Annotated in this window: 51 protein-coding genes, 2 tRNA genes and 1 pseudogene (2 of these 54 cut by a window edge); 21 read left to right on the top strand and 33 right to left on the bottom strand. The window is 67.6% G+C overall.

What is annotated here, in order from left to right; genetic code table 11:
• Positions 1-662, bottom strand: the 5' portion of a protein-coding gene (locus AC5Y6Y_RS13295; RefSeq protein ID WP_463827065.1) for a D-alanine--D-alanine ligase family protein. The gene continues 448 nt to the left of window position 1, outside the view; only the first 662 of its 1,110 coding nucleotides appear in the window; the start codon lies at positions 660-662; its stop codon lies beyond the left edge, outside the window.
• A gap of 65 nt (positions 663-727) precedes the next feature.
• Complete coding sequence (locus tag AC5Y6Y_RS13290; protein ID WP_473139993.1) at positions 728-1,735, bottom strand: NAD(P)H-dependent glycerol-3-phosphate dehydrogenase; 1,008 nt, start codon at positions 1,733-1,735, stop codon at positions 728-730.
• Positions 1,736-1,852: 117 nt separating this feature from the next.
• Between AC5Y6Y_RS13290 and cofC the strand changes: the two genes are divergently transcribed.
• The 3 genes from cofC to mutT1 all read left to right on the top strand — a co-directional run bounded on the left by cofC (position 1,853) and on the right by mutT1 (position 5,806).
• Positions 1,853-2,491 (top strand): 2-phospho-L-lactate guanylyltransferase, encoded by a 639-nt coding sequence (gene cofC, locus AC5Y6Y_RS13285; RefSeq protein WP_473139994.1) that lies wholly within the window; start codon positions 1,853-1,855, stop codon positions 2,489-2,491.
• A 77-nt stretch (positions 2,492-2,568) separates the two neighbouring features.
• Complete coding sequence (locus AC5Y6Y_RS13280; protein ID WP_463827068.1) at positions 2,569-4,824, top strand: RNA degradosome polyphosphate kinase; 2,256 nt, start codon at positions 2,569-2,571, stop codon at positions 4,822-4,824.
• A gap of 49 nt (positions 4,825-4,873) precedes the next feature.
• The gene (mutT1, locus tag AC5Y6Y_RS13275; protein WP_473139995.1) at positions 4,874-5,806 is read left to right on the top strand and encodes an 8-oxo-(d)GTP phosphatase MutT1; all 933 of its coding nucleotides are present in this window, start codon (positions 4,874-4,876) and stop codon (positions 5,804-5,806) included.
• Positions 5,807-5,865: 59 nt separating this feature from the next.
• Here mutT1 and AC5Y6Y_RS13270 read toward each other — a convergent pair whose 3' ends face one another.
• The 3 genes from AC5Y6Y_RS13270 to leuC form a co-directional block, all read right to left on the bottom strand.
• A complete protein-coding gene (locus tag AC5Y6Y_RS13270; protein WP_463827070.1) occupies positions 5,866-6,522 on the bottom strand; it encodes an HU family DNA-binding protein in 657 nt (218 codons plus the stop codon).
• 216 nt (positions 6,523-6,738) lie between these two features.
• Positions 6,739-7,332: a 3-isopropylmalate dehydratase small subunit gene (leuD, locus tag AC5Y6Y_RS13265; protein ID WP_463827071.1), complete on the bottom strand. Its 594-nt coding sequence runs from the start codon at positions 7,330-7,332 to the stop codon at positions 6,739-6,741.
• Positions 7,333-7,369: 37 nt separating this feature from the next.
• Positions 7,370-8,791 (bottom strand): 3-isopropylmalate dehydratase large subunit, encoded by a 1,422-nt coding sequence (gene leuC / locus AC5Y6Y_RS13260; protein WP_473140382.1) that lies wholly within the window; start codon positions 8,789-8,791, stop codon positions 7,370-7,372.
• Positions 8,792-8,876: 85 nt separating this feature from the next.
• Here leuC and AC5Y6Y_RS13255 point away from each other — a divergent pair, with 85 nt between their 5' ends.
• Entirely contained in the window at positions 8,877-9,578 is a 702-nt protein-coding gene (locus AC5Y6Y_RS13255) for an IclR family transcriptional regulator (RefSeq protein ID WP_473140383.1), read from the top strand.
• 122 nt (positions 9,579-9,700) lie between these two features.
• Positions 9,701-10,219, top strand: coding sequence for a PPOX class F420-dependent oxidoreductase (locus tag AC5Y6Y_RS13250; RefSeq protein ID WP_463827074.1), 519 nt, complete (start codon positions 9,701-9,703; stop codon positions 10,217-10,219).
• Positions 10,220-10,231: 12 nt separating this feature from the next.
• Here the strand turns inward: AC5Y6Y_RS13250 and AC5Y6Y_RS13245 are convergent.
• From AC5Y6Y_RS13245 to AC5Y6Y_RS13230, 4 genes are all read right to left on the bottom strand, one after another.
• Positions 10,232-10,304: transfer RNA gene (locus tag AC5Y6Y_RS13245), tRNA-Glu, on the bottom strand.
• Between the two features lie 72 nt (positions 10,305-10,376).
• Positions 10,377-10,448, bottom strand: a tRNA-Gln gene (locus AC5Y6Y_RS13240).
• Positions 10,449-10,551: 103 nt separating this feature from the next.
• Positions 10,552-12,006 carry a glutamate--tRNA ligase gene (gene gltX / locus AC5Y6Y_RS13235; protein ID WP_473140384.1) on the bottom strand — a complete coding sequence of 485 codons (1,455 nt, stop codon included), beginning with the start codon at positions 12,004-12,006 and terminating at the stop codon, positions 10,552-10,554.
• Positions 12,007-12,043: 37 nt separating this feature from the next.
• Complete coding sequence (locus AC5Y6Y_RS13230; protein WP_473140385.1) at positions 12,044-12,832, bottom strand: fumarylacetoacetate hydrolase family protein; 789 nt, start codon at positions 12,830-12,832, stop codon at positions 12,044-12,046.
• 244 nt (positions 12,833-13,076) lie between these two features.
• Between AC5Y6Y_RS13230 and AC5Y6Y_RS13225 the strand changes: the two genes are divergently transcribed.
• Both AC5Y6Y_RS13225 and AC5Y6Y_RS13220 read left to right on the top strand, forming a co-directional pair.
• Entirely contained in the window at positions 13,077-14,312 is a 1,236-nt protein-coding gene (locus tag AC5Y6Y_RS13225; RefSeq protein WP_473138952.1) for an MFS transporter, read from the top strand.
• Positions 14,313-14,348: 36 nt separating this feature from the next.
• A pseudogene (locus AC5Y6Y_RS13220) lies at positions 14,349-15,404 on the top strand (MFS transporter); the annotation flags it as partial.
• Between the two features lie 133 nt (positions 15,405-15,537).
• Here AC5Y6Y_RS13220 and AC5Y6Y_RS13215 read toward each other — a convergent pair.
• Entirely contained in the window at positions 15,538-16,551 is a 1,014-nt protein-coding gene (locus AC5Y6Y_RS13215; protein WP_473138953.1) for a 3-isopropylmalate dehydrogenase, read from the bottom strand.
• A complete protein-coding gene (gene serA / locus AC5Y6Y_RS13210; protein ID WP_473138954.1) occupies positions 16,548-18,134 on the bottom strand; it encodes a phosphoglycerate dehydrogenase in 1,587 nt (528 codons plus the stop codon). The genes AC5Y6Y_RS13215 and serA overlap by 4 nt, the downstream gene beginning before the upstream one ends.
• A gap of 153 nt (positions 18,135-18,287) precedes the next feature.
• Here serA and AC5Y6Y_RS13205 point away from each other — a divergent pair, with 153 nt between their 5' ends.
• The 4 genes from AC5Y6Y_RS13205 (at position 18,288) to wrbA (ending at position 22,695) form a co-directional block, all read left to right on the top strand.
• On the top strand, positions 18,288-19,388 hold the full coding sequence (locus AC5Y6Y_RS13205) for a glycosyltransferase (protein WP_473138955.1): 1,101 nt from the start codon (positions 18,288-18,290) through the stop codon (positions 19,386-19,388).
• Between the two features lie 199 nt (positions 19,389-19,587).
• A complete protein-coding gene (locus AC5Y6Y_RS13200; protein ID WP_473138956.1) occupies positions 19,588-21,048 on the top strand; it encodes a phytoene desaturase family protein in 1,461 nt (486 codons plus the stop codon).
• Positions 21,029-22,096 carry a DUF4185 domain-containing protein gene (locus tag AC5Y6Y_RS13195; RefSeq protein ID WP_499917973.1) on the top strand — a complete coding sequence of 356 codons (1,068 nt, stop codon included), beginning with the start codon at positions 21,029-21,031 and terminating at the stop codon, positions 22,094-22,096. The genes AC5Y6Y_RS13200 and AC5Y6Y_RS13195 overlap by 20 nt, the downstream gene beginning before the upstream one ends.
• Positions 22,093-22,695 carry an NAD(P)H:quinone oxidoreductase gene (wrbA, locus tag AC5Y6Y_RS13190; RefSeq protein WP_463827083.1) on the top strand — a complete coding sequence of 201 codons (603 nt, stop codon included), beginning with the start codon at positions 22,093-22,095 and terminating at the stop codon, positions 22,693-22,695. Before AC5Y6Y_RS13195 ends, wrbA begins: the two co-directional genes overlap by 4 nt.
• A 157-nt stretch (positions 22,696-22,852) precedes the next feature.
• Here wrbA and ilvC read toward each other — a convergent pair whose 3' ends face one another.
• From ilvC to AC5Y6Y_RS13175, 3 genes are read right to left on the bottom strand one after another with little or no spacing between them, the layout of a single operon-like run.
• Positions 22,853-23,854 (bottom strand): ketol-acid reductoisomerase, encoded by a 1,002-nt coding sequence (gene ilvC, locus AC5Y6Y_RS13185; protein WP_473139249.1) that lies wholly within the window; start codon positions 23,852-23,854, stop codon positions 22,853-22,855.
• Between the two features lie 52 nt (positions 23,855-23,906).
• On the bottom strand, positions 23,907-24,422 hold the full coding sequence (gene ilvN / locus AC5Y6Y_RS13180) for an acetolactate synthase small subunit (protein WP_463827084.1): 516 nt from the start codon (positions 24,420-24,422) through the stop codon (positions 23,907-23,909).
• Complete coding sequence (locus AC5Y6Y_RS13175) at positions 24,422-26,239, bottom strand: acetolactate synthase large subunit (RefSeq protein ID WP_473139250.1); 1,818 nt, start codon at positions 26,237-26,239, stop codon at positions 24,422-24,424. Before AC5Y6Y_RS13175 ends, ilvN begins: the two co-directional genes overlap by 1 nt.
• 318 nt (positions 26,240-26,557) lie before the next feature.
• On the opposite strand from AC5Y6Y_RS13175, the gene AC5Y6Y_RS13170 reads away from it, so the two are divergent.
• A complete protein-coding gene (locus AC5Y6Y_RS13170; RefSeq protein WP_463827187.1) occupies positions 26,558-26,896 on the top strand; it encodes a PH domain-containing protein in 339 nt (112 codons plus the stop codon).
• Here AC5Y6Y_RS13170 and AC5Y6Y_RS13165 read toward each other — a convergent pair whose 3' ends face one another.
• The 3 genes from AC5Y6Y_RS13165 to AC5Y6Y_RS13155 form a co-directional block, all read right to left on the bottom strand.
• The gene (locus tag AC5Y6Y_RS13165) at positions 26,897-28,285 is read right to left on the bottom strand and encodes a neutral zinc metallopeptidase (protein WP_473139251.1); all 1,389 of its coding nucleotides are present in this window, start codon (positions 28,283-28,285) and stop codon (positions 26,897-26,899) included.
• 89 nt (positions 28,286-28,374) lie between these two features.
• Positions 28,375-28,671 carry a DUF4333 domain-containing protein gene (locus AC5Y6Y_RS13160; RefSeq protein ID WP_499918102.1) on the bottom strand — a complete coding sequence of 99 codons (297 nt, stop codon included), beginning with the start codon at positions 28,669-28,671 and terminating at the stop codon, positions 28,375-28,377.
• Between the two features lie 405 nt (positions 28,672-29,076).
• Entirely contained in the window at positions 29,077-29,919 is an 843-nt protein-coding gene (locus AC5Y6Y_RS13155; protein ID WP_463827087.1) for a DoxX family protein, read from the bottom strand.
• A 123-nt stretch (positions 29,920-30,042) separates the two neighbouring features.
• Here AC5Y6Y_RS13155 and AC5Y6Y_RS13150 point away from each other — a divergent pair, with 123 nt between their 5' ends.
• Positions 30,043-31,164 (top strand): PQQ-dependent sugar dehydrogenase, encoded by a 1,122-nt coding sequence (locus AC5Y6Y_RS13150; protein ID WP_463827088.1) that lies wholly within the window; start codon positions 30,043-30,045, stop codon positions 31,162-31,164.
• Between the two features lie 3 nt (positions 31,165-31,167).
• On the opposite strand, the gene AC5Y6Y_RS13145 is transcribed toward AC5Y6Y_RS13150, so the two are convergent.
• The 6 genes from AC5Y6Y_RS13145 to gatC all read right to left on the bottom strand — a co-directional run bounded on the left by AC5Y6Y_RS13145 (position 31,168) and on the right by gatC (position 36,847).
• Positions 31,168-31,707, bottom strand: coding sequence for a flavin reductase family protein (locus AC5Y6Y_RS13145; protein ID WP_473139253.1), 540 nt, complete (start codon positions 31,705-31,707; stop codon positions 31,168-31,170).
• Between the two features lie 114 nt (positions 31,708-31,821).
• The gene (locus AC5Y6Y_RS13140) at positions 31,822-32,310 is read right to left on the bottom strand and encodes a flavin reductase family protein (protein WP_463827089.1); all 489 of its coding nucleotides are present in this window, start codon (positions 32,308-32,310) and stop codon (positions 31,822-31,824) included.
• Positions 32,311-32,370: 60 nt separating this feature from the next.
• Positions 32,371-33,879, bottom strand: a complete 1,509-nt coding sequence (gene gatB / locus AC5Y6Y_RS13135) for an Asp-tRNA(Asn)/Glu-tRNA(Gln) amidotransferase subunit GatB (RefSeq protein WP_473138958.1) — start codon at positions 33,877-33,879, stop codon at positions 32,371-32,373.
• Positions 33,880-33,923: 44 nt separating this feature from the next.
• Positions 33,924-34,955: an ATP-dependent 6-phosphofructokinase gene (locus AC5Y6Y_RS13130; RefSeq protein ID WP_463827091.1), complete on the bottom strand. Its 1,032-nt coding sequence runs from the start codon at positions 34,953-34,955 to the stop codon at positions 33,924-33,926.
• Between the two features lie 111 nt (positions 34,956-35,066).
• A complete protein-coding gene (gene gatA, locus AC5Y6Y_RS13125; protein ID WP_473138959.1) occupies positions 35,067-36,551 on the bottom strand; it encodes an Asp-tRNA(Asn)/Glu-tRNA(Gln) amidotransferase subunit GatA in 1,485 nt (494 codons plus the stop codon).
• Entirely contained in the window at positions 36,548-36,847 is a 300-nt protein-coding gene (gatC, locus tag AC5Y6Y_RS13120; RefSeq protein ID WP_463827093.1) for an Asp-tRNA(Asn)/Glu-tRNA(Gln) amidotransferase subunit GatC, read from the bottom strand. The genes gatA and gatC overlap by 4 nt, the downstream gene beginning before the upstream one ends.
• A gap of 118 nt (positions 36,848-36,965) precedes the next feature.
• Here gatC and AC5Y6Y_RS13115 point away from each other — a divergent pair, with 118 nt between their 5' ends.
• The 3 genes from AC5Y6Y_RS13115 (at position 36,966) to AC5Y6Y_RS13105 (ending at position 42,257) form a co-directional block, all read left to right on the top strand.
• Positions 36,966-39,599 (top strand): protein kinase domain-containing protein, encoded by a 2,634-nt coding sequence (locus AC5Y6Y_RS13115; RefSeq protein ID WP_473138960.1) that lies wholly within the window; start codon positions 36,966-36,968, stop codon positions 39,597-39,599.
• A 44-nt stretch (positions 39,600-39,643) separates the two neighbouring features.
• On the top strand, positions 39,644-40,300 hold the full coding sequence (locus AC5Y6Y_RS13110) for an ACT domain-containing protein (RefSeq protein ID WP_463827095.1): 657 nt from the start codon (positions 39,644-39,646) through the stop codon (positions 40,298-40,300).
• Between the two features lie 121 nt (positions 40,301-40,421).
• On the top strand, positions 40,422-42,257 hold the full coding sequence (locus AC5Y6Y_RS13105) for a bifunctional diguanylate cyclase/phosphodiesterase (RefSeq protein WP_463827096.1): 1,836 nt from the start codon (positions 40,422-40,424) through the stop codon (positions 42,255-42,257).
• Between the two features lie 6 nt (positions 42,258-42,263).
• Here the strand turns inward: AC5Y6Y_RS13105 and ligA are convergent, their stop codons facing one another.
• The gene (gene ligA, locus AC5Y6Y_RS13100; RefSeq protein WP_473138961.1) at positions 42,264-44,351 is read right to left on the bottom strand and encodes an NAD-dependent DNA ligase LigA; all 2,088 of its coding nucleotides are present in this window, start codon (positions 44,349-44,351) and stop codon (positions 42,264-42,266) included.
• A 92-nt stretch (positions 44,352-44,443) separates the two neighbouring features.
• Here ligA and AC5Y6Y_RS13095 point away from each other — a divergent pair, with 92 nt between their 5' ends.
• The gene (locus AC5Y6Y_RS13095; RefSeq protein ID WP_463827098.1) at positions 44,444-45,070 is read left to right on the top strand and encodes a TetR/AcrR family transcriptional regulator; all 627 of its coding nucleotides are present in this window, start codon (positions 44,444-44,446) and stop codon (positions 45,068-45,070) included.
• Here AC5Y6Y_RS13095 and AC5Y6Y_RS13090 read toward each other — a convergent pair.
• Positions 45,067-46,098, bottom strand: a complete 1,032-nt coding sequence (locus tag AC5Y6Y_RS13090) for a uroporphyrinogen decarboxylase/cobalamine-independent methonine synthase family protein (RefSeq protein ID WP_463827099.1) — start codon at positions 46,096-46,098, stop codon at positions 45,067-45,069. The two genes, AC5Y6Y_RS13095 and AC5Y6Y_RS13090, sit on opposite strands and share 4 nt — an antisense overlap.
• Before the next feature lie 125 nt (positions 46,099-46,223).
• Between AC5Y6Y_RS13090 and AC5Y6Y_RS13085 the strand changes: the two genes are divergently transcribed.
• Positions 46,224-46,841 carry a sensor domain-containing protein gene (locus tag AC5Y6Y_RS13085; protein WP_473138962.1) on the top strand — a complete coding sequence of 206 codons (618 nt, stop codon included), beginning with the start codon at positions 46,224-46,226 and terminating at the stop codon, positions 46,839-46,841.
• Between the two features lie 16 nt (positions 46,842-46,857).
• Here the strand turns inward: AC5Y6Y_RS13085 and mnmA are convergent, their stop codons facing one another.
• The gene (gene mnmA, locus AC5Y6Y_RS13080; protein ID WP_463827101.1) at positions 46,858-47,940 is read right to left on the bottom strand and encodes a tRNA 2-thiouridine(34) synthase MnmA; all 1,083 of its coding nucleotides are present in this window, start codon (positions 47,938-47,940) and stop codon (positions 46,858-46,860) included.
• Entirely contained in the window at positions 47,940-49,118 is a 1,179-nt protein-coding gene (locus tag AC5Y6Y_RS13075; RefSeq protein ID WP_473138963.1) for a cysteine desulfurase family protein, read from the bottom strand. Before AC5Y6Y_RS13075 ends, mnmA begins: the two co-directional genes overlap by 1 nt.
• Positions 49,119-49,232: 114 nt before the next feature.
• On the opposite strand from AC5Y6Y_RS13075, the gene AC5Y6Y_RS13070 reads away from it, so the two are divergent.
• The gene (locus tag AC5Y6Y_RS13070) at positions 49,233-50,738 is read left to right on the top strand and encodes a cryptochrome/photolyase family protein (protein WP_473138964.1); all 1,506 of its coding nucleotides are present in this window, start codon (positions 49,233-49,235) and stop codon (positions 50,736-50,738) included.
• Here the strand turns inward: AC5Y6Y_RS13070 and AC5Y6Y_RS13065 are convergent.
• The 6 genes from AC5Y6Y_RS13065 to AC5Y6Y_RS13040 form a co-directional block, all read right to left on the bottom strand.
• Positions 50,735-51,115, bottom strand: a complete 381-nt coding sequence (locus tag AC5Y6Y_RS13065; RefSeq protein WP_473138965.1) for an SRPBCC family protein — start codon at positions 51,113-51,115, stop codon at positions 50,735-50,737. The genes AC5Y6Y_RS13070 and AC5Y6Y_RS13065 overlap by 4 nt on opposite strands.
• 25 nt (positions 51,116-51,140) lie before the next feature.
• Positions 51,141-51,662 (bottom strand): DUF427 domain-containing protein, encoded by a 522-nt coding sequence (locus tag AC5Y6Y_RS13060; RefSeq protein ID WP_499917982.1) that lies wholly within the window; start codon positions 51,660-51,662, stop codon positions 51,141-51,143.
• A 4-nt stretch (positions 51,663-51,666) separates the two neighbouring features.
• Positions 51,667-52,515 (bottom strand): lysophospholipid acyltransferase family protein, encoded by an 849-nt coding sequence (locus tag AC5Y6Y_RS13055; protein WP_473138967.1) that lies wholly within the window; start codon positions 52,513-52,515, stop codon positions 51,667-51,669.
• Complete coding sequence (locus AC5Y6Y_RS13050; protein WP_463827107.1) at positions 52,512-53,363, bottom strand: GNAT family N-acetyltransferase; 852 nt, start codon at positions 53,361-53,363, stop codon at positions 52,512-52,514. Before AC5Y6Y_RS13050 ends, AC5Y6Y_RS13055 begins: the two co-directional genes overlap by 4 nt.
• A gap of 140 nt (positions 53,364-53,503) precedes the next feature.
• The gene (locus AC5Y6Y_RS13045; RefSeq protein WP_463827108.1) at positions 53,504-54,460 is read right to left on the bottom strand and encodes an electron transfer flavoprotein subunit alpha/FixB family protein; all 957 of its coding nucleotides are present in this window, start codon (positions 54,458-54,460) and stop codon (positions 53,504-53,506) included.
• Positions 54,461-54,492: 32 nt separating this feature from the next.
• Positions 54,493-55,284 carry an electron transfer flavoprotein subunit beta/FixA family protein gene (locus AC5Y6Y_RS13040; RefSeq protein WP_463827109.1) on the bottom strand — a complete coding sequence of 264 codons (792 nt, stop codon included), beginning with the start codon at positions 55,282-55,284 and terminating at the stop codon, positions 54,493-54,495.
• 205 nt (positions 55,285-55,489) lie between these two features.
• Here AC5Y6Y_RS13040 and AC5Y6Y_RS13035 point away from each other — a divergent pair, with 205 nt between their 5' ends.
• Both AC5Y6Y_RS13035 and AC5Y6Y_RS13030 read left to right on the top strand, forming a co-directional pair.
• Positions 55,490-56,293 (top strand): class I SAM-dependent methyltransferase, encoded by an 804-nt coding sequence (locus tag AC5Y6Y_RS13035; RefSeq protein WP_473138968.1) that lies wholly within the window; start codon positions 55,490-55,492, stop codon positions 56,291-56,293.
• A gap of 26 nt (positions 56,294-56,319) precedes the next feature.
• Positions 56,320-56,750, top strand: partial view of a 1,4-alpha-glucan branching protein domain-containing protein gene (locus tag AC5Y6Y_RS13030; protein WP_473139254.1) — the beginning only. It continues 1,120 nt past the right edge of the window; 431 of the gene's 1,551 nt are visible here — the first part of the coding sequence; the start codon lies at positions 56,320-56,322; the stop codon falls past the right edge of the window.

Below are 56,750 nucleotides of genomic sequence, written 5' to 3'. Positions count from 1 at the left end.
GGGTCGTGGCGGCGGGCCTGCGCGATCGCGTCGGGCAACTGGTCCCAACTCGTCACCCGGCTGACCCCGATGGAGGAACCCCCGCGCGCGGGTTTGACGAACGCGGGCAGTCCCAACCGTTCGCGTTCCTCGGGGTGCAACGTCGGCTGGGACGACCGCAACACGGTGTAGTCACCCACCGGCAGGCCCTCGGCGACCAGCAGCTTCTTGGTGAATTCTTTGTCCATCCCGGCCGCACTGGCCAGCACGCCGGCGCCGACGTACGGCACGCCGGCGAGTTCGAGCAGGCCCTGAATGGTGCCGTCCTCGCCGTAGGGGCCGTGCAGGACCGGGAACACCACGTCGACCGCGCCCAGCACTTCGGTGGCGCCGGGCCGCAGCGACACCAGTTCGCCGCCGCGCTGCGGGTCGGCCGGCAGCGCCAGTTCGGTACCCGATTCCGGGCTCACCGCAGGCAGTTGCCGGTTGCTGATCGTCAGCGCGTCGGGGTTGCCGTCGGTGAGCACCCACGAGCCCTGCGGCGTGATGCCGATCGCGACCACCTCGAACCGCTGCGGGTCGAGATTGCGCAGAATGCTGCCCGCAGACACGCACGAAATGGCGTGCTCGTTGCTGCGGCCGCCGAAAACGACGGCGACGCGCACCCGATTGCTGGCAGTCACAACCTGGAGACGCTACCGGTTGCGGCGCCGCGTCGCGGGATTGCGCAGGTCAGCGGAGAGTCATTTCACTCCGGCTTGGTGCTGCGGCCCAGCAGCAGGGCGATCGCTTCGTTCACCGACAGGCCCTTGTGGCATACCCGGTGCACGGCGTCTGTGAGCGGCATCTCGACGTCGTAGCTGGACGCCAGCGCCAGCACCGACTGGCAGGACGTGACGCCTTCCACGACGTGCCCGTCCTTGCTGTGCAACGCCGAGGACACGGTGTCCCCGCGGCCCAGGCGTTCGCCCAGCGAGCGGTTGCGCGAGTAGGGCGAGGTGCAGGTTGCCACCAGGTCGCCCACCCCGGCCAGACCCGCCAGGGTTGCGCCTTTGGCGCCCAGGGCAAGACCCAGCCGCATGATCTCGGCCAGCCCGCGGGTGATGATGGCTGCGACGGTGTTTTCGCCCAATCCCACCCCGACCGCCATTCCGCAGGCCAGCGCGATCACGTTCTTGCAGGCACCGCCGATTTCGGTGCCCACCACGTCGGAGTTGGTGTACGGGCGGAAATAGCCGCTGTTCAAGAACCGTTGCAGCGCGACGGCACGCCCGGAGTCGTTGCAGGCGACGACGGTGGCGGCCGGCTGGCCCTGCGCGATCTCGCTGGCCAGGTTGGGTCCTGAGATCACCGCGACCTGCGCAGCGTCGACTCCGGTGACCGAGACGATGACCTGGCTCATCCGCATCAGGGTGCCCAGCTCGATGCCCTTGGCCAGGCTGACCAGGGTGGCACCGTCGGCCCACATCCCGTTCCAGTTCTCCAGGTTGGATCGCATGGTCTGCGCCGGGACTCCGAGCAGCACGGTGGTCGCGCCGGTGAGGGCCTCCTCGGCGTCCGACGTGGCGCGAATCCCGGCCGGCAGGTGCATACCGGGCAGGTAGTCGGGATTGGACCGGGTGGCGTTGATCCGCTTGGCGACCTCCGCCCGCCGCGCCCACAGGGTGACCTCTCCCCCGGCATCAGCGAGCACCTTGGCCAATACGGTGCCCCACGCACCGGCGCCCATCACCACGACAGTTCCCGTGCCGGTCATCCACCCTCCCGGAGCTCTGCGGCCACCGTCACTCTGGCGCGACGCTCGCCTGCCGGCATCACGCTAGCTTGACACTCGCAGGCGTTGCGCCCAAGCCTCGCTGGCAGGATGGCCCCCATGGGCGGCGCAGGCGGAGATATGGGGTTGATCATCGCCGTCAAACGGTTGGCTGCCGCCAAGACCCGGCTGGCGCCGGTGTTCTCGGCCCCGACCCGCGAAGCGGTGGTGCTGGCCATGCTGGTCGACACGCTGACCGCCGCGGCCCGGGTGGAGTCGTTGCACTCGATCGTGGTGATCACACCGGACGAGGCCGCCGGGGCGGCCGCATCCGGGCTCGGTGCCGAGGTGCTGACCGACCCCACCCCGGCGGGTGATCCCGATCCGTTGAACAGCGCCATCGTCGCCGCCGAACGTTCGATGGCCGCGATCATTCCCAATCTTGTTGTGCTGCAAGGTGATTTACCGGCATTGCAGTCCCAGGAGCTGGCCGAGGCGGTCGCAGCCGCCCGCGCGCACCAGCGCAGCTTCGTCGCCGACCGGGCCGGCACGGGGACCGCGGCACTGTGTGCCTTCGGCACCCCGCTCGATCCCCGGTTCGGGCCGGATTCCGCCGCGCGACACCGGCATTCGGGTGCCGTCGAACTCACCGGAGCGTGGCCCGGTCTGCGCTGCGACGTCGACACACCGGCCGACCTGGCCGCCGCGCGCCGCCTCGGGGTGGGCCCGGCGACCGCGCGCGCGATCGCGCACCGCTGATTCCCCGCAGCAGCAACCCGCGGAGACGGCAGACACGGCCCAACATGTCCGCTCGGTGAATCGCATCTCAACGCCAGATGGATGGGTTGCCGATCTCCCAGGACTGGTGGCCTCGCCCACGGGTAATAGGCAATGATCGCAGGGTGACCGAAATCGAAGCCCCACCCCAAGCGGATGCATCCACCCACGAGGGTGCTCGGCAGTCAGGCGACTCGGCACCTGCAGCACCGCCGGCGGCGACTCCCGCCGCGATCAACGACCCGCTGCCCGACGAGCGCTACCTGAATCGGGAACTGAGCTGGCTGGACTTCAACGCCCGGGTGCTGGCGCTGGCCGCCGACAATTCGATGCCCCTGCTGGAGCGCGCCAAATTCCTGGCGATCTTTGCTTCCAACCTGGATGAGTTCTACATGGTTCGGGTCGCCGGTCTCAAACGCCGCGACGAAATGGGGCTGTCGGTCCGCTCGGCCGACGGACTGACGCCGCGTGAGCAGTTGCGGCGCATCGGCGAACAGACCCAGCAGATCGCCAGCCGCCACGCCCGGGTGTTCCTCGACGAGGTATCCCCCGCGCTGGAGGAAGAAGGCATCTACATCATCACGTGGGCCGACCTGGACGAGGCTGAGCGCGAACAGTTGTCGACGTATTTCCACGATCAGGTCTTCCCCGTCCTGACCCCGCTGGCCGTCGACCCTGCCCACCCGTTCCCCTTCGTCAGTGGGTTGAGTCTGAACCTCGCGGTCACCGTCAAACAGCCCGACGACGGCACCCAGCACTTCGCCAGGGTCAAGGTGCCCGACAACGTCGACCGCTTTGTGGAGCTGGAAACGAAAGCGGAATCCGACGGCGAGCGGCGCGAGCGGGGCATCGTGCGATTCCTGCCGATGGAGGAGTTGATCGCCGCTTTCCTCCCAGTGCTGTTCCCCGGCATGGAGATTGTTCAACATCACACGTTCCGCATCACCCGCAACGCCGACTTCGAAGTGGAAGAAGATCGCGACGAAGACCTGTTGCAGGCACTCGAGCGGGAGTTGGCACGACGGCGGTTCGGTTCGCCGGTGCGACTCGAAGTTGCCGACGACATGACCGAGAGCATGCTCGAACTGCTGCTGCGCGAACTCGATGTCCATCCCGGCGACGTCATCGAAGTGCCTGGGCTGCTGGACTTGTCGTCGCTGTGGCAGATCTACGGGGTGGACCGTCCGGCCCTGAAGGACCGGGCGTTCGTGCCGGCCACCCATCCAGCCTTCGCCGACCGGGAGACCCCGAAGAGCATCTTCGCGACCCTGCGCGAAGGCGATGTGCTGGTGCACCATCCCTACGATTCGTTCTCCACCAGCGTGCAGCGCTTCATCGAACTGGCCGCCGCCGACCCCAACGTGCTGGCCATCAAACAGACGCTGTATCGCACGTCCGGTGATTCGCCGATCGTGCGGGCGCTCATCGACGCCGCCGAAGCCGGCAAGCAGGTGGTGGCATTGGTGGAGATCAAGGCGCGCTTCGACGAACAGGCCAACATCCGTTGGGCGCGAACGCTGGAGCAGGCGGGGGTCCACGTTGTCTACGGATTCGTCGGGCTCAAGACGCACTGCAAGACGTGCCTGGTGGTGCGCCGCGAGGGTCCGATCATCCGGCGGTACTGCCACGTCGGAACCGGCAACTACAACGGTAAGACGGCACGACTGTACGAGGATGTCGGGCTGCTGACCGCCGATCCCGACATCGGCGCCGACCTGACCGACTTGTTCAACACCCTGACCGGCTACTCGCGCAAGCTCACCTATCGCAATTTGTTGGTGGCACCGCACGGAATTCGCACCGGCATCATCGAGCGGGTAGAGCGTGAAGTCGAGGCCCACCGGCGGGGCAATGACGCCAGAATCCGGTTGAAGATGAACGCCCTGGTCGACGAACAGGTCATCGATGCGCTCTACCGCGCATCACAGGCCGGTGTGCGGGTGGAAGTGGTGGTGCGCGGCATCTGTGCGCTGCGCCCCGGCGCCGCAGGTTTCTCCGAAAACATCAGCGTCCGCTCGATTCTCGGCCGTTTCCTGGAGCACTCGCGGATTCTGCATTTCAACGCCATCGGCGAATTCTGGATCGGCAGTGCCGACATGATGCATCGCAATCTCGACCGTCGGGTCGAGGTCATGGCACAGGTCAAAGACCCGCGATTGACCACACAGCTCGACGAGTTGTTCCAATCCGCACTGGATCCGTCCACCCGCTGCTGGGAATTGGGATCCGACGGCCAGTGGACGGCCTCGCCGCGGGAGGGACTGAGCGTGCGCGATCATCAGGTGTCCCTGATGGAGCGGCACCGCAGCCCCTGACCCGTCCAGCCGCGTCAAGACCTGTTCGAATTGATCTGCAGGAGTTGAGGTGTCGTCCCAGAATTCGTCGGCCCGCCGTGGCCGCATCGTGCACGCCGCGGGAGCGGTGCTGTGGCGACCGACCCGCGAATCAGGTAAGTCGGTCGAGATCGCGGTGATCCACCGGCCCCGGTACGACGACTGGTCGCTGCCCAAAGGCAAGGTGGATCCGGGTGAGACCCCGCCGGTGACCGCCGTGCGCGAAGTGCTCGAAGAGACCGGCCATCACAGTCAGCTGGGCAGGTACCTCACCACGATCACCTACCCGATCGACCAGCGCGTCAAGAAGGTGTACTACTGGGCCGCCAGAAGCACCGGCGGGACCTTCGCCGCCGGGGACGAGGTCGACGATCTGCTCTGGCTGCCGGTGTCCGAGGCCATGAAGAAGCTCGGCTACGCACAAGACCGAAAGGTATTGCGACGGTTCACCAAACAGCCGGCGGACACCAAGACCGTGCTGGTGGTGCGGCACGGTACCGCCGGCAGCAAGGCCCGCTACCGCGGCGACGACACCAAACGACCGCTGGACAAGAAAGGCCGCGCGCAAGCCGAGGCGCTGGTGGCCCAGCTACTGGCTTTCGGCGCCACCGACGTCTACGCGGCCGACCGGGTGCGTTGCCACCAAACCGTGGAACCGCTTGCCGAGGAACTGGGCGTGACCATTCACAACGAACCGCACCTCACCGAAGAGGCCTACGCCAAGAACGCCAAACGCGGCCGACAGCGGATGCTGCAGATCGCCGGACGGGCCGGCACACCGGTGATCTGCTCGCAGGGAAAGGTGATTCCGGATCTGATCGGATGGTGGTGCGACCGCAACGGGGTGCGGCCGGACAAGGCCCGCAACCATAAGGGCAGCACCTGGGTGCTGTCGTTGTCGGGCGGTCGGCTCATCGCCGCCGACCACATCGGCGGGGCACTGGCCCCCAACGTGCGCACCTGACAACGCAAATACCCTCCGGTAGGCATCGCTGCCCGCCGAAGGGTATTCGCGTGTGAGTGCTACTTGCGACCGCGGCGTGTGGCGGCGGCCTTCTTGGCCGGAGCCTTCTTGGCCGGCGCCTTGCTGGCGGCCTTCTTGGCCGGAGCCTTGGTCGCGGCCTTCTTGGCCGGCGTCTTGGTCGCAGCCTTCTTGGCCGGAGCCTTGGTCGCAGCCTTCTTGGCCGGAGCCTTGGTCGCAGCCTTCTTGGCCGGAGCCTTAGTCGCAGCCTTCTTCGCCGGAGCCTTAGTCGCAGCCTTCTTCGCCGGAGCCTTGGTCGCGGCCTTCTTGGCCGGCGCCTTGGTCGCAGCCTTCTTGGCCGGAGCCCGCTTGGCGGTCGTCTTCTTCGCCGCACCCGCGACTACGCCACGCTTCACTGCGGGACCGTCGGCCGGGAGCTTTTGTGCGCCAGCCACAACCGCTTTGAATTGGGCACCTGGACGGAACGCCGGAACCGATGTGGGCTTCACCTTCACGGTCTCACCGGTGCGCGGGTTGCGGGCAACGCGGGCTGCGCGGCGACGCTGTTCGAAGACACCGAAACCGGTAATCGTGACGCTCTCGCCCTTGTGCACCGCACGCACAATCGTGTCGACGACATTCTCGACAGCGGCGGTGGCCTGCCGGCGGTCTGAGCCCAATTTCTGTGTGAGCACATCTATGAGCTCTGCTTTGTTCATCCAACCCTCCGAAGCCAGTGGTCCTCGATTTGGAACCGACTAGAGGACACGGTAAACCCTTTGCTGGCAAATTGCCAAGAGCCACGCGCAATTTCAAGCGCGAATGAGTGCAATTTCGGCAATCCGATTGCCGCCCTTGGCCGGTGGCGCCGATGTGAATTGCGCTTGTTTGGCGCGCGCCGGCCCGGTTGGAATTCCAGACCGCAAGGGGGTCGGTCAGATTGGCGCCGTGCGCGGCTTCCACACCGGGCGCGATGCCTCGAACGCTTCGATTTCGTCGAGTTTCCGCAGCGTAAGGGCTATATCGTCGAGTCCTTCCAACAATCGCCACGCGGTGTGATCGTCAATCCTGAACGGCAACACCGCCGTTCCCGCGGTGATATTTCGATCTTGAAGATTGACAGTGATTTCCAGCCCCGGGCTCTGCTCGATCAGCTTCCAGAGCAGCTCGACCCCGTCTTGATCGACTTCGGCGGCCAGCAGACCCGCCTTGCCGGCGTTGCCGCGGAAAATGTCGCCGAAGCGAGAGGAGATAACCACCCGGAATCCGTAGTCCATGAGCGCCCAGACCGCGTGTTCGCGTGAGGATCCGGTTCCGAAATCGGGTCCAGCAACCAAGACCGAGCCTCGGTCAAAGGGACTGAGATTGAGCACGAATGACGGATCCGAACGCCAGCTGGCGAACAAACCGTCCTCGAAACCGGTTCGGGTGACGCGCTTCAGAAAGACGGCGGGAATTATCTGATCGGTGTCGACATTGGACCGCCGCAGCGGCACACCGATTCCGGTGTGGGTGTGAAAGGCTTCCATCTTCTTCCCCTATTTCTCAGCGTGAAATCAAAGTCGGTCAGGTCAAGTCGGCGGGAGTGGAGAGCGTGCCGCGAACGGCAGTGGCCGCAGCGACCGCCGGGGACACCAGGTGCGTCCGGCCGCCCTTGCCCTGTCGCCCTTCGAAATTGCGGTTCGACGTGGCGGCGCAACGCTCTCCGGGCGCGAGCTGATCAGGGTTCATGCCCAGGCACATCGAGCAGCCGGCTTGGCGCCATTCGGCGCCGGCCGCGGTGAAGATGTCCCCCAGCCCTTCGCTTTCGGCCTGTGCGCGCACCCGCATCGAGCCCGGCACCACCAGCATCCGCACCCCCGGCGCCACCTTGCGCCCGCGCAGCACGTCGGCCACCACCCGCAGGTCTTCGATCCGGCCGTTGGTGCAGGATCCGACGAACACGGCGTCGACCGCGATGTCGCGCATCGCCGTCCCGGGCCGAAGGTCCATGTACGCCAAGGCTTTCTCCGCGGCCTGGCGTTGTGCGTCGTCGGTCATCAACTCGGGGTCCGGCACCGCCGCAGCCAGCGGCACCCCCTGGCCCGGGTTGGTCCCCCAGGTGACGAACGGACTCAGCGAGGATGCGTCGAGGTAGACCTCGGTGTCGAAAACCGCGCCCGGGTCGGTACGCAGCTGCTGCCAATAGGCGAGTGCGTTGTCCCAGTCGGCGCCCTTCGGGGCGTGCGGGCGACCACGCAGGAATTCGTAGGTCGTTTCGTCGGGGGCCACCATGCCTGCGCGGGCGCCGGCTTCGATGCTCATGTTGCAGACCGTCATCCGGCCCTCCATGGACAGCGACTCGATGGCACTGCCCCGGTATTCGATGACATATCCCTGTCCGCCACCGGTTCCGATCTTGGCGATCAGCGCGAGGATGATGTCTTTGGCGCTCACCCCGGCAGGCAGCTGTCCGTCGACGTTGACCGCCATCGTCTTGAACGGTCGCAGCCGCAGCGTCTGCGTGGCCAGCACGTGCTCGACCTCAGATGTCCCGATCCCCATGGCGATTGCCCCGAATGCGCCGTGCGTCGAGGTGTGGCTGTCTCCGCACACGATCGTCATGCCCGGTTGGGTGAGGCCCAGTTGCGGACCGACGACATGCACGATGCCCTGCTCGATGTCACCCATCGGGTAGAGCCGGACACCGAATTCGGCACAGTTGCGCCGCAACGTCTCCACCTGGGTGCGGGAGACCAGGTCGGCGATCGGCTTGTCGATGTCGACCGTCGGCACGTTGTGGTCTTCGGTGGCGATCGTCAGATCGGTCCGCCGTACTCGACGGCCGGCCAGCCGCAACCCGTCGTAGGCCTGCGGACTGGTGACTTCGTGCACCAGATGCAGGTCGATATAGATCAGGTCGGGTGCGTTTCCTTCACCCGACACCACGACGTGGTCGTCCCAGACCTTCTCTGCCAGGGTTCGGGGGTTGTCTTTCGCAGCACACATATGCGCATTGCCTCGATTCGTCGATTGCGTCCCACACCGATCCGTCGGGGCTGAATCTCAGTATGTGAGACGCTAGTATCTATATATGAGACAGCATAGCGGGATCGGCGTCCTCGACAAAGCGGTGGGCGTCCTGCACGCGGTCGCGGAATCCCCCTGCGGGCTCGCCGAACTGTGCGAGCGGACCGGCCTGCCCCGGGCCACCACCTACCGGGTCGCCGCTGCCCTGGAGGTGCATCGGCTGCTCGGACGCGACGAGGACGGCCGCTGGCGGCTCGGTCCGGCGGTTACCGAACTGGCCGGGCACGTCAACGATCCGCTGCTGGCCGCGGGTGCCGCCGTGCTGCCCCGGTTGCGGGAAACCACCGGCGAGAGCGTGCAGTTGTACCGTCGCGAAGGCACCATGCGGGTGTGCGTGGCAGCGCTGGAACCTGCTGCCGGGCTTCGCGATACGGTGCCCGTGGGCGCCCGGTTGCCGATGACGGCGGGTTCGGCCGCCAAAGTGTTGCTCGCGCACAGCGATGCGGCCACTCAGCAGGTGGTCTTGCCGGACGCCAAGTTCAGCAGCCGGACGCTGGCTGACGTGCGCCGGCGCGGCTGGGCACAGAGCGTGGCCGAACGCGAGCCCGGTGTGGCCAGTGTCTCGGCACCGGTGCGCGACAGCCGCGGCATTGTGACGGCGGCCATCTCGGTGTCCGGCCCGATCGACCGGATGGGCCGGCGGCCCGGGGCGCGTTGGGCCGCAGATCTGTTGGCGGCTGCCGAGGAGCTGACGCGGCGGCTGTGAATTCCGCACCGAGATTGCACTCAGGACGGGCAGATCACGAAAACTGCGGCCTCAGTTCAGGCTCGGCGCCATCAGTGCAGGCTCGGCGCAGGCGTGCACCGGCGACCTGACACACTGACGCCATGGGAACCAATCAGCGCGCGAGCATCGTCATGTCCCCCGACGAGATCGCCGAGTTCGTCGCCAACAGCCGTACCGGCACGCTGGCCACCATCGGTCCCGACGGCCAACCGCACCTGACGGCCATGTGGTACGGGGTGCTGGACGGCGAGATCTGGCTGGAGACCAAGGCCAAGTCGCAGAAGGCCGTCAACCTCAAGCGCGATCCGCGGGTGAGTTTCCTGATCGAAGACGGCGACACCTACGACACGCTGCGCGGGGTGTCCTTCGAGGGCACCGCTGAAATCGTCGACGATCCCGACACCTCGCACCGCGTCGGCGTCAGCGTGTGGGAGCGCTACACCGGTCCCTACAGCGACGAGATGAAGCCGTTCGTCGAGCAGATGATGAACAAGCGCGTCTGCGTGCGCATCGTCAGCAACCGCACCCGGTCCTGGGATCACCGCAAGCTGGGAATGCCCCCGATGCCGGTGGGTGGCTCGACCGCTCCGGCTGTGCGCGGAACCCAGCAGACTGGGTGACGCGCAATGTTGTAGCCCCGATGGGATTCGAACCCACGCTACCGCCGTGAGAGGGCGGCGTCCTAGGCCGCTAGACGACGGGGCCGGACACGATCCGGAGAGTCAGCATAGCCGAACACGGAAACCCCACCTAATCGGTTGACCCGGTGGGATCTTGCTGGGGTACCAGGACTCGAACCTAGAATGGCTGAACCAGAATCAGCTGTGTTGCCAATTACACCATACCCCATCGGCCGCCTAAAACCGCTGCTCAGAGCCCGTTAACGGGAGATACCCGCATCCGGTGCCGCTGAGGCCGGCCAGTTGAAGCCGAAGTGCACACTACCAAAGATTCAACCGGCCACGTCGCGCGCGGCCCGCAGCCGCTGCAGGCTGCGGTCGCGACCCAGCAGTTCCAGCGACTCGAACAATGGCGGGCTGATGGTGGTTCCGGTGGCAGCGACCCGGATGGGGCCGAACGCCTTGCGCGGTTTGAGCGCCAAGGTCTCGATCAGCGCGCCCTTGAGGGCTTCCTCGATCTGCGGGGTGGTCCAGTCGGTCAGCGAGTCCAGCGCCGCAATGGCGGCGTCGAGCACCGGGCCCGCGTCGGGTCCCAGTTCCTTGGCGGCGGCCTTGGGGTCGAGCGCGTACTCGTCGTCGTTGAGGAATTTCAGCAGACCCCACGCGTCGCCGAGCACCACGATGCGGGTCTGCACCAGCTCGGCCGCGGTAGCGAAATCCGCATCGGTCAAGCCCAGGCGATGGCCGTGCACATCCAGATAGCTGCGCAGCCGTGCGGTGAAATCGTCGACGGCGAGCCGGCGGATGTGCTCGGCGTTCAGGGCGTCGGCCTTCTTCTGGTCGAACCGGGCCGGGTTGGAGTTGACATCCACCACGTCGAACGCGGCGACCATCTCGTCGAGGCTGAACAGGTCGTGGTCGTCGGCGATCGACCAGCCCAGCAACGCAAGATAATTGAGCAGCCCTTCGGGGATGAAACCGCGGTCGCGGTGCGCGAACAGATTGGACTGCGGGTCACGCTTGGACAGCTTCTTGGTTCCCTCACCTAAAACAGTTGGGAGATGGGCGAATTGCGGGGTACGCTCGGCCACCCCGATCCGGATCAGCGCCTGGTACAACGCGAGCTGGCGCGGTGTGGACGGCAGCAGGTCCTCGCCGCGCAGCACGTGGGTGATCTTCATCAGTGCGTCGTCGCACGGATTCACCAAGGTGTACAACGGATCTCCGTTGGCGCGCGTCAACGCGAAGTCGGGTACCGAGCCCGCTGCGAACGTGGTGGGTCCGCGCACCAGGTCGTCCCAGCTGAGGTCCTCGTCGGGCATCCGCAACCGCACCACCGGATGTCGGCCGTCGGCGAGGAACGCCGCGCGCTGCGAATCGGTCAACTGGCGATCGAAGTTGTCGTAGCCCAGCTTTGGATTGCGGCCGGCGGCGACGTGGCGCGCCTCGACCTCCTCCGCCGTCGAAAACGCGTAGTAGGCCTCGCCCGCCTCGAGCAGTCGGGCCACCACGTCCCGGTACAGATCGCCGCGCTGCGACTGCCGGTAGGGCCCGTACGGCCCGCCGACCTCGGGTCCTTCATCCCAGTCCAGGCCCAGCCAACGCAGGGCATCGAGCAGCGCCGCGTAGCTCTCCTCGCTGTCCCGGGCGGCGTCGGTGTCTTCGATGCGGAAGACGAAGGTGCCACCGGTGTGTCTGGCATAGGCCCAGTTGAACAGCGCGGTGCGCACCATTCCGACGTGCGGCGTGCCGGTGGGCGACGGGCAGAACCGAACTCGTACTGTCACGACTTTCCTTTGCGCACTACAGGATTGGTGTTGTGAATCACAGGGCCGGCTTGCGTACCACCGGATTCGACAGCGTACCGATGCCCTCGATGGTCACCGAGACAGTGTCGCCGTCCTCGATCGGACCGACCCCGGCGGGCGTTCCGGTGAGGATGAGATCGCCTGGGAGAAGGGTCATCACCGCCGAGATCCATTCGACGACCGCGCCGACGTCGTGAATCATCAGCGAGGTGCGGGCATGCTGCTTGACCTCACCGTTGACGTCGGTGCGCAGTTCCAGATCCGCCGGGTCCACATCGGTGACGATCCAGGGCCCGACCGGGCAGAAGGTGTCGTGACCCTTGGCGCGGGTCCATTGCCCGTCGGACTGCTGTTGATCGCGCGCCGACACGTCGTTGCCGATGGTGTAGCCCAGGATGTTGTCGGCGGCCTGTGCCGCCGAGACGTCCTTGCACGGACGGCCGATCACCGCCGCCAACTCTCCTTCGTAGTGCACGGTGGATGCGTTGGCGGGCAATCGGATCGGCACGTTGGGTCCGATGATCGCGGTATTGGGCTTCATGAAGATGACCGGGTCGGCGGGAGCGACACCGCCCATCTCGGCGATGTGGTCGGCGTAGTTCTTGCCGATGCAGACGACCTTGCTGGCCAGAATCGGGGCCAGCAGCCGCACGTCGGCCAGCGGCCAGCTGCGGCCGGTGAAAGTCGGCGTGCCGAACGGATGCTCGGCGATCTCGCGGACCGTCATCGCACCCGGATCGTCGAGTGGGCCTTCGATGCTGACAAACGCGACTCCGTCAGGACTGGCGATTCGACCAAGGCGCATTCGGATCAGCCTAGCGAGGGTCGCGAGCGCGGCGAAGCCGGGCGCTGCGGGCCCTCGCCATCAGATCCAGCCGGGTGACGATGCGGGGCCGCAGGCCCCGAGGAGGAACCCGGCCCTCAGACCTAGCGAGGGTCGCGAGCGCGGCGAAGCCGGGCGCTGCGGGCCCTCGCCATCAGACCTAGCGAGGGTCGCGAGCGCGGCGAAGCCGGGCGCTCATGCCCGGGTTGTGTGCAAGCATTGCTTGATGTCATCGGACGCGACCAGCGCCGCTAAGCGCTGGTCGATGGTGGTCGTCGCCCTCGTCGTCACCTCCAGCGCGTTCAGCTTCATCAACGCAGTCCCGTTCATGATTCCGGCGCTGGAAGCCGCGCACGGCACCCCGCTGTCCGAAACCGGGCTGCTGTCGGTCATGCCGAGCCTGGGCATGGTGGTGACGTTGATCGGCTGGGGCTACGTCGCCGACCTCATCGGCGAGCGGATCGTGCTGACCCTGGGCTCGATCATCACCGCGGCGGTTGCGTATGCCGCCTCGGCGGTGGATTCCCTGCTGGTGATGGGCGTGTTGCTGTTCCTCGGCGGCATGGGCGCGGCGAGCTGCAATCCCGCGTGTGGCCGGCTGGTGGCGGGCTGGTTCCCGCCTGAGCAGCGCGGTTTGGCGATGGGCGTACGCCAGACGGCGCAGCCGCTGGGGATCGCGATGGGCGCGCTGGCCATTCCCCGACTCGCCCAACATGGTCCACCCGCGGCCGGCTTGTTGTTTCCGGCGTTGGCGTGCGCGATGTCGGCGGTGGTCGCCGCCGTCGTCGCGCACGACCCGCCGCGTAAGCCGCGCACCCAGGCGCACGACGGCGAGCTTTCGAGCCCGTACCGCAACTCCGCGGTGTTGTGGCGGATCCACGGGCTGTCGGCGCTGATGGTGATGCCTCAGTCGGTGACCGTGACGTTCATGCTGGTGTGGCTGGTCCGAGAGCACGGGTGGCCGCTCGAGGATGCCGGCACGTTGGTGACCTTCACCGCACTGCTGGGCGCGGTGAGCCGCATCCTGGCCGGCCGGTGGTCCGACCGCATCGGTTCGCGTATGCGACCGATCCGCCTGGTTGCGCTCGCCACCAGCGTGGCCCTGATGCTGCTGGCGTTCACCAATGACTTCTATCCCCCGCTGGCCGTGGGGCTGATGGTCGCCGCCGCGGTGATCACGGTGATGGACAACGGCTTGGAGGCGACCGCGATCACTGAGGTCGCCGGACAGTTCTGGAGCGGCCGTGCACTGGGTGTGCAGAACACCACACAACGACTGATGACCCTGGCCGGTCCGCCGATGTTCGGCGTGATCATCGGAGCATTCGGCTTTCCGGTGGCGTTCGCGCTGTGCGGCCTGTTCCCGTTGGCCGCCGTACCGGTGGTGCCGACCGGACTGGTACCACCCGGGCTCGAGGAGCGGGCGCAGCGACAATCCGCCGGTCGCCGGGTGGTTCGGTAGCCCATCGCACCGCGTCGCCTGTGCGAGCATTGGCGGATGCCCGAAGAGCAGGCCGGCGCGGTCAGGCGCTGGTCGATCGTCGTCGTCTCGGTGTTCGTGACGGCAAGTGCCTTCCTCTTCATCAACGGCGTCGCCTTCCTACTCCCCCGGCTGGTCAGCGGACGCGGGACCCCGTTGGCCCAGGCAAGTCTGTTGGCGTCGATGCCCAGCTGGGGCATGGTGGTCACCCTGGTCGCCTGGGGCTACGTATTGGACCGGGTGGGTGAGCGAATCGTGTTGGCGCTCGGTTCGGGCCTCACCGCGGCGGCCGCTTACGCCGCGGCATCGGTGCATTCGCTGCTGGGGATGGGGGTGTTCCTGTTCCTCGGCGGCATGGCAGCCGCCAGCTGCAACACCGCCGGTGGCCGGTTGGTGTCGGGGTGGTTCCCGCCGCAACAGCGCGGGTTGGCGATGGGCATCCGTCAGACCGCGCAGCCCATCGGAATTGCCTTGGGCGCGTTGGTGATTCCCGAACTAGCCGAGCGCGGCGCCCATGCCGGGCTGATGTTCCCGGCGGTGGCGTGCGCGTGCGCAACAGTGGTCAGCATCGTCGCGGTGAAAGATCCGCCGCGCAAGTCCCGCCACACGGCCACCGACACAGAGTTGGCCAGTCCATATCGCGGTTCGTCGACGCTGTGGCGGATCCACGCGGCGTCGGCGTTGCTGATGATGCCGCAGACGGTGACCGTCACTTTCATGCTGGTCTGGCTGATCAACCACCACCACTGGTCGGTGGCAGCGGCCGGCGGGCTGGTGACCATCTCGCAACTGATCGGTGCGGGGGGCCGCATCCTGGCGGGACGGTGGTCGGATCGCATCGGTTCCCGAACCCGGCCGGTGCGCATCATCGCCGTCAGCGCCGCGTTGACACTGTTCCTGCTGGCTCTCTCCGACCAGATGAACACGCGATTCGATGTGTTCCTGATGGTCGCCATTGCGGTGATCGCCGTCCTCGACAACGGTTTGGAGGCCACCGCCATCACCGAGTTCGCCGGACCGTACTGGAGTGGACGCGCGCTGGGCATCCAGAACACCACGCAGCGGTTGATGGCGGCCGCCGGACCGCCGATGTTCGGTGCGCTGATCACCGCCGCCGCATATCCCCTGGCGTGGGCGCTGTGCGGCCTGTTCCCGCTGGCCGCCGTCCCGTTGGTGCCGACCCGCCTGTTACCGCCGGGCCTGGAGACTAGAGCGCGGCTGCAATCCGTGCGCCGGCATCGCTGGTGGCAGGCCGTTCGTCCCCGCGAGTCGCCAAGTATTGGGCTACGGCCCGATCCACCCGCGCTGCCGCCGCGTCCTCACCAAGATGGGCCAGCAGCAGCGCCACCGACATGATCGCCGCGGTCGGGTCGGCGATGCCCTGGCCGGCGATGTCGGGCGCGCTGCCGTGCACCGGCTCGAACATGGACGGATTGGTCCGGGTGGCGTCGATGTTGCCGCTGGCGGCCAGACCGATGCCGCCGCACACCGCGGCGGCGAGGTCGGTGATGATGTCGCCGAACAGGTTGTCGGTGACGATCACGTCGAAGCGGCCGGGATCGGTGGCCAGGAAGATGGTGGCCGCATCGACGTGCTGGTAGGCCACCTCGACGTCGGGGTACTGCGTGCCGATCTCCTGCACCGTCCGCAGCCACAATCCGCCGGCGAACGTCAGGACATTGGTCTTGTGCACCAGCGTCAGATGTTTACGACGCTTGCGCGCCCGTTCGAACGCGTCGGTCACCACCCGGCGCACACCGAACGCTGTGTTGACGCTGACCTCGGTGGCCACTTCGTGCGGGGTGCCGACGCGGATTGCGCCACCGTTGCCGGTGTAGGGCCCCTCGGTGCCTTCGCGCACCACCACGAAGTCGATCTCGGGGTTGCCCGCGAGCGGACTGTTGACGCCGGGGTACAGGCGGGCCGGCCGCAGGTTGACGTGATGATCCAGCTCGAAACGCATCCGCAGCAGCAAGCCCCGCTCCAGCACGCCGCTGGGTACCGACGGATCCCCGATCGCACCCAACAGGATGGCGTCGTGCTCGCGCAGTTCGGGCACCACCGACTCGGGCAGCACCTCACCGGTGGCGTGGAAACGCCGGGCGCCCAGGTCGTAGGTGGTCTTCTCGACTCCCGGTTTGACGATGTCGAGCACCTTGAGCGCTTCGTCGATGACCTCCGGGCCGATGCCGTCGCCGGCGATGACCGCGAGTCTGGTCATGACAGGTCAACCACTTCGAGCTTGTTGGCGCCCACGGCCTGGGCGATCTCGGCGCGCACGTCGTCCGGAACATCCTGATCCAACCGCAGCAGGATGGTCGCGCTGTCACCCTCGGTGTCCTCGGACAGCTGCGCGGCCTGGATGTTCACCCCGGCCGATCCGAGCAGCGTGCCGATCTTGCCCAGTGCGCCGGGCTGGTCGGCGTAGTTGACCACCAGGTTGATGCCCTGGGCGCGCAGGTCGAAGTTGCGGCCGTTGATCTGGACGATCTTCTCGACGAGCTGCGGCCCGGACAGCGCGCCCGCGACGTTGACCACCGAGCCGTCGGCGGCCACGGCCCGCACGTCGACCACGCTGCGGTGGTTGGGACTCTCGGTGGCCGTGCTGATTTCGGCGGTCACCCCGCGTTCGGCGGCCAGCGCGGGTGCGTTCACAAACGTCACCGAGTCTTCGATCACCGCCGAGAACAGTCCGCGCAGCGCCGACAGCTTGAGCACCCCGACCTCTTCGGCGGCCAGTTCGCCGCGCACCTGCACCGACACCGACACCGGAAGTTCGTCCGACAGCGCCGCGGTCAGCACGCCGAGCTTGCGCACCAGATCCAGCCAGGGCGCCACCTCCTCGCTGACCACGCCGCCGCCGACGTTGACCGCGTCGGGCACGAATTCCCCGGCCAGCGCCAGCCGTACGCTCTCGGCGACGTCGGTGCCGGCCCGGTCCTGGGCCTCGGCGGTGGACGCACCCAGGTGCGGGGTGACGACCACCTGCGGCAGCTCGAACAACGGGCTGTCGGTGCACGGCTCGGTGGAGAAGACGTCCAGGCCGGCGGCCCGGACGTGGCCGTCGGTGATGGCGTCGGCCAGCGCCGCCTCGTCGATCAGGCCGCCGCGGGCGGCGTTGACGATGATGACGCCGGGCTTGGTCTTGGCCAGCGCCTCCTTGTTCAGCAGGCCCTTGGTCTCAGGCGTCTTGGGCAGGTGCACCGAGATGAAGTCCGCGCGGGCCAACAGGTCGTCCAGGGGCAGCAGCTCGATACCCAACTGCGCCGCGCGCGCCGACGACACGTACGGGTCATAGGCGACCAGGTGGGTCCCGAAGGCGGCGAGCCGCTGGGCCACCAGCTGCCCGATCCGGCCCAGACCCACCACGCCGACGGTCTTGCCGAAGATCTCGGTGCCGGAGAACTTCGACCGCTTCCAGGTGTGTTCACGCAGGGTCGCGTCGGCCGCCGGAATCTGGCGGGCCGCGGCCAGCAGCAGGGCCAGTGCGTGCTCGGCGGCGCTGTGGATGTTCGAGGTGGGGGCGTTGACCACCAGCACGCCGCGGGCGGTGGCCGCATCCACGTCGACGTTGTCCAGCCCGACACCGGCGCGGGCGACGATCTTGAGCTTGGGGGCGGCGGCCAGCACCTCGGCGTCGACGGTGGTGGCCGACCGCACCAGCAGCGCGTCCGCGTCGGGCACCGCGGCCAGCAGCTTCTCCCGGTCGGGTCCGTCCACCCAGCGCACCTCAACCTGGTCTCCCAGGGCAGCGACGGTTGATTGGGCGAGTTTGTCGGCGATCAATACAACAGGCAAGTTCACGCGGGCCAGCGTAGCGGCGTTGCCGCGGGCGCGGCAGCAGAGTCCCGGTCGGGCGCCGCGGGTCACCCGCATCACCCCCGGCGGCGGCCGTCGGCACGACGGAGTCGGGCGGATCTGCCAGCGACCACCAGCGCTGCTGGGTACGATCCGGCCGTGTCCTGCCCTGCACGCCCAGCGATCTGCGTCAACATGATCGTCCGAAACGAGGCGGGGATCATTCGGGAGACCTTGGACAACATCGCGCCCTACATCAGCTGCTGGGTGATCGTGGACACCGGTTCCGACGACGGAACCCAGAACGTCATCCGCGATCACATGGCGCGCCACGGAATTCCCGGGGCGCTCCATCAGCGGCCGTGGCGCAACTTCGGGCACAACCGGTCCGAGGCGTTGGCCCTCGCTCAGGGCCACGGCGACTACATCTGGGTTCTCGACGCTGACGACAAGGTCGTCGGCAACCTCGATTTCGGCCAGTTGGGCGACGACCTCTACCAACTCCGTTATGGCCCGAGCTCCGACATCAATTGGCGACCGAACCTGTTCCGCGACGGGCTGCCGGTCCGCTACGAGGGCGTGATCCACGAGTACGTCATGGTGGACTCCGATTTCAGCCACGACCGAGTCGATGGTGACTACTACATCGAGTCTGGCCGCCTCGGTGCCCGTAACTCGAATCCGCAGCAGAAGTACGAAAGCGACCGCGACCTGCTGCTCACCGAGCTCGAACGTAACCCCGAAGATGCCCGGTCGGTGTTCTATCTGGCGCAAAGCTATTTCGACTTGGGCGATTTCGAGAACGCCCGCAAGTGGTACGAGCACCGCGTCGAAATGGGCGGATGGGCCGAAGAGGTGTACTACTCGATGTACCGTGTCGGAGAGTCGATGTCGTCGATGGGTGCGCCCTGGCCGCAGGTGCAAGACGCCTACCTGCGGGCCTGGGAGTTCCGGCCGACTCGCGCAGAAGCGTTGTACGCCATCGCTTTTCGGTACCGCCTCGATAAGCGCTACCGACTGGGCTATCTGTTCGCCAAGCACGCCGCCGAGATCCCGTTACCCACCGAGGACACGTTGAATGTCAGCGCCGATACCTACAATTGGGGCGCGCTCGACGAGGCGGCCGTGTGCGCGTCGTGGATCGACGAGCACGCCGAAGCCGTGACACTCTGGCGGCGCATATTGGCCCGGCCCAACATCCCCGACCTCGATCGGCAACGGATTGCAGCCAACTGCGACAACAGTGCGCGGTTGATTTGAGCTGCTGCATCGACGTATGGCAGACGGGTGGCCGATGCCTGCCTGCCAGCGGCCGACCCCGCGCTAATGCTCGAGCGGTATCTGTATCTGGAATTCTGTCCGTTCGCTACCGGGCGAGCCCGCGAGCCACACTCTGTGGCTGATACGCGGCCGGCAGGGCACCTGGTTTCTCCGGGACGCCGTCGGCTGTAATGGACCTATGGACGTCACCGTCGTCGGCAGCGGGCCCAATGGGCTTGCCGCGGCCGTCATTTGTGCACGCGCCGGACTGAAAGTCCAGGTGCTGGAGGCCCAGCCCACCTTCGGCGGCGGCGCCCGCACCCAGGTCGACGCCGAATACTGCGGCGTTTCGCACGACGTATGTTCGGCGGTGCACCCGTTGGCGATCGCGTCCCCGTTCTTCGCCGAATTCGATCTGGCCGCACGGGGTGTGCAACTGGCCATCCCGGAAATCTCCTACGCCAACCCGCTTCCGGACCGCCCGGCCGCGATTGCCTACCGCGATCTGCAGCGCACCTGTGCCGAGTTGACCGATGGCACGTCCTGGCGACGCTTTCTGGGCCCGTTGGTACGCGACGACGACGCGGTGGTGAACTTTCTGCTCGGCGACAAACGGTCGGTCCCCGGTTCGTTGCTCACCACGGCGCGGTTGGGCATGCGGCTCCTGGCTCAGGGCACCCCGGCGTGGGCCACGCTGGGGGGTGAGGATGCCCGCGCATTGTTCACCGGCGTTGCCGCCCATGCGATCACGCCGTTGCCGTCCCTCGCGTCGGCGGGCGCTGGATTGATGTTGGCCACTCTCGCCCATTCGGTCGGGTGGCCTGTTCCGGTGGGTGGCACCCAGCTGATCTCCGATGCGTTGATCGCCGATCTGCGCGCGCATGGCGGTGAGTTGACGGCCGGCGTCGAGGTCACGTATGCGCCGGATTCGGTGACCATTTTCGACACCGCGCCCACCACTCTGCTTCAGGTGTACGCAGACACAATTCCGGCCGGTTACGCGAAAGCATTGCGCCGCTATCGTTTTGGCTCAGGTGTCGCGAAGGTGGATTTCGTGTTGAGCGGTGAAATTCCGTGGGCGGACACGCGACTGCGCAACGCCCCGACGCTGCATCTCGGCGGTACCCGCGCACAGATGGCGCGCGCCGAGGCCGAGATCGCCGCCGGCCGGCATGCGGAATCGCCGATGGTGCTCGCCTCGTTGCCGCACCTCGTCGATCCCGGCCGGGTCGACGAGGCCGGCCGCCGGCCGTTCTGGACCTATGCTCACGTGCCGTCGGGGTCCAACGTCGACGCCACCGAAACGGTGACGGACGTCGTCGAGCGGTTCGCGCCCGGTTTCCGCGACACCGTGGTAGCGGCCCGCGCGGTGCCGGCGGCGGCGATGGCAGACCACAACGCCAACTACGTCGGTGGTGACATCGCGGTAGGCGGGGCGTCGGTTCTTCGGGCTACGCTGGGCCCGACGCCGCGGCTGAACCCTTGGAGCACACCGATTCCCAAGGTTTACCTGTGTTCGTCCGCCACCCCGCCGGGTGCCGGTGTGCACGGGATGGCGGGCTATTACGCGGCCCGCACCGTGCTACGTCGTGAATTCGGCATCACTGAGATGCCCGGGCTGGGCCCCGCAGCAGCGGATGATGCGACCGCAACGCGGTAGCGCGCTCAACCTCGGGTCGGTCGCCGGTACCGGCTCGAGGGTCGGGATACCGGGGATCGGTGCAGCGGACCTGGGCGAAGTCGTGCAACTCCCCGATGGGCGGTATGTCGCCATTTTCGGGGACGCGTTCGGCGGCGATCATGTCGGCGCCGAGCTGCACTACGCGTCGGTGGCGGTGCCGGTGGCGTTCGACGCCAACGACCGCCCGAGTTTCGGTGCTCCGCTGACCGGGCCGACGAACAGCCCGAATGTGTTGTTCCCCACTCCCCCACCGGCCCGCGGCTCCAACACACTGCCGGCGGGCAGCATCCGGATGCGCGACGGCACCACCTTCGTGATGGTCACGGGCACAACGAGTTTGCGCCCCGACGGCGGCTCCTGGCTGGTTCTGGTTACCAACGATCCCGGGTCGGGCTGGCCGCCGGTGCGCGGATCATGGCGCCCCTGGACCCCCGGCGAACACGGAACCAGCCCGCTCAGCCACCCTACCCAGATCAGCGGATGCCAGGCCGCCGACGGTTTCGTCTACATCGCCGCCGACTCGTTCGACCGCTCCCAGCCGGTAACCATGTATCGCGTCGCCGCGGGGCGGGTAGCCGACCGCGGCGTCTGGCGGCCCTGGACCGGTGCCGGATGGGGCGCCCCCGGCAAGGTCGCCACCGTGCCGATCGGCCGGGACCGGTTCGGTGAACTCAGCTTCCGGGAGATCGACGGCCGACCGGTGCTGGCCGGCTTCAACGCGTCCAACGGGCCCGGTGCGGTCGAGGTGCACGTCGGTTGCGGCAGCCCACCAGAAGTGCTCGCGCCGAACGCGTCTCGCACGATCGTCGTACAACAACACGATCCGGATCTACCCAACTTCGTCCCGCAGAACTACGGGGGTTACCTTGTGCCGCTGCCTGATTCAACGCTGGACAAGCTGAATCTGTTCGTCAGCCAGTGGCACACCCCCCACGATGGCCAGGGACGTCCGATCGGCCCACAGATCTACAACACCCAGCACATCGTCGTCAATGCCAACCGGGACCGGCCTACGCTGACCTCATGACCAAACTCGCGATCATTTACTACTCCGCCACCGGCCACGGCACCACGATGGCCAAGCGCGTCGCGGCCGCCGCCGAAGCCGCGGGCGCCGAGGTCCGGCTACGCCACGTGGCAGAGACCCGCGACCCCGACTCGTTCGCGCACAACCCGGCATGGACGGCGAATTACGAAGCGACCAAAGACCTTCCAGCAGCCACCGGCGATGACATCGTGTGGGCCGACGCGGTGATCTTCGGCTCCCCCACCCGCTTCGCCGCCACGACATCGCAGTTTCAGACGTTCATGGACTCGCTCGGGGGTCTGTGGGCCCAGGGCAAACTGGCCGACAAGGTATACGCGGCGTGGACGTCCACCGAATCACCACACGGCGGGCAAGAGACCACGCTGGTCAGCCTCTACATGTCGTTGATGCACTGGGGCGGGATCCTGGTGCCGCCCGGATACACCGACCCGCTGAAGTTCGTCGACGGCAACCCCTACGGGGTGAGCTTGGTCGCCAACCGCGAGAACATCACCGAGCTCGGCGAAGCCACGATCAACGCACTGGATCATCTGGCCCGGCGGGTGGTCTCGGTGGCAGGGCGACTGGCCGCCGGTTGAGCGGGCCGCCCGTCGCGCCGATGCGGCACCCAAGTCCGCCGAGCGTCACGCTGGAGCAACGATCGGCGCCAAACGCCACTCTGGCGTGACGCTCGGCCCGCCGAACGCCACTCTGGCGTGACGCTCGGCGCCCGAGGTGCGGTAGGGCTGCCCGCCGCTAGGCGGTCTCGGTGATCGGGCGGTCCACCCAGCTCATCAGATCGCGCAGCTTCTTGCCGGTGACCTCGATGGGGTGCTCGGCGTTCTCCTTGCGCAGCGCCTCGAGCTCCTTGTTGCCGCCCTCGACGTTGGCCACCAGCTTCTTGGTGAAGGTGCCGTCCTGAATGTCGCGCAGGATCGCGCGCATCCGCTCCTTGGTGTCGGCGTCGATGACGCGCGGGCCGGACAGGTAGCCACCGAACTCCGCGGTGTCGGACACCGAGTAGTTCATCCGGGCGATGCCACCCTCGTACATCAGGTCCACGATCAGCTTGAGTTCGTGCAGCACCTCGAAGTAGGCCATCTCCGGCGGGTAACCCGCCTCGACCATCACATCGAAGCCGGTCTTCACCAATTCCTCGGTGCCGCCGCACAACACGGCCTGTTCACCGAACAGGTCGGTTTCGGTCTCGTCTTTGAACGTGGTCTTGATGACGCCGGCGCGGGTACCGCCGATGGCCTTGGCGTAGGACAGTGCCAGCGCCTCACCGTTGCCGGTCGGGTCCTGGTCCACAGCGATCAGCGCGGGCACACCCTTGCCGTCGACGAACTGACGGCGCACCAGGTGGCCGGGGCCTTTGGGGGCGACCATCGCGACGGTGACATTGGCCGGCGGCTTGATCAGGTCGAAGTGGATGTTGAGCCCGTGGCCGAAGAACAACGCGTCGCCGTCGTTCAGATTGGGCTCGATGTCGTGGGTGAAGATCTCGGCCTGCGCGGTGTCGGGCGCCAGCAGCATGATCACGTCGGCCCACTTGGCCACCTCGGCGGGCGTGTCGACCTCGAGGCCCTGCTCCTCGACCTTGGCCCGCGACTTCGAACCCTCTTTGAGGCCCACCTTCACCTCGACGCCGGAGTCGCGCAGGCTCAGCGAGTGCGCGTGCCCCTGGCTGCCGTAGCCGATCACTCCGACCTTGCGACCCTGGATGATCGACAGGTCTGCGTCGTCGTCGTAGAACATCTCCAATGCCTCTGGCACGTCTCTATCTCCTTGTAGTTGGGCAGCGAAAAATCTACTTGGCGGTGCCGATGCCGCGCGAACCGCGGGCCATGGACACCACGCCGGATTGGACGATCTCCTTGATGCCGAACGGCTCCAACAGCCGCAGCAGCGCTTCGAGCTTGCCGCGGTTGCCGGTGGCCTCGACGATCAGCGACTCCGGGGACACATCAATCACATTGGCGCGGAACAGGTTTGCCGCTTCGATCACCTGACTACGGGTGCCCGCGTCGGCTCGCACCTTGATCAGCGCCAACTCGCGGTCCACCGAATTGTCGTTATCCTGCTCGACGATCTTGATCACGTTGATCAACTTGTTGAGCTGCTTGGTGATCTGCTCGAGCGGAGTCGCCTCGGCGGAGACCACGATGGTCATCCGGGACATGTCCTTCTGCTCGGTCGCGCCCACAGCCAGCGACTCGATGTTGAAACCGCGCCGGGAGAACAACGCCGCAACGCGGGCCAGCACACCGGGCTTGTCTTCGACCAGCACCGACAAGGTGTGGGTCTTCGTCGAACCGGTAGCCATCAGGCGTGCCCTTCGGTGATGTCGTCGAACAGGGGACGAATCCCGCGTGCAGCCTGGATCTCGTCGTTGCTGGTGCCGGCGGCGACCATCGGCCAGACCTGAGCGTCGGCGCCGACGATGAAGTCGATCACCACCGGGCGGTCGTTGATCTCGCGCGCCTTCTGGATCATGTCGGCGACGTCTTCCTCACGCTCGCAACGCATTCCGACGCAACCCAGCGCCTCGGCCAGCTTGACGAAGTCGGGAATGCGGTGCGAGTGCGTGGCCAGGTCGGTCTGGGAGTACCGCTCCTCATAGAACAGGGTCTGCCACTGCCGCACCATGCCCAGGTTGCCGTTGTTGATCAGCGCCACCTTGATCGGGATGCCTTCGATGGCACAGGTGGCCAGCTCCTGGTTGGTCATCTGGAAGCAGCCGTCGCCGTCGATCGCCCACACCTCGGTGTCGGGCAGCGCGATCTTGGCGCCCATGGCCGCCGGGATCGCGAAGCCCATGGTGCCTAGACCGCCGGAATTCAGCCACGTGCGCGGCTTTTCGTATTTGATGAACTGCGCGGCCCACATCTGGTGCTGTCCGACCCCGGCCACGTAGATGGCGTCCGGGCCGGCGATCTCACCGAGTTTCTCGATGACGTACTCCGGTCCGAGGCTGCCGTCGCTCTGCGGGTCGTAGCTCAGCGGGTAGGTCTTGCGGACCCCCTCCAGGTACTCCCACCAGCCCGTCATGTCGATGTTGCCGGGCACCTCGTAGTGGCGCAGCATCTCGATCAATTCGGTGATGACGTTGCGGACGTCGCCGACGATCGGCACGTCGGCGTGCCGGTTCTTGCCGATCTCGGCGGGGTCGATGTCGGCGTGGATGACTTTGGCCTCGGGCGCGAACGAGTCGAGTCGTCCGGTCACCCGGTCGTCGAAGCGGGTGCCGAGCGCGATCAGCAGGTCGCTGCGCTGCAGCGCCGCCACGGCGCCGACCGTGCCGTGCATGCCCGGCATGCCGAAGTTCTGCGGGTGGCTGTCGGGGAACGCGCCGCGCGCCATCAACGTGGTGACCACCGGGATTCCGGTCAGTTCGGCCAGCTGCCGCAGTTGCTCGGTCGCCTGACCGCGGATCACCCCGCCGCCGACGTAGAGCACCGGCTTGCGGGCGGCGGCGATCAGCTTGGCCGCCTCGGCGATCTTGCGGTTGTGCGGCTTGGTATTCGGCTTGTAGCCGGGCAGATCCATCCGCGGCGGCCAGCTGAAGGTGCACTGGCCCTGCAGCACGTCCTTGGGGATATCGACGAGAACAGCGCCAGGACGCCCACTCGCGGCGATGTGGAAGGCCTCGGCGATCACCTGCGGGATCTCGTCGCCGGTGCGCACCAGGAAGTTGTGCTTGGTGATCGGCATCGTGATGCCGGAGATGTCGGCCTCCTGGAAGGCGTCGGTGCCGATCAGCTGTCGTCCGACCTGACCGGTGATGGCCACCACCGGGATGGAGTCCATCTGTGCGTCGGCCAGCGGGGTCACCAGGTTGGTGGCACCCGGGCCCGAGGTCGCCATGCACACCCCGACGCGACCGGTGGCATGGGCGTAGCCGCTGGCGGCGTGACCGGCGCCCTGCTCGTGGCGGACCAGCACGTGACGCAGCTGCTGGGAGTCGAACAGCGGATCATAGACGGGCAGTACCGCGCCGCCCGGGATGCCGAAGATGACGTCGACGTCGAGCGCCTCCAACGATCGGATCACCGCCTGGGCACCGGTAACTTGGTGCGGCGCAATGTGTTTGGGCTGGCCCGTGGCCGGCTTCCGCGCGGCTTTGCCGGCATCGGAGGCGATGCTGGCCGCCTTCTCGGATGCGGGCGTGGGGGCCGGTGCCGGTGACTGCGTGGGTGCGCTCACTGTGTCCTCTTCGGGTGTTCTTCTTCGGCGTCTCGGGGCAAGAAAAAACCCCCGTCAGCTGGGCTGCTGTACGAGGGTCGCGTTGGTGCTCGATAGAGCTAGTCAGGCACCAACGCGCCGACTAAGTACTACGAGCATTCCAGACTTCATAGCGTCCGACGGTAGCCTTCGCACTGCTCAGCAGTCAAATCCCGGCGGCGATGCGATGATGCGTGGGTGGTTACCAAGTCGCCCGTCGTGCTCAAAGTGTCCCCGATGGCGCATCTCGCGGTGGGTTTCCTGACGTTGTGCCTGCTGGTCCCGGTACTGGCGTGGCCGCCGAGCGCTCCGGTGCTGGTGATCCCGGTGCTGCTGTCGGCGCTGATCGTCCGGCTGCGCACCGTGGCCGATGCCGACGGCGTGACGGTGCGGACCCTGCTCGGCAGCCGGTCGGTGGCGTGGGACGACATCGACGGGCTGCGGTTCCACCGCGGTTCCTGGGCGCGCGCGCACCTCAAGAGCGGCGCTGAGCTGCGGCTACCCGCCGTGACATTTGCAACGCTGCCGCTGCTGACCGAAGCCAGTGCCGGACGGGTTCCCAATCCGTACCGCTGATCAGGCGATTCGGTTGAAGCACTCCTCGATGTTGTCGAGTACGCCCGCCCGAAACGCGATGATGCGGGTGAAGCCGGCCGGGGTGTTGCCGCCGTTGACGTCACTGGCGGCTACACCGTTCATCAACAGCCCGATCAGCGCCTTGTCCAGGTCACCTGCCGTCAGCACCAGTTGCTTGCCGGAGGGGATCGAGACGGGCTGCGCCATGCCGCGCTGAGCGGCACCGGTCAGACACGCCGTCCGCACCGCGGTCATCGGCGTGTCCAGCGACAAACTCCGCTCGCGCTGCACCGCCAGCGCGTACCTCGAGGCGACGATGGACAGCGCGGTGTTGTCGCCCTGCAGCATCTGCGGATCGGTCATTCCTTTGCGGCCGCCGGGTTTGCCGATCTGCTGCAGGCTCGCCAGGTCGGCGATGACGGTGTTGCTCGCCGGGCAGTACGAGGCGCCCTGGGTGGGCTTGGCGTCCGAGCAGCCGCTGGACGTAAACGACAGGGTGGGCGGCGATTTCGGCGCAAACACCACGTTGAGGATGTCGACCAGCGTCTGAACGGTGTCTTCGTTCACGGTGACCTCGCCGGCCTCCGTGCCACCGGAGGAGCTTTCCTGCAAGGCCACCGGCAGGCCCTCACGGCGCTTCTTGATCTCGGAGGTGTCGATCTTGGCGCAGGTCCCCGACCCGCTGTCGAAGCCCATCTGGAACGCGCTGACCCGGTCGAACCCGGAGCCGTGCTCGGAGTCTTCGGACTCCTCGTATTCTTCCTCGTTCATGATCGGATCTGATGTCTTCAACATTCCGGCGATCACATGGCTCAACGCATCGCCGGTGCTCAGCGTGAACCGCGACGAGTGGCCCGCCGCGACCCACTGCAGATAGACCCCGGCGAAACAATCCGCCTGCTGCTCCATGACGATCGTCGGGGTCCGCGAACTGATCAATCCCCCGTTGTGCTGCAACGAGTGCCCGAATTCGTGGGCGAGAATCCCGACCACCGCCATATCGCCGAAATACTTCTGCGCCGCGGGGAACAACTGGCCCCGGTCCCATTTGACGAGATTGCAGCTCGGCGAGTACGAGGCATTGATAGACCCGGCGGACCTGTTCCGGCAGATGACCGGACTGCGCGAATCGCGCGAGTCATAAGACCAGACTTCACTGACGGCTTTGAATGGACGTTTGGCGGCGTCGGGCCAATTCGCCTTCCAGAATTCTTCGATGTCATTGAGTGCCAACATGGACAACCGGTCGATTTCGCCGTTGTCGGAGTTTTTCACCGTCCCGGTCGGTTTGGGCGCGTTCGGGCGGGGGCCGCTGGGCCCCTCACTCAGCGGCAGCCCCCCGACTTCGGTGGGGTCGTAGACACCTGACACGGCCCGTCCACTGACCATGGTCGTCTTGCCCGACGAACTGCAGCCGGCCAGGGCCAGACACGTAATCGCGGTCACGGCAACAACTTTGCCCCACTTCGTGGCCCGCTTCACTTGCCGCCGTCCAACTGGGGCAGCCCCACCTCGTAAGTGCCGTCGTCATCTTTGAAAGTCACCTTCACCTGGCGCGACTTTCCGCGAACGTTGACGGTGCAGGTGAAACTCTCACCTTTGTCGACCGTAGGGTCTTGGCCGCCATTGCATTTGACGTCCTTGATGTCACCGGAGCTGTAACCGATGACCCGGTCCAACAGGACTTGTTGCACCTGCGCCTGCACATCGGCGACGGCGATTTTCTTGACGTCCTGATTCACCACCGCGGTCACGAGCACAACGACGATGACCACAATCAAGGCGGCGACAATTCCGCCGATAATCAGGATTGGTTTATTCTTCGATCCGCTTTTCTTCGGCAGACCGGGCGGCGGACTGGGCTGACCGTATTGCCCCGGGGGTGGAGCATATTGGCGCGCCGGCGGTTGACCGTATGGTCCCGGCGGGTGACTGTAAGGCCGCGGCGGCTGACCGTATTGCGGCGGTCGCTGTACCCACGGGTTGCCGGGCTGCGGGGGATATCCGGCCGGGCGCCGCGGATCCGGTCGCTGCGGCCAAGGCGGCTGGTTGTAATCGCGGGGTGTGCTCACCGTGACCCCCATGGTCGACCCGACACCGACTGAACCACCGTCGCACGGAGCGACAACGGCTCTCAGGCTAAGTTATCAGCGGCCGGCTGACGAGGAGAATCTGCCGAATCAAGCCAGCGGATTGACGCCGTTGAGCAGCACCCACACCGTGATACCGGCGGCGATCCCGCTCAGCAGCGCCACGAACGAGCCGATGAAAGGCCGGGTGGCCCAGCCGCGGCCCGCGTCCAGACCGTAACGACCGGGACCGGCCAGGATGACGGCGACAGCCATCACGATCAGGCTGATCTGGTATTCGTGCCCGTCGGGCAGGAAATAGGTGAACGTGTTCGAGCGCGGCCGGGCCGAGGCGCTGGCGAGCAACCCGTTGATCAGGAAGGCCAGTGCACCCGCGGCAGCGATCGGGGTGAAAAGTCCCAGCACCAGCAGTACGCCTGCCACGATCTCCCCGCCGGCACTCACGTAGGCCAGGATGTCGGCGTGCTGGTAGCCGACGTCGGTCAGCGAGTTCTTGAATGCGTGCAGACCTGAACCACCCCACCAACCGAACAACTTCTGCAGTCCGTGGGCGATCAACACCGCACCGAGTCCGATCCGCAGCACCATCAACCCGAAGTTCTGGGTACCGCGCCGCCCGGCGGTGTGCAGCCGATCTTCCTCGTCGTCGATGTCGATGGCGGCCGGCGCCACCGGCACCTGGCGGGCGGGCTGCGGCGAATGGACGTAGGGCAGCGGCTCCTGCGCGTCGAGCAGGTGGTACCCCGAGCCGCTCTCGCCGGCATCGAGGGGCGGGATGATGGTCGTGGTTCCGGTGTTGCCGAAGTTGGTGGAATACCCCGCCGGGGTCAAGTCGTCCTCGGGGTCAACCAGGCTGGCCGTAGCGGGACGGCTGGAGGTTGGCACTGCGGTACTGCCCGGCCGCTGCCAATGCGAATCATTCGAACTGGTCACGGGTGCCAGGGTAAGGGCAATTTCGCCGGAAGCTGGGATTTGAGCGGCGCTTCTGTCTGTTAAATCCGCAGTTCGGCCGATCGGCAGGCTGTCCCGACCACGATTTCCCGTAGCCTGTCGGTCATGCGATTACGGCGGTCGGTTCGGTGCGCGCTGGTGGCGCTGTCCGCCGCGGTGCTGGTGTCGAGCGGTTGCGCGCGGTTCAACGACGCCCAATCACAACCGTTCACCACGGCGCCCGAGCTCAAGCCGCAGCCCAGCTCGACGCCGCCCCCACCGCCCCCGTTACCGGCGACGCCGTTTCCGAAGGAATGTCCGGCACCCGGGGTGATGCAGGGCTGCCTGGAAAGCACCAGCGGTCTGATCATGGGGGTCGACAGCAAGACGGCGTTGGTCGCCGAGCGCACCACCGGCGTAGTCCGGGAAGTCTCCGTCAGCGCCGAGCCCAAAGTGAAGATGGTCATCCCGGTGGACCCGTCCGGGGACGGCGGCTTGATGGATATCGTGCTGTCCCCCACCTTCTCGCAGGATCGGCTGATGTACGCCTACGTCAGCACTCCCACCGACAACCGGGTCATCCGCATCGCCGAGGGCGACGTGGCCAAGGACATCCTGACCGGAATTCCCAAAGGCGCCACCGGCAACACCGGGGCGTTGATCTTCACCAGTCCGACCACCCTGGTTGTGCTGACCGGTGATGCCGGCAACCCGGCACTGGCCGCGGATCCGAAATCGTTGGCGGGCAAGGTATTACGTATCGAACAGCCCACCACGCTGGGTCAGGCGCCGCCGACGACGGCGCTGTCGGGCATCGGTTCCGGTGGGGGCCTGTGCATCGACCCCGTCGACGGGTCGCTCTACGTCGCCGACCGCACCCCCGGCGCGGACCGGTTGCAACGCATCACCAAGAAGTCCGAGGTCTCCACCGTGTGGACCTGGCCGGACAAACCCGGCGTGGCCGGCTGCGCAGCGATGGACGGCACCGTGCTGGTCAACCTGATCAACACCAAGCTCACCGTCGCCGTCAGGCTCGCAGCCAAGACCGGTGCGGTCACCGGCGAGCCCGACGTGGTGCGCAAGGACACGCACGGCCACGCGTGGGCGCTGCGGATGTCGCCGGACGGCAACGTCTGGGGCGCGACGGTGAACAAGACGGCCGGGGACGCTGAGAAGCTCGACGACGTGGTGTTCCCGTTGTTCCCGCAGGGTGGCGGATTCCCCCGCAACAACGACGACAAGACCTGACGGTCAGGGCACGTCGAGGGTGAACCTCAGGCCGTAGCGGCCGTTCGCATCGGACCGGCTGCCGTCGTGCAGGCGCTGCGGAGCTTCCTGGCCGGGATCGAGATCCTCGTCGAGATCGGACAGGTACAGCAGGTCCTCGGGGCCGTCGGGCGCCCACGCCGCGACCGGTTCCAGCAGGTAGGCCACATGATCGCCGACCGGGCTGCGGCTGTAGGTCCGCGCGACGAACCAGGCCGCCGCGTCATCGAGGATCGGCATTCCCGCCGGGCCGCCGCGCCAGGGACAGCGGGCGAAGGTCTCGGCGGCGCCGTCGCCGCGGCGCCCGAAAAGCTCAGCCAGCACCTGCTGGTTGCGCGGCAGGACATGCAGCGCTACATATTCCGACCGATTCGCCACCTCGTGGATGCGACTGTCCAGCGGCACACTGACCATGAAGCTGGGCGGTTGCACGCTGGTCTGGCTGGCGAAGGCGACCAGAGCTCCCGCCGGCTGACCGTCGGCCTGCGTCGTCATCACGAACGCCGGCGAATCCAGCATGGACATCAGGACGTCGAACGGTTCCTCGATCACCTCACCATGATGCGCGGTCGACGGCCCGTCCTGACGGTTTTTCTGGTGGATCGAAGGCCGGATTCATAGCGAATACCGAACAACGGGTTACGGGTCGTGGCCGGGTTTGACGTCGAGGACGTCGGCGAACCTGATGACCTGCACATCGCTGTCGGCGAACCAGGCGTCGACGGGTTCGAGGAGATAGCCGGTGTGGTCGCCGAAGTCGATGCGTTTCACTGTCTTGCCGACCATCCAGGCCGCCGCGCCGTCCAGAATCGGCATGTCCTGCGGACCGTGGTGCCAGGCACAGTGCGCGAACTTGTCCAGCTCGTCGTCGGTTTCGCCGCCGAAGAGCCGGGCCAGGTTCATCTCGCGCTTGGCGAGGAGGTGCACGGCGAGGTGGTCGGAGCGCCGCGCCACGCCGAAAGTGTGGTTGGTGCGCGACAGTCCCACCAGGAACCGTGGCGGATCGATACCGACCTGGGTGGCGAAACCGACCAGGCAGCCTGAGCGTTCGCCGTCGGCCTGGGTGGTCACCGCGATCATGGCGGCGTCCATCAGCTCAGTCAGCCGGTACAGCCAGTCCTTGCCCACCCGATCATGATGTACCACCGGATCGTCGGCCGATCACGCGTGTCCGGGCCGGAAAGCCGCCTACCCCTGTCCGCACGCCGCCAGCACGAGCTCGCGCACCCGTGCGGCATCGGCCTGTCCCCGGGTGGCCTTCATCACCGCACCCACGATCGCGCCGGCCGCGGCCACCTTGCCACCCCGGATCTTCTCCGCCACATCAGGATTGGCGGCCAAAGCCTCGTCGACTGCGGCCTGCGTCACCGAGTCGTCGCGCACCAGCTCCAGGCCGCGCGCCGACATCACCTGTGCCGGTTCACCTTCCCCGGCCAGCACTCCTTCGACCACCTCGCGAGCCAACTTGTTGGACAGCTTGCCCTCCTCGACCAGCGCGATGACCGCTGCGACCTGGGCCGGGGTGATGGGCAGTTCGTCGAGCCCGGTGCCGGCCTCGTTGGCCTTCTGCACCAGGAAGTTTCCCCACCACGATCGTGCCTCTTTGCTTGCTGCGCCGTGCTTGACGGTCGCAGCGACCAGCTCCACCGCACCGGCGTTGACCAGGTCGCGCATCACCTCGTCGGAGATGCCCCACTCGTCCTGAATTCGCTTGCGGCTCAACCACGGTAGCTCAGGGATGGTGTGGCGCAATCTCTCCACGAGCTCGCGGCTGGGCGCCACGGGCTCGAGGTCGGGTTCGGGGAAATACCGGTAGTCCTGCGCGGTTTCCTTCGCGCGACCCGGGCTGGTGTAGCCGGCCTCGTGGAAATGCCGGGTTTCCTGGACGATTTCGCCGCCGGCCAGCAGCACGGCGGCCTGACGCTGCATTTCGTAGCGCACCGCCACCTCGACGCTTTTCAGCGAGTTGACGTTTTTCGTCTCGGTGCGGGTGCCGAATTCGGCGGCGCCCTTGGCCATCAGCGACACGTTGGAGTCACAGCGCATCGAGCCCTGGTCCATCCGGACATCGGAGACGTCCAGCGATCGCAACACCTCGCGCAGCGCGGTGACGTAGGCCCGCGCGATCTGCGGTGCCCGGTCCCCAGCACCCACGATGGGTTTGGTGACGATTTCGATCAGCGGCACACCCGCCCGGTTGTAGTCGATCAGCGAGGTGGTGGCGCCGTGGATCCGGCCGGTCTCGCTGCCGATGTGGGTGAGTTTGCCGGTGTCCTCCTCCATGTGCGCGCGTTCGATCTCGACCCGCCAGGTGGTGCCGTCCTCCAGCGGCGCCTCCAGGTAACCGTTGATGGCGATGGGCTCGTCGTATTGCGAGATCTGGTAGTTCTTGGGCATGTCGGGGTAGAAGTAGTTCTTCCGGGCGAACCGGCACCACGGCACGATCTCGCAGTTCAGCGCCAGCCCGATGCGAATGGCCGACTCCACCGCAACCTGGTTGAGCACCGGCAGCGAGCCGGGCAGACCCAGGCACACCGGGCACACCTGCGTGTTGGGCTCGCCGCCGAACACGTTGGCGCAGCCGCAGAACATTTTCGTGGCGGTGGACAGCTCGACGTGCACTTCCAGTCCGAGTACCGGGTCGAACTGTGCGATGACCTCGTCATATTCCAGCAGGTCAGCCCTAGCAATCGTCATGGACACCGATCCTAACGGTGACTGCGGGGGCGGTCCCGCCAGCGTCAGCCGAAGAAGGCGGCGGCGTCGTCGTAACGGCTTTCGGGCACCAATTTGAGTTGACGTACGGCGTCGGCCAGCGGAACCCGGCCGATGTCCTGGCCCCGCAGCGACACCATCTGTCCGTACTCGCCGGCGTGCGCCGCATCGGCGGCGTTCACCCCGAACCTGGTGGCCAACACCCGGTCGTAGGCCGTCGGAGAGCCGCCGCGCTGGACGTGACCCAGCACGGTCACCCGCACGTCCTTGTTGATGCGCTTCTCCACTTCCGATCCGAGTTGGGCCGCCACCCCGGTGAACTTTTCGTGGCCGAACTCGTCAATGCCGCCTTCGCGCAACGCAATTGAGCCTTCGACGGGCTTAGCGCCTTCGGCCACCACGCAGATGAAGTGCGAATCTCCGCGCTGGAAGCGACGTTTGACGAGACGACACACCTCCTCGACGTCGAAGGGTTGCTCGGGAATGAGCGTCATGTGCGCTCCGGAGGCCAGGCCGGCGTTCAGCGCGATCCATCCGGCGTGTCGTCCCATCACCTCGACCAGCATCACCCGCTGGTGGGATTCGGCCGTGCTGTGCAGCCGGTCGATGGCGTCGGTGGCCACCGTCAATGCGGTGTCGTGGCCGAAAGTGACGTCGGTGCAGTCGATGTCGTTGTCGATGGTCTTGGGCACACCGACCACCGGGACATTCTCCTGCGCGAGCCAGTGCGCGGCCGTCAGCGTGCCTTCGCCGCCGATCGGGATGAGCACGTCGATGCCGTTGTCGTCGAGGGTCTGCTTGACCTGGTCCAGCCCGGCCCGCAACTTGTCCGGATTCACCCGCGCGGTGCCCAGCATGGTTCCGCCCTTGGCCAGCAACCGGTCGTTGCGGTCGTCGTTCTTCAGTTGCATGCGCCGGTTCTCGAGCAGCCCACGCCACCCGTCCTGGAAGCCGACCACCGACGAGCCGTAGCGGGCGTCGCAGGTCCGCACGACCGCCCGAATGACAGCGTTGAGGCCGGGACAGTCGCCGCCGCCCGTCAGTACTCCGATGCGCATGGGTTCATCTTGCCCCGTGGCCCGGCTGATGGCGCGAGCAGACGCAGAATCGCATAGGAACCGCTGATTTCGTGCGATTCTGCGTCTGCTCGCCAGCCGTCGGAGCGGCCCTCAGACAGCGGTGGGCAGCGGCCCGCGGGCGGCTTCGTAGGCGGCTCCGACCCGATAGAGGCGGTCGTCGGCGAGAGCGGGCGCCATGATCTGCAGTCCTACCGGCAGGTTGTCGTCCGGGGCCAGCCCGGACGGCACCGACATTCCGCAGTGGCCGGCCAGGTTCAGCGGCAACGTGCACAAGTCGAACAGATACATGGCCAGCGGGTCGTCCACCTTCTCCCCCAGCCGGAAGGCGGTCGTCGGCGTGGCCGGCGAGACCAGCACGTCGACGGACCGGTAGGCCTCGTCGAGGTCGCGGGCGATCAGCGTGCGGACCTTCTGCGCCTGGTTGTAGTAGGCGTCGTAGTATCCGGCGGACAACGCATAGGTGCCAATCATGATGCGGCGCTTCACTTCTGGCCCGAAGCCGGCCGCGCGGGTCAGTGCCATCACTTCTTCGGCACTGTGTGTGCCGTCGTCGCCGACCCGCAAGCCGTAGCGCATCGCATCGAAGCGCGCCAGGTTGCTCGACACCTCCGACGGCAGGATCAGGTAGTAGGCGGGCAATGCGTAGTCGAAGTGCGGACAGTCGACTTCGCTGACCTCGGCGCCCAGCGATGTGAGCTGCTCGACGGCGGCTTCGAACGACCTGAGCACCCCGGCCTGGTAGCCCTCGCCGCTGTGTAGCTGGCGGACCACGCCGACCCGTACGCCGTTGAGGTCACCGCTCGCACCGGCCTTGGCGGCGCCCACGACGTCGGGCACCTCGGCGTTGATCGAGGTGGAGTCGCGCGGGTCGTGACCGGCGATCACCTGATGCAGCAGCGCGGTGTCCAGGACGGTGCGCGCGCACGGTCCACCCTGGTCCAGCGACGACGCGCATGCCACCAGCCCGTACCGGGACACCGTGCCGTAGGTGGGTTTGACGCCGACGGTCGCGGTCAGCGCGGCGGGCTGGCGGATCGAGCCGCCGGTGTCCGAACCGATGGCCAGCGGTGCCTGAAATGCGGCCAGGGCCGCCGCGCTGCCGCCACCGGAGCCGCCGGGGACGCGTTCGACGTCCCACGGGTTGCGGGTCGGGCCGTAGGCGGAGTTCTCGGTCGACGAACCCATCGCGAACTCGTCCATGTTGGTCTTGCCCAGGATCGGGATGCCCGCGGCCCGCAGCCGGGCGGTCAGGGTGGCGTCGTACGGCGCTTGCCAGCCCTCGAGGATCTTCGAGCCGCAGGTAGTGGGCATGTCGGCGGTGGTGAAAACGTCCTTGAGGGCCAGCGGCACCCCGGCCAGTGCCGACGGCAGCTCCTCCCCGGCGGCCACCTTGTCGTCGACGGCGGCGGCGGCCGCCAGCGCGGCGTCGGCTGCGACGTGCAGGAATGCGCCGTACTGCGCGTCGGTGGCGGCAATCTGGTCCAGGCAGGCCCGGGTGAGCTCGGTCGACGACAGTTCTTTGGCGGCGATCTTGGCGGCCAGGGTGGCCGCGTCGAGCCGGATGATGTCCGTCACTGGCTCTCTCCGAGGATCTGCGGGACGGCGAAGCGCCCGTCGACGGCTTCGGGTGCCGCGGCGAGCGCCTGCGGCTGGGTCAAGGACGGTCGGGGCTCATCCGGCCGGGTGACGTTGACGTCCTTGAGCGGGTTGTCGGTGGCTTCCACGCCGGTGACGTCGACGGCCTGGATCTGGCTGACGTGGTTGATGATGGCGTCGAGTTGACCGGCGAAACTGTCCAGCTCGGAGTCGGTCAGTGCAAGCCGAGCCAGCCGGGCCAGATGGGCCACCTCGTCGCGAGAGATCTGGGACACGAGCGAAAAGCCTAACCTCCGGCGACGATGCATCCCGGCACGGGATGTTGAGCAGCCGGAGGACGCGGCTACGGCGTTACCCTCGTCATGGATCACACCGAGCATCGGATCGATAGTCGTGCGAACAGACCTCGGGCATTACCGCCTGCTCCGGCCACTGGCCCGGTCGCGCTGCGAAGTGTACGAGGCCGAGAACACGATCAGCGGGCAGCGGGTCGCCCTGAAGATCCTGCCGACGCGCCGCGCGCCCGACACGCTGCGCGCGCAGTTGCGCCAGGACATGACCATCACGGTGCAGCTGCGCGACGAACCTCATCTCGTTCCCGTCGACGAGTGGGGCGAACTCGACGGCCGGTTCTACCTGCAGATGCCGCTGCTGGCCGGTAGCGATCTGCAGACCCTGCTGGACCGCGACGGTCCACTCGAACCGGCGGCAGCAGCCGACCTGGTGGATCAGCTCGCCGCGGCACTGGAGGCCGCGCACCGGGCCGGTCTGATCCACACCGGGATCGCACCGCAGAACATCCTGGTCGGGGACGACGGTTCGGCGTATCTGCTGGGTCTCGGTTACCGCGATTTCCTTGCGCAATGCGAGGCGTACGACGACGTTCTGGACCCGGGCCACACGCTCGCCGATGCCCGGATCGGTTGGCCCCCTGAACAGTTCACCGGCAACGGGCTGTCCGAGCGCGCCCATGTCTACGCCCTGGCCGCGGTGGCGTATGCCTGCCTGACCGGCGCGCCCGCCGACCGGGCCGGCACTGCGACGCCCAGCCAGCTGCTAGCGAGCCTGCCCACGGGCGTCGACGACGTGGTGAATCGGGGCATGTCCCGGGATCCCGCGGATCGCTTCGCCACTGCGACACATCTGGCCCACGCGATCCGCGACGCACTGGTCGAACCGCACGTCGACGAGCCGCCGGCACAGTTCGGGCAGTATCGGTTGCTGCGGCGACTGCCGGGCCGGCGCCATGCGTGTTACGAGGCCGAGGACACCACCACCTCGGCGCGGGTTGCGGTGCAGATGTTCAGGGCACGCGATGCCGACGATCCCCTGGTGCGTCGGGTGAAGCGCGAGGTGAGCATGGCGACGCTGGTGCTGCGGCCGCTCGGGGAGCCACAGCTGGTGCTGGTCGATCACGTCGGTGAGGTCGACGGCCAGTTCTACGTGCAGCTGCCCTACATCGAAGGCGTGGCGCTGGGCACGTTGCTGGATCGGTACGGACCGCTGAGCCCGTCGCGGGCCGTGCAGGTCGTCAGCCACATCGCGGGTGCGCTCGACGCGGTGCACGGCGCGGTGCCGCTACCGGGAGCGGTAGTGCCGGATCGGATTCTGGTGAGCCGACACCACCTGGCTTACCTGCTGTGCGAACCGGTATTGCAGGACGACGATCCCGACTCGAGTCCCCTCGACACCGAACCGCCTGTCTTCGGGTATCTGGCTCCGGAACGCTTCCAGACCGGCGACCGCACCAATGCCGGGGACCGGTATTCGCTGGCGTGCATCCTGTATGCGTGCCTCACGGGTGTGTCGCCGTTCGGCGGCAGCGCCGCAGAGCAGATCCGTGGACTGCTCGCCAACGACGCGCCCAGACCCAGCGAGGTGAACACGTGGGTGCCGCGCACCTTCGATGCGGTGATCGCGCGCGGCATGGCAAAAGACCCGCGGCAGCGCTACCAGAGCGCGGGAGAGCTGGCGGCGGCTGCCCGCGCAGCGCTGGAGTCGGTGGCAGCGCCGACGATGGAGGAAGCCATCCCGCTTCCTACCGCGGAGATCTCCGCGGTCACCGTCCCGCTGCAGCTGCCGGGCTGTGGCGTGTGCGGCCACGGCGTTGTCGTCGACAGCGGCCGGTCGCAGGCCGACGAGTTGTTGTGCGAGAGCTGCCGACGGCAGGGATTGCCGGGCGAGTTGGTTCGACGCCTGCAGGGCGCCTCGGACGAGCCGGTGATCGTCGCCGGTTTCGTGTTGCTGGAGACGCTGGACCGGGGCGGCGGACCCGGCCAGGTGTTTCGCGCCCGCAAGCAGGTCACCGGGGACATCTGCGTGTTGCGCGTGGTGGCGAAGACCGCGGTAGCCCCCGACGAGGCCCGGCGGTCGGCGCCATTGGCGGACCTGTCGGGCTTGCGCAACCCCAACGTCGTCGCCCTGCAGGAAGTCATACCGGTCGGCGAGTTCCTGCTGGTCGTCTCGGAATACTGCCCGGGTGACACGGTGCAGGGACTCGTCCGGCGGCTGGGCCGGCTCTCAGTCCGCCAGGCGATGTCAGTGGTCCTGCCGTGCCTGGACGGGATCGACGCGGCGCACAGCTTCATGCGTAGCGACGGCTCGATGGGCGTCATGCACCGCAACATCACCCCGGCCAGCCTGCTGCTGACCTGGACCGGCCCGCATCCGGTGACCAAGATCGCCGACTTCGGCTTCGCCACGCCGACACCGCCGGACCCGGAGTTCACCCCGCGGCCGCAGGTGGTCCGACCCGACCGGGCGGCCCGGGACGTCGACACCTGGCGGATGGGCGCCTGCCTGTACTACATGCTGTCCGGCGCGGCGCCCCGGCAGCCTTCGGACAGCAGAGATCCCGCCGAGGTCGTGATGAGCACGACAGCTACGCCGATCCGCCGGCTGAACCTCGAGGTGCCGCCGCGACTCGCGGCCGTGATCGACGACGCCGTGACCGACGCTCCGCACATCAGCATCCCGACGGCCAGCCACCTCGCGGCGGCGCTGCGCGCAGCGATGCGCTTCAGCTGAGAGCCGACATGCCCTCGCGGCTCGGCTGTGCAACAGTGTTGGCCGTGCCGTCGTATCTGTTGCGCATCGAGTTGATCGACCGACCAGGCAGTCTGGGGTCGCTCGCGGTTGCGCTCGGTTCGGTGGGGGCCGACATCCTGTCGTTGGACGTGGTGGAGCGCAGTTCGGGGTATGCCATCGACGATCTGGTGATCGAGCTGCCGGCGGGATCCATGCCGGACACGCTGATCACCGCCGCCGAAGCGCTGCCCGGGGTGCGGGTGGACAGCGTCCGCCCGCATACCGGACTGCTGGAGGCGCACCGCGAGCTGGAACTTCTCGACTTGGTGGCCGCGGCCGGTGGCCCGGAGGCAAAACTGCAGGTGCTGGCCGATCACGCTCCCCGAATCCTGCGGGTGGGCTGGTGCACGGTGTTGCGCAGCACACAGGGCAAGCTGCAACGACTGGCCGCCAGCGCCGGAGCGCCGGAGACCCGCGCCGACGCTGCTCCCTGGTTGCCGATCGAGCGCGCCGCGGCGCTGGACGGTGGCGCCGACTGGGTCCCGCCGGCCTGGCGGGACCTGGACACCACCATGGCCGCCGCGCCGTTGGGTGACCCGCAGACGGCGGTGGTGCTGGGCCGGCCGGGCCCGGAGTTTCGCCCGTCGGAGGTAGCTCGGCTGGGCTACCTCGCAGGCATTGTCGCGACGATGTTGCGCTGACGACCTGCGACTCGGTCGTCCTGGTCGCGCTGTGGCGCTATATTGAGGTTCCCATCCAGGCGGGGCGAGACTTTGCTGCAAGCGCAGCGAACTGTGCGACAGGCAACGCGGCAAGGAACCGATGGACAGCTCCGCTCCTCTCAGTCTGAACGCGATCATCACCGCGGTCGCCACCAAACTCCTGGGTGCGACCACCGGCAACGCCGCGCAGATCAGCACCGAGGTGCTGGCCGACCTGGTGAGTTTCCTCGATGTCGACGTGAGTTTCCTGCGGCACAACGACCACAGCATTCATGCGACGGTGTTGGTGGCCGAATGGCCGCAGCGGCCGAACATCCCGGATCCGGACCCGCTGCACACCATCTACTTCGCCGACGCCGACCCGATTTTCGCGATGGCGGAAAACGCCAAGAAGCCGGTGCTGCTGCGGCCTGACGCCCAGAGCGACGTATACCGGCGAATCGTCGCGGAGGCCACCGGCATACCGGCTGTCTCGGCGGCGTGCTTCCCGTTGTTGTCCGGTGACGTCACCACCGGCGTGCTCGGTTTTGTGAAACTGGGCGACCGCCGGTGGGACGACGACGAGATCAATGCGATGACCATCATCGCCACAATGTTCTCCCAGGTCCAAGCCCGGATAACCGTCGAAGACCGGTTGACCTACCAGGCCGCGCACGACGACCTGACAGCGCTGCCCAACCGGCAGAGTCTGCTGGCGCACCTCGACGGGCGGCTGGCCGGCGATGACGGACCGGTGGCGGTGCTGTCCTTCAATCTCGACCGGCTCAAAGCCATCAACGACTATCTGGGCCGCGCGGCCGGGGACCAGTTCATCCGCGATTTCGCGACCGAGACCCGGGCGGCGTTGCAGGGTCGGGGCCTGATCGCCCGGGTCGGAGGTGACGACTTCGTGGTGGTGCCCACGGCGACGATGGACCTGGCGCAGGCGCGACGGCTGGCGGAGGACCTCAGTGTTCGGCTCACCGACCACGTGCGGGTGGACGGCGAGATTCTCAATCGCACCGTCAGCGTCGGCGTTGCATTCGGTACGCCCGGCAAAGATTCCAGCCTGAGTTTGCTGCGGTACGCCGACGAGGCGCTGTCGGCAGCCAAGGCGTCCGGGGAGCGGATCGGCGTCTTCTCCCCCGAGATGCTCAGCCGGCGGGAGTTGCGCGCCGAGATGGAATTGCATCTGCAGCACGCCATCGAAACCGGCGCACTGACCGTCGTCTACCTGCCTGAAGTTCACATGGTGACGGGCAACATCCTGGCGGTGGAGGCGTTGGTGCGCTGGCAGCACCCGACGCGGGGGCTGCTGTTGCCCGACCTGTTCATTCCGGTCGCGGAATCGTTGAACCTGGCCGGGCAACTCGGTGAGTGGGTGCTCAACGCCGCGTGCGCCGACATGGCGCGCTGGCGGGCGGCCGGGGTGGGGGCCGCCACCATGCTGCGTGTCAATGTCTCGCCGGCCCAGCTGGTGGCGCACGACCTGGTGCGCGCGGTGGACCGCGCGATCAGCCGGTGCGGACTCGACGGCACCGCGATCGGCCTGGAGATCACCGAGAGCATGCTGATCAGAGACCTGGTCAGCACGAGAACAGTGCTGAGCGGGCTCACCGACATGGGGATCGACATCGCCATCGACGACTTCGGCACCGGGTTCAGCGGGATGGGCCTGCTCAGAACGCTGCCGGTGAGCACGTTGAAAATCGACCGGGGGTTCGTTCACGATCTGGAGACCAACAGCGACGATCTGGCGATCGTGCGCGCGGTCCTCGGCCTCGCTCAGGCGCTGGACCTCAACGTCGTCGCCGAGGGCGTCGAGACCGCAGGCGCGGCCCGAGCCCTGCTCGATCTGGGCTGCTTCCGCGCCCAGGGCTTCCTGTTCAGCCCGCCGCTGACCGCGGCGGCCACCCAGCGACTGCTGACCGTGGGCTCGGTGCGCACCGATTTCTGAGTGCGTTCAGTCGGCGCCGCCTTCCTCGACGGCCGGCCCCTCAGCCAGCAACTTTCGGAAACCGTCCTCGTCGAGCAGGGGCACCCCGAGTTCGACGGCCTTGTCGTACTTCGACCCGGGCGCGTCGCCGGCGACCACGTAGGAAGTCTTCTTCGACACCGAGCCGGCCGCCTTGCCGCCGCGGGACACGATGGCTTCCTTGGCCTCGTCGCGCGAGAAACCGGTCAGCGAACCGGTGACGACGATGGTGAGCCCCACCAGATTGCGCGGCACACTGTCGTCGCGCTCGTCGGCCAGCCGCACCCCGGCCGCCCGCCATTTCTCGACGATCTCGCGATGCCAGTCGACGGTGAACCACTCGGTGACCGCGGCCGCGATGGTGGGCCCCACCCCCTCCACCGCGGCGAGTTGCTCGGTGGACGCGGCGACGATCTCGTCCAGGCTGCCGAACTCAGTGGCCAGGGCGCGAGCCGCGGTCGGACCGACATGCCGGATCGACAGCGCCACCAACACCCGCCACAACGGCGCGGCCTTGGCCTTGTCCAGATTGGCCAGCAGCCGTTTGCCATTGGCCGACAGACCGCCGGCTTTGGTACGGAACAAGTCGGTGCGCAGCAGGTCCTCTTCGGTGAGATCGAACAGGTCGCCCTCACTGTCGACCACATGCGCCCCCAGCAACGCCACACCCGCTTCGTAGCCCAGCCCTTCGATGTCCAGGGCGTTGCGGCTGGCGACGTGAAAGATCCGCTCCCGCAACTGCGCCGGGCAACGCTGGGTGTTGGGGCACCGGATGTCGGCGTCGCCTTCCTTGGCTGGCGCCAGCGTGGTTCCGCATTCGGGACACGTTGTGGGCATGAGGAATTCGCGCTCGGAGCCGTCCCGCAGATCGACCACGGGGCCCAGCACCTCGGGGATGACGTCGCCGGCTTTGCGGATCACCACGGTGTCACCGATCAGCACACCCTTGCGTTTGACCTCCGAGCCGTTGTGCAGGGTCGCCTGGGACACCGTCGAACCGGCGACCTTGACCGGTGTCATCCAGGCGAACGGCGTCACCCGCCCGGTGCGGCCCACATTGACCCGGATGTCGAGCAGCTTGGTCTGAGCTTCCTCGGGCGGATATTTATAGGCGATCGCCCAGCGCGGAGCCCGCGACGTGGCGCCCAGCCGCCGCTGCAGGGCCACTTCGTCAACCTTGATGACGACGCCGTCGATCTCGTGGGCCACCTCGTGCCGGTGCTCACCCCAGTAGTCGACGCGCTCTTGCACGCCGTCGAGGTCGTCGACCAGCGCGGTGTGGTCCGACACCGGCAGTCCCCATGCCTTGAGCGCCAGGTACGCGTCGTGCTGGGTGGGCGGGCGGAAGCCTTCGGTGTGGCCCAGGCCGTGGCAGATCATCCGCAGCTTGCGGCGCGCGGTGACGGCCGGATCCTTCTGGCGCAACGATCCCGCCGCGCTGTTGCGCGGATTGGCGAACGGCGGCTTGCCGTTTTCGACGAGGCTGGCGTTGAGCGCCTGGAAATCATCCACCTGGAAGAACACCTCACCGCGTACTTCGAGCACGTCGGGGACCGGGTAACGATCGTCGGCGGTGAGCCGGTGCGGGACGTCGTCGATGGTGCGTGCGTTGTTGGTGACGTCTTCGCCGGTGCGCCCGTCACCCCGGGTCGCCGCGCGGGTCAACCGGCCGTTGCGGTAGACCAGCGACAAGGCCACGCCGTCGATCTTGAGCTCACACAGGTAGTGCGCCGCGTCGCCGACCTCGGCGTGCACGCGGGCGGCCCAAGCGGCCAGTTCCTCGCTGCTGAACGCATTGTCGAGGCTGAGCATCCGTTCCAGGTGCTCGGCGGCTTCGAAGTCGGTGGCGAATCCGGCGCCGCCGACCAGCTGGGTGGGCGAATCGGGAGTACGCAGCTCGGGATGCTCGGTCTCGAGCGCTTCCAGCTTGCGCAACAACACGTCGAACTCCGCGTCGGTGATGATCGGCGCGTCGCGCACGTAGTACCGGAACTGGTGTTCACGGACCTCCTCAGCCAGGTCCTGCCACTGCCGCAGGATTTCGGGGGCAGTCTGGTCGGCTGCTGAGGAGCTCACTCTCGCAGGCTAACCGAGCGCTCCGACACGTCGCCCGGCAACAGACCGCCGCAGCTGGACAGGTCCTCGGACGGTCCGACTACAGTTTGACGATGGCACCGCGACGCCCACCGACCCGGGCGGCAGCCGAGGCCGGCAGGCCGGTGGCGGGCGACGATCTCGAAGACCGCATCCTCGACGCAGCGCTGGCGGAGTACATGGACTTCGGCATCCATCGGTCGAGCATCGACAGCGTGGCCAGACGACTCGGTGTCGACCCCAGGACCGTGACGCAGAAGTTCACCAAGGCTTCGCTGGCCGACGCGGTGATGGTTCGCGAGGCGCGGCGTTACCTGGCCAACGTGGGCCAGCGCATCGCCGGGGACACCCTCCGCGCCCGAGTCGAGGAAGGTTTCGTCGCCGGCGTCTCCCGTCGCCGCGAACAGCACATCCTGCAGGCGCTGCTCGACCGCGACCCGGTGGCGGCGATGGCATTCCTGGTAGGTCCCGACGCGGGCCGGCTGCTGGAATACGCGACCGAAGTCACCCGCAGAGCACTCGCAGAGGCGCCGGACGCGTCCGCGTACACCGCGGCCAGCCTGGACGCCGCCGCGCTCGCCATGATTCGGCTGGCGCACTCGATGTCCAACGCCCCACCGGATCGCGAGATGGACGACCACTATCTACGCTCGATCGCCCGCAGCGTCCTGCTGCCGATCCTGATGCCGGTCTGCCGCTAGTCGCCGATCTGGTCGGGATCGTCGGCGAACGCTTCAGCGGCCCGGCGAGCAAGCTCAATGGCAGTGCGCGCCCACTCCGACGTGGCGTCCGCCAGGCCGCAAGCCGGAGTGACGCCCACCCGGTCCCGCAAGGCCGCACGCCCGAACCCGAGCCGGTCGACCACGCCGACCAGGGCGACCGCGACCTCCTCGGCGGACGGCCGCCGCTCCGGGGCGGCAGCGGGAACCACGCCCAGCAGGATGCCACGACCCGAGTCGACCAAGGCCGCGATGGCGTCCAAGTCGGCGGCCTTGAGCGTGCCGACATCCACCGACACCGCGCTGAACTGACTGCGCTGCAACAGATTCCAAGGCAGGTCCGGGGCACAGCTGTGCAGCAGCGCGTCCCCGCCGACCGCCTGCACGCAGGTGTTCAGCAGGTCGGCGGCAACAGTTTCGTCGAGCGGGCGGACCGGACTCAGTGCCGTCACCCCGGTCAGGCCCCCGCCCAGTGCGGTCGGCAGCGTCGGTTCGTCGAACTGGACCACCACCGGCGTGTCGAGGCGGCGCGCCAGCGTCGCGCGATGGCGGGCTACGCCCTCGGCCAACGAAGCGGCCAGGTCCCGTAGTGCGCCGGGATCGGTGATCGCGCGGTGGCCGTTGCTGAGCTCCAGCCCGGCGGCCAGCGTGACCGGTCCCGGAGCCTGCACTTTGACCACCCGGTCGCCGCCACGCAGACCTGCTGTCTCCCAGGCCTCCTCCAGCGCATCCATGTCCTCGTCCAGCAGGCTGATCGCGCGGCGCGTCACCGCGCCCGGGCGCGCCACCACGCGGTAGCCGCGCGGCACCGTGTCGACGGCAACGTCGACCAGCAGCGCGCCCGCGCGTCCGATCAGGTCGGCACCCACTCCCCTGCCGGGCAACTCGGTCAGATGGGCCATCGCACCCGCCAGTTCGCCGACGACGACCTCTGCGGCCCGGCGCGCGACAGTCCCGGGCCAGGAGCCGATCCCGGTGGCCTTGACCGGCAGGTCCGCGAAAACACTCACCGGCCAACCGTATTCGACTTCACTTTGCGCACCGGCTGGCAGGGGTGTTTAGTGCGTTGCACGGGTCACGATTTTCCGTCGGCAACAGGCGGCGCGCGGGTAGGTTTGGCGCAGAAGGGTGGCAGATGGCCAGACTGCTGTGGTGTTGCGCGCTGTTGCTGACCGCCGCGTGTACCCGGGTGGTGGCCGGCGAAGCGTTGCCCAAGTTCGGCGCCGTCCCGGTCGGGGTGCTCGACGCGGGCGCGGTGCTGCTGGACCAGTCGCGGATGCGCGCCATCACCGGCGCGGGTGAGCATCTGACGATCATCCCGTCGATGGACGGCAGATACCCCGTCGACGTCGACAGCCTCGCTGCCACCGCACCGCCGGAGTGCCGCTTCGTGTTCGCCGAGACCGCCACCTTCGGCCCGGGAGTGAAGGCGTTTCACAAGACGACGTTTCAGGACCCGCCACAGGGCCGGTTGATCTCGGAGGGCGCGGCGAGCTACACCGACACCGACACCGCCCGACGCGCGTTCGACGCGTTGGTGGCCACCGTCGACAGTTGCGCGGCCAGTTCGATGGGCTGGCTGCTCGTCGACGAGTGGAAGGCCGGTGCCGACTCGCTGCGGATGCGGCCGGGCAACTGCGGCCGTGACTACCGGGTGCTCTCGGTGGCGTTGCTGGAAGTCACCTTCTGCGGCTTCCCGGAATCGGTGTCGGAGATCGTGCTGACGAACATCGCTGCCAACGTGCCCGGCTGACCATCCGGCCGCCCGATCACGACCCCCGGGACGTAGCCGCGATAGTCGCGCTGCCGATCACCTCGTCGCCGTCGGGGTCGGGACGGTAAAGCACCAGGGTCTGCCCGCGCGCCACCCCGCGCAACGGGGCACGCAACTGCACGACGAGTTCGTCGTCCACCAATTCTGCTACCGCACTGGTGATTTCACCGTGTGCCCGGACCTGGACCTCGCACTCGATCGGGCCGGACGGCGGGTGGCCGCCGGTGAAGACCGGCTCCCGGCCGGTCACTGCCAGCACGTCGAGGTCGGCCACGTTGCCGACGTGCACCGTCGCAGTGTCGGCGTCGATGGCCGTCACATACCGCGGCCGGCCGTCCGGGCCGGGTCCGGCGATGCCCAGCCCCTTGCGCTGCCCGATGGTGAACCCGTGCACGCCGTCGTGCTCGGCCACTACGGTCCCGTGCTGGTCCACCACGCTGCCCGGACGGACGCCGATCCGGGCGCCCAGGAACGCCTGGGTGTTGCCGGACGGGATGAAACAGATGTCGTGACTGTCCGGTTTGTCGGCGACGGCCAGGCCACGGCGCGATGCCTCGGCGCGGATCTGCGCCTTGGGGGTGTCGCCGATCGGAAACGCCGCGTGCCGCAATTGCGCGGCACTGAGCACGGCCAGCACATAGGACTGGTCCTTGGCGCGGTCGACAGCGCGGCACAGTCGGCCGTCGGCGAGTCGCGCGTAATGCCCGGTGACAACCGTGTCGAAGCCGAGTGCCAATGCACGCGCCGACAGTGCCGAGAACTTGATCTGCTGATTGCACCGCACGCAGGGATTCGGAGTTTCCCCGCGGGCGTAGGACGCCACGAAATCGTCGATCACATCCGCCTGGAACTTCTCGGCGAAATCCCAGACGTAGAACGGTATTCCGAGTACATCGGCCACCCGGCGCGCATCGGCGGCGTCTTCCTTGGAACAGCAGCCCCGGGATCCGGTGCGCAGGGCGCCCGGCGCGGTTGACAGCGCCAGATGCACGCCCACGACGTCATGTCCGGCATCGACCATGCGGGCGGCGGCGACCGAGGAGTCGACGCCACCGCTCATTGCGGCGAGGACCTTCATTACGAAAGCCCCGCTGCGGCCAAAGCCGCCCGGCGCGCCCGCGCCACCGCGGCGGGCAGCACCTGCAGCGCGGCATCGACGTCAGCGTCGACGCTGCTGTGCCCCAACGACAGTCGCAACGACCCACGGGCACTGGCCGGATCGGCGCCCATCGCGAGCAACACGTGCGAGGGCTGCGCGACACCGGCCGTGCAGGCCGACCCCGTCGAGCATTCGATTCCGTTGGCGTCCAACAGCATCAGCAATGCGTCGCCTTCACACCCGCGAAAGGTGAAGTGCGCATTGCCCGGCAGTCGCAGCGGATCGAGGGCGCCGTTGAGGTGGACGTCGTCGATCTCGGCGAGCACACCCGTTACCAGGCGATCGCGCAATGCGCGCAGCCTCGCGCTATTGGCTTGCAGTCCGTCCACGGCGAGGCGGGCGGCGGTGGCCATTCCGACCGCCCCCGCGACATCCGGTGTGCCGGAACGGATATCGCGCTCTTGACCGCCGCCATGCAATTGCGGCACACAACTGACGTCGCGCCGCAGCAGCAGCGCACCCATCCCCGGCGGGCCGGCGAACTTGTGCGCGGCCACGCTCATCGCCGACAAGCCGCTGGCCGCGAAATCGACCGGCAACTGGCCGACGGCCTGGACAGCGTCGCTGTGCATGGGAACGCCGAATTCGGCGGCGACCGCGGCCAGCTCGGCGACCGGCATGACCGTGCCGACCTCGTTGTTGGCCCACATCACCGATACCAGCGCCACGTCTTCGTGGGTCTCTAGCTCCGCGCGCAGATCGGCGGCGGACACCGAGCCGTCGGGCGCGGTCGGCAGCCAGCTCACTTCGGCGCCTTCGTGCTCGGCCAGCCAGTTCACCGAGTCCAGCACCGCGTGGTGTTCGACCTCGGTGGTGATGATGCGCCGCCGGCCCGGCTCCGCGTCGCGGCGGGCCCAGAAGATCCCCTTGACGGCCAGGTTGTCGCTTTCGGTCCCGCCGGCGGTGAACAATACTTCGGAGGGACGCGCGCCCAGCTTGTCGGCAACCAGCTCACGGGACTCTTCGACCCGGCGGCGCGCCGCCCGGCCCGCGGTGTGCAGCGACGCGGCGTTGCCGACGGTGCCCAGGACGGCCGTCATCGCCTCGATGGCGGCGGGGTGCATCGGGGTGGTGGCGGCGTGATCGAGGTAGACCATGACCCGGCTTACGATACCGGCCTGTCCGGGCGACGACGCAGGCCGCAGCGGCCGCAGCCGGCCGTAGGGTGAAGAAGTGCCCAGCCCAGCCCCGCCCGCGCAACCCGAACTTCCGTGACCGACCGATCCGAGGCTGACTCCGCCCGGGAAACCCGGCGCTGGTGTTTTGCCGACCAACTCGGCCCGCACTTCCTCGACAGACCCGATCAGCTCGCGCTGCTGATCGAGTCCAGGGCGGTGTTCGAACGACGGCGTTTCCATCGCCGCAAGGCCCATCTGGTGCTCTCCGCGCTGCGGCATCGCGCCGCCGAACTCGGCGGGCAGGCCGTGTTCCTGCAGACCCGCACCTACCGTGAAGCCCTCGCACAGGTTGACGGCCCGCTCAGCGTGTGCCAGCCCACGTCGTGGGCCGCGGACCGATTCGTGCGTTCGCTGCCGTCGGTCGAGGTGTTGCCGGCCCGCGGCTTCTGCACCACCGGCGACCAGTTCGAACGGTGGGCGGGCGGGCAGCGCACGCTGCGGCTGGAGAACTTCTACCGCAGCGCGCGCCGCCGGTTCGATCTGCTGATGGACGGCGACGAACCGGTCACCGGTCGATGGAACTTCGATGCCGACAATCGGGAGCCCGCGCCGAAGAACGAACCAGCCCTGGGGGTGCCCGCCCCGTGGCGGCCCGACGAGGACGAGATCGACGAACAGGTCCGCGCGGATCTGGACCGCTGGGAACGCGACGGCGAGGTCGCGTTCGTCGGATCCGACGGCCCCCGCGAATTCGCCGTCACCGCAACCGAAGCCCAGCAGTCGCTCGAGGTGTTCCTCCGGGATCGGTTGCCGCACTTCGGTCCGCACGAAGACGCCATGCTCGCCGGTGACCGTTTCATGGCGCACAGCCTGCTCTCGGCCCCGATGAACCTGGGCCTGCTGGATCCGCTGCAGTGCGCCTATGCCGCCGAGGACGCCTACCGGGACGGCACTGCGCCGTTGGCAAGCGTGGAGGGTTACATCCGCCAACTCATCGGCTGGCGTGACTACATCTGGCACGTCTATTGGCATTTCGGCCGAAATTACCGCCGCCGCAACGCATTACAGGCCCACGCCGCTCTCCCGGACTGGTTCGCCGAATTGGACGCCGACGCCGTCGAAGCGCACTGCCTCAGGGACGTACTGGCCCAGGTCCGCGACCACGGCTGGGTGCACCACATCCCGAGGCTGATGGTGCTGTCCAACTATGCGCTGCAACGGGGTTGGCACCCGAGTGCGGTCACCGACTGGTTTCACCGTTGTTTCGTCGACGGCTACGACTGGGTGATGGTCGCCAATGTCGTTGGCATGTCATTGCACGCGGACGGCGGGTTGATGGCGACCAAGCCGTACGCCGCGGGCGGGGCATACATCAACCGGATGAGCGACTATTGCGGTGGCTGCCGGTATCGTCCCGGTGTCCGCGTCGGCGACGACGCCTGCCCGTTCACTGCCGGGTATTGGTCGTTCCTGTCCCGGAATAGCGAAGCGCTGCAGGGCAACCACCGGATGAAGCAGCCGCTGGCCGGCCTGGGCCGGCTCAAGGATCTCGACGAAGTACTGGCCCAGCAGCGTGCAATGGGCAATCGCCCACCTTAATTGGCGGCCAGTAGCAACTTTTCGATGCGATGCAGCGCCAGCGCACACACCGTCAGGTAGGCCGACGCCCACCACGGCGCGCTGAATGTGACCCGCGCTCCGCCCTCGGTCGGGTCGACGCGGTGTGACGTCGCGGGGATACCGGCGACCTTCCACGCCCAGAATCTGCCCGGCTGGAACTCGGTGATCAGGAACGGCACTCGCACCAGCAGCGATGTCTGAACCACACCCGTTGCTCCCAGCGCGAGCTCGGAGTACAGCGGGTCCAGTTCGGCGCCGCTGATCGAAGGCCCCCATTTGGGCCATGCGTCCAGATCGACCAGGAGCTGCCAGGCCGCCTCGGGCGACGCGGATATGGTTCGGTGCACGCTGAGCATCTGCAGGGGTTTCCCCGCTGCGCGGCTACCAACCGCTCGATCCCGCAATGCCCTTGAACGGACCGGCAATCCGGCTGGTGATCCAGCCGCCGTAGAAGCCGCCGGGTTGCGGAGTCACCTTCTCGCCGTCCACCGTGCACCGGTCCACCCGGGCCGCCAGCACCGCGATCGCGTGCGCGATCTCGGCGAACGGCGCTGTCGGCCGCTCGTAGGTCCATGCCGCGCCCGGTGCCTGCCGTTGGGCGGTCACCAGGTCGAAGTAGCTGGCCCGGCCCTTCCATTCGCACCAGGACGCCCCGGGGGCCGGATGTAGCGCGCCCTCGACGAAGGCCTCGCGGGGCAGGTAGTACGTCGGCGGGTGACTGGTCTCCAACACCCGCCACGAACGGGTTGCCCTGGCGATGGTCTGACCACCCAGTTCGATGGTTATCGAACCGGTGAAAACGTCCAGCCGCGGCGGCCGCGGATAGTCCCACACCGATTCCTGTCCGGGTCCCGCAGGATCGGGCTGCGGCCAACGACTCAGCACCATCGCCCCATTGTCCATGCGACTACGCCGTCAGCGCGTATCCGTGACCCTGACCGACGGTCTCGGTGGGTCCCCGTACCGCGGACTGGCACCGTCGGGCCAGTGCCCGCCGGTCCGCACCCGGCAGTTGCAGGGATTCCACCCGCACCCTGGCGATCGTGCGGCGCACCTGGACCACCCGGTAGACCGATCGCAGCAGGGTGTCGCTCCCGACGAAGGCCGGCGCGGTCGACACGCTGCCGTCGATGTCGTGATAGGTCAGCCGCAGCGGCTGCACCGGACGGGCGGCGTCGATCGCGGCCTGGAACATCGCCGGGTAGAAGCTCCCGTAAGCCAGACCGCACCACGTGGTGCCCTCCGGGAAGGCCACCACCGTGTGACCGGCCCGCAGCCGGCGCGCCACGGCGTCCACCACGCCGGGCAGCCGTCGCAGACTGGTCCGTTCGATGGGGATGATCTGCAGGATGCGGGCCACGATGCCGGTCGCGGGCCCGCTGAACATGTCGGCCCGGGCCACGAACGAGCCGGGCAGCACCGCACCGATGGCGAAAATGTCCAGCCAGGACACGTGGCTGCTGACCACCAGAACGCCCCGTAGATTTCGGATGGGGCTGCCCGACACCGTGATTCGCACGCCGAGGACGCGCAATGCAAGTCGGCAGTAGGCGCGCTGCAGATGCGTGCGACCGGGTAGCGGCGCGCCCAGCAACGGCAGGCCCGGCGCCAGCAACAGCAACAACGCGATCCGCAGCGCGACCCGCAGACGAACCCGAATCGACTGTGGCGCAACGGAAGCACCCGAACGTACACAGCTTGCGTCGCACGATGCGCGGGGCAACCAGGAGTGCCCGGCCGGGGCGAGCTGGGTCACCGGCCGGCCCCCGCGCCCAGTTGCGCGACAGCCGAAACCGACCGCAGCCGTTTGAGATAGCGGGTGTCGGCGTCCTTTTTGCCCAGTAGTACGCAGAAATCCCCGACGCCGAAGTCCGGGTCGTGGGCGGGCTCGCCGCAGACCCGGGCGCCCAGGCGCAGGTAACCCCGCATCAGCGCCGGGATCGCCGGGCGGGCCGGCGGTGTGATCTCGCCGAGCCCTTTGCCGTCGATGCGCACCGGCCGGTACGGCCGAACCCGGTACTGCGCGGCGTGCCGGGCGAGCACGAAGTCACGCACGCCGCGAAGCTGGCTGCCGGGCGCCTCGCCGTCGGTGTCGATCGGCACCGATACGCAGCCGGTGACGTGGTCGTAGTCACAGCGATCCAGATAGGCCAGAATCCCCGCCCACATCAGCAGCACCACGCCGCCGTTGCGGTGCCCGTCGCGCACCGCCGCGCGGCCCATCTCGACCAGCGACGGACGCAGTGCATCGAAGGCGCGGACATCGAATTCCGTTGCGGTGTACAGGCCGCCGGCGGCGATGGCACCGGCCGGTGGCAACATCCGGTAGCAACCCACCAGTTCGCCGGTGTCGTCGTCGCGCACCAGGAGGTGGTCGCAGAATTCGTCGAACCGGTCACTGTCGCGGCCGTCGCAGGCCGCGGGTAGCGAGAAGCCCGGGGTGCTGCTGAACACGTCGTAACGCAACCGTTGTGCCGCTTCGATGAGGCTGGGATCGGTGGACAGCAAAAGGGAGTAGTGCGGGCCGGCGGCCGACCCCGCCCTGGTCGAAGCCGCCCGACCACGTTGTTTTTCACTGGGTATGAGGACAGAAGCGATACTCATGCCAACAACGTGGCGTAGCCGTTCAGCTAATCGGCATCGGCGTGCTGACGGGTCGGTGCACGTCAGATGACGAACAGACGCAGAATCGCCCCGGAAAGGATGTTCCGGGGCGATTCTGCGTCTGCTCGCGCAGGGGAGTGTTAACCCTTGCGGGCCTTGATTCCCTCGGTCAGCTGCGGGGCCACCTTGAACAGGTCGCCGACCACGCCGTAGTCGGCGATCTCGAAGATCGGCGCTTCTTCGTCCTTGTTGACCGCGACGATGGTCTTGGACGTCTGCATGCCGGCCCGGTGCTGGATCGCTCCCGAGATGCCCAGGGCGATGTACAGCTGCGGCGACACCGTCTTGCCGGTCTGGCCGACCTGGAACTGGCCCGGGTAGTAGCCGGAGTCGACGGCGGCGCGCGAGGCACCCACCGCGGCGCCGAGCGAGTCGGCCAGTTCCTCGACGACCTTGAAGTTCTCCTCGCTGCCGACGCCACGGCCGCCGGACACCACGACGGTGGCCTCGGTGAGCTCCGGCCGGTCACCGGCTACCGCAGGCTCCCGCGAGGTGATCTTCGTCGCGTTCTCGGCCGGCTCGGGCACGTCCACATTGACGACCTCACCGGCGCCGTCGGACGGCTCGGCGTCGATGGCGCCGGCCCGGACCGAGATCACCGGGGTGTCGCCGTTGACCTGCGACTCGACCGTGTAGGCCCCACCGAAGATGGAGTGCACGCCTTTGCCGCCCTCCTGCACGCCGACCACGTCGACCAGCAGGCCCGACCCGATGCGGGCCGCGAGCCGACCGGCGATCTCTTTGCCGTCGGCGTTGGAGGAAACCAGTACCGCGGCCGGTTGCGACGACTCGGCCAGCGACGCCAGCACGTCCACGTACGGCGTGATCAGGTAGTTGTCTACCACCTCGGACTCGGCGACGTAGATCTTCTCCGCACCGGCGGACTTCAATCCGTCGATGAGCGGCTCGGCCGTGCCCGGCGCACCGATGACGACGGCGGCCGGTTCGCCCAATGCGCGCGCTGCGGTGATCAACTCGGAGGTGACCTTCTTCAGCGCACCCTCGGCTTGCTCGACAAGCACCAATACTTCAGCCATGAATTTTCGCTCTCTCGTTTCGTGGAGTTGCGTCAGATGATCTTTTGACCGACCAGGTACTTGACGATGTCGTTGCCGCCCTCGCCCTCGTCGGTGACTTTCTCACCGGCGGTCTTCGGTGGCTTCGGGGTGGACGACGTGACCGTCGAACCGGCGTTCTCCAGGCCCACCTCGTCGGGCTCGACGCCGATCTCGGCGAGCGTGAGCACGGTGACTTCCTTCTTCTTGGCGGCCATGATGCCCTTGAAGGACGGGAAGCGCGGCTCGTTGATCTTCTCGTTCACGCTGACCACCGCCGGCAGGGTGGCTTCCAGGGCGAAGACGCCGTCGTCGGTCTCGCGCTCGGCCGTCACCTTGTCGCCCTCGACGGCGAGTTTCCGCACGTGGGTGAGCTGCGGCAGGCCCAGGTACTCGGCGATGATGGCGGGCACGGCGCCGCCCGAGCCGTCGGTGGCCTCGTTGCCGGCGATGACCAGCTCGGTGCCCTCGATGGTGCCCAGTGCGCGGGCCAGCGCCCATGCTGTCTGCACCACGCAGGAACCCTTGAGGCCGTCGTCCTTGAGGTGAACGGCCTTGTCGGCGCCCATCGACAGGGCTTTGCGGATCGCTTCGGTCGCGCGCTCCGGGCCGGCGGTTAGCACGGTCACCGAGCCTTCGCCGCCCTCGCGCTCGCGGATCTGCAGGGCTTCTTCCACGGCGCGTTCGTTGATCTCGTCCAGGACTGCGTCGGCGGCGTCGCGGTCCAGCGTGTAGTCGCCGTCGGACAGCTTGCGCTCCGACCAGGTGTCTGGGACCTGCTTGATCAGGACCACGATGTTCGTCATGAGTGGGGTTCGTCCTCCTCGAAGGCGTCCGGCAGCGACGCTGCAAGACCTGGGTCACGTGTTCCGCAACCGCACAGCGCATGTTACTAGTGGGTAACTTTGTGCGGTCCGCTCTCACACCATAGCGGGTCGTAGTGCACGTTCTTTCGGCTGGATCCACTGTCCGGTTCGCGAATCGGGTGCCAGGCATTAGCCTGCCTTAGCAATGAGCGCATTCGTCCCCCACCTTCCCGCCGGGAGTCCGCCCGCGAGCGATCCGGTCATGATGCTGACCGGGGAGCGCACCATCCCCGACCTGGACATCGAGAACTACTGGTTCCGCCGTCACGAGGTGGTCTATGAGCGCCTGGCGCCGCGCTGCGCGGGCAAGGACGTGCTGGAGGCCGGTTGCGGCGAGGGTTACGGCGCGGACCTGATCGCGGGGTCGGCCCGCCGGGTGGTCGCGGTGGACTACGACGAGGCCGCGGTGGCGCACGTGCGCAGCCGATACCCCCGGGTCGAAGTGCTGCAGGCCAACCTCACCGAGTTGCCGCTGCCGGATGAGTCGGTGGACGTGGTGGTGAACTTCCAGGTCATCGAGCATCTGTGGGACCAGGGCCAGTTCATTCGCGAGTGTGCGCGGGTCCTGCGGCCGTCCGGGCTGTTGCTGATCTCGACCCCGAATCGGATCACCTTCTCCCCCGGCCGCGACACCCCGATCAACCCGTTCCACACCCGCGAGCTCAACGCCGATGAGCTCACCGAACTGCTGCAGGACGGCGGCTTCGGTGAGGTCGGCCAGTACGGGATCTTTCATGGCCCGCGGTTGCAGGAGATGGATGCCCGGCACGGCGGGTCCATCATCGACGCGCAGATCGACCGGGCGGTCAAGGACGCCCCCTGGTCGCCCGAACTGATGGCCGACGTCGCGGCCGTCACCACCGCCGACTTCGACCTCGTCGAGGCCGGCGCCGCATCTCACGACATCGACGCCAGCCTGGACCTCGTGGCAATCGCGGTGCGCCGTTGACCTCCTCCCCACCGCCGGTGCCCGGCATGTTCACCCTGGTGCTGCACACCCACCTGCCCTGGCTGGCCCATCACGGCCGCTGGCCGGTCGGCGAGGAATGGCTCTACCAGTCGTGGTCGGCGGCCTACCTGCCGCTGTTCCGGGTGCTGCGAACGCTGGCCGAGGAGGACCGCCGCGGACTGATCACGCTGGGCATGACGCCGGTGGTCAACGCCCAGCTCGACGATCCGTACTGCCTGGACGGGGTGTACCACTGGCTGGCGAACTGGCAGCTGCGCGCGGCCGAAGCCGCCAGCGTGCGGACCATTCCGGCGTCGAAATCGGCCAACAATCAGTCCTGCACACCGGAAGCCTTGCGCGCCTTCGGGATTCGTGAGTCGGCCGAGGCCGGCGCGGCTCTCGAGGAATTCGCGACCCGGTGGCGGCACGGCGGCAGCCCGTTGCTGCGCGGTCTCGT

This window comes from Mycobacterium sp. NGS24, from assembly GCF_059813065.1.
Note: the sequence above shows the minus strand (reverse complement) of the source record. Positions and strands in the feature narration are given on the sequence as shown.

What these genes read in the sequence shown, in the direction of transcription:
- AC5Y6Y_RS13215 (WP_473138953.1), bottom strand. Translation starts at nt 16,551, where the DNA reads ATGACCAGACTCGCGGTCATCGCCGGCGACGGCATCGGCCCGGAGGTC.
- AC5Y6Y_RS13095 (WP_463827098.1), top strand. Translation starts at nt 44,444, where the DNA reads ATGGCACCGCGACGCCCACCGACCCGGGCGGCAGCCGAGGCCGGCAGG.
- AC5Y6Y_RS13195 (WP_499917973.1), top strand. Translation starts at nt 21,029, where the DNA reads ATGCGACCGCAACGCGGTAGCGCGCTCAACCTCGGGTCGGTCGCCGGT.
- AC5Y6Y_RS13085 (WP_473138962.1), top strand. Translation starts at nt 46,224, where the DNA reads ATGGCCAGACTGCTGTGGTGTTGCGCGCTGTTGCTGACCGCCGCGTGT.
- mnmA (WP_463827101.1), bottom strand. Translation starts at nt 47,940, where the DNA reads ATGAAGGTCCTCGCCGCAATGAGCGGTGGCGTCGACTCCTCGGTCGCC.
- AC5Y6Y_RS13255 (WP_473140383.1), top strand. Translation starts at nt 8,877, where the DNA reads ATGAGACAGCATAGCGGGATCGGCGTCCTCGACAAAGCGGTGGGCGTC.
- AC5Y6Y_RS13200 (WP_473138956.1), top strand. Translation starts at nt 19,588, where the DNA reads ATGGACGTCACCGTCGTCGGCAGCGGGCCCAATGGGCTTGCCGCGGCC.
- AC5Y6Y_RS13065 (WP_473138965.1), bottom strand. Translation starts at nt 51,115, where the DNA reads ATGCTCAGCGTGCACCGAACCATATCCGCGTCGCCCGAGGCGGCCTGG.
- AC5Y6Y_RS13040 (WP_463827109.1), bottom strand. Translation starts at nt 55,284, where the DNA reads ATGACGAACATCGTGGTCCTGATCAAGCAGGTCCCAGACACCTGGTCG.
- AC5Y6Y_RS13280 (WP_463827068.1), top strand. Translation starts at nt 2,569, where the DNA reads ATGGATGGGTTGCCGATCTCCCAGGACTGGTGGCCTCGCCCACGGGTA.
- leuC (WP_473140382.1), bottom strand. Translation starts at nt 8,791, where the DNA reads ATGTGTGCTGCGAAAGACAACCCCCGAACCCTGGCAGAGAAGGTCTGG.
- ilvC (WP_473139249.1), bottom strand. Translation starts at nt 23,854, where the DNA reads ATGTTCTACGACGACGACGCAGACCTGTCGATCATCCAGGGTCGCAAG.
- wrbA (WP_463827083.1), top strand. Translation starts at nt 22,093, where the DNA reads ATGACCAAACTCGCGATCATTTACTACTCCGCCACCGGCCACGGCACC.
- AC5Y6Y_RS13150 (WP_463827088.1), top strand. Translation starts at nt 30,043, where the DNA reads ATGCGATTACGGCGGTCGGTTCGGTGCGCGCTGGTGGCGCTGTCCGCC.
- AC5Y6Y_RS13170 (WP_463827187.1), top strand. Translation starts at nt 26,558, where the DNA reads ATGGCGCATCTCGCGGTGGGTTTCCTGACGTTGTGCCTGCTGGTCCCG.
- AC5Y6Y_RS13075 (WP_473138963.1), bottom strand. Translation starts at nt 49,118, where the DNA reads ATGGTCTACCTCGATCACGCCGCCACCACCCCGATGCACCCCGCCGCC.
- AC5Y6Y_RS13035 (WP_473138968.1), top strand. Translation starts at nt 55,490, where the DNA reads ATGAGCGCATTCGTCCCCCACCTTCCCGCCGGGAGTCCGCCCGCGAGC.
- AC5Y6Y_RS13230 (WP_473140385.1), bottom strand. Translation starts at nt 12,832, where the DNA reads ATGCGCCTTGGTCGAATCGCCAGTCCTGACGGAGTCGCGTTTGTCAGC.
- AC5Y6Y_RS13105 (WP_463827096.1), top strand. Translation starts at nt 40,422, where the DNA reads ATGGACAGCTCCGCTCCTCTCAGTCTGAACGCGATCATCACCGCGGTC.
- AC5Y6Y_RS13060 (WP_499917982.1), bottom strand. Translation starts at nt 51,662, where the DNA reads ATGGACAATGGGGCGATGGTGCTGAGTCGTTGGCCGCAGCCCGATCCT.
- AC5Y6Y_RS13050 (WP_463827107.1), bottom strand. Translation starts at nt 53,363, where the DNA reads ATGAGTATCGCTTCTGTCCTCATACCCAGTGAAAAACAACGTGGTCGG.
- AC5Y6Y_RS13045 (WP_463827108.1), bottom strand. Translation starts at nt 54,460, where the DNA reads ATGGCTGAAGTATTGGTGCTTGTCGAGCAAGCCGAGGGTGCGCTGAAG.
- AC5Y6Y_RS13270 (WP_463827070.1), bottom strand. Translation starts at nt 6,522, where the DNA reads ATGAACAAAGCAGAGCTCATAGATGTGCTCACACAGAAATTGGGCTCA.
- AC5Y6Y_RS13290 (WP_473139993.1), bottom strand. Translation starts at nt 1,735, where the DNA reads ATGACCGGCACGGGAACTGTCGTGGTGATGGGCGCCGGTGCGTGGGGC.
- AC5Y6Y_RS13225 (WP_473138952.1), top strand. Translation starts at nt 13,077, where the DNA reads ATGTCATCGGACGCGACCAGCGCCGCTAAGCGCTGGTCGATGGTGGTC.
- AC5Y6Y_RS13145 (WP_473139253.1), bottom strand. Translation starts at nt 31,707, where the DNA reads ATGTCCATGCTGGATTCGCCGGCGTTCGTGATGACGACGCAGGCCGAC.
- gatB (WP_473138958.1), bottom strand. Translation starts at nt 33,879, where the DNA reads ATGACGATTGCTAGGGCTGACCTGCTGGAATATGACGAGGTCATCGCA.
- AC5Y6Y_RS13130 (WP_463827091.1), bottom strand. Translation starts at nt 34,955, where the DNA reads ATGCGCATCGGAGTACTGACGGGCGGCGGCGACTGTCCCGGCCTCAAC.
- leuD (WP_463827071.1), bottom strand. Translation starts at nt 7,332, where the DNA reads ATGGAAGCCTTTCACACCCACACCGGAATCGGTGTGCCGCTGCGGCGG.
- ilvN (WP_463827084.1), bottom strand. Translation starts at nt 24,422, where the DNA reads ATGGCTACCGGTTCGACGAAGACCCACACCTTGTCGGTGCTGGTCGAA.
- cofC (WP_473139994.1), top strand. Translation starts at nt 1,853, where the DNA reads ATGGGCGGCGCAGGCGGAGATATGGGGTTGATCATCGCCGTCAAACGG.
- AC5Y6Y_RS13165 (WP_473139251.1), bottom strand. Translation starts at nt 28,285, where the DNA reads ATGGTCAGTGGACGGGCCGTGTCAGGTGTCTACGACCCCACCGAAGTC.
- AC5Y6Y_RS13250 (WP_463827074.1), top strand. Translation starts at nt 9,701, where the DNA reads ATGGGAACCAATCAGCGCGCGAGCATCGTCATGTCCCCCGACGAGATC.